At 53.7% G+C, this 41,211-nt stretch carries 28 protein-coding genes (1 of these 28 cut by a window edge); 20 read left to right on the top strand and 8 right to left on the bottom strand.

Going from position 1 to position 41,211, the window contains the following annotated elements:
• Positions 1–141: 141 nt before the first annotated feature.
• Positions 142–1,362, bottom strand: coding sequence for an ATP-binding protein (locus M3090_RS05100; protein ID WP_249054330.1), 1,221 nt, complete (start codon positions 1,360–1,362; stop codon positions 142–144).
• Positions 1,363–1,850: 488 nt separating this feature from the next.
• On the opposite strand from M3090_RS05100, the gene M3090_RS05095 reads away from it, so the two are divergent.
• The 5 genes from M3090_RS05095 to M3090_RS05075 all read left to right on the top strand — a co-directional run bounded on the left by M3090_RS05095 (position 1,851) and on the right by M3090_RS05075 (position 11,070).
• Positions 1,851–4,835 (top strand): SusC/RagA family TonB-linked outer membrane protein, encoded by a 2,985-nt coding sequence (locus M3090_RS05095; protein WP_249054327.1) that lies wholly within the window; start codon positions 1,851–1,853, stop codon positions 4,833–4,835.
• 43 nt (positions 4,836–4,878) lie between these two features.
• On the top strand, positions 4,879–6,540 hold the full coding sequence (locus tag M3090_RS05090) for a RagB/SusD family nutrient uptake outer membrane protein (RefSeq protein WP_249054325.1): 1,662 nt from the start codon (positions 4,879–4,881) through the stop codon (positions 6,538–6,540).
• 28 nt (positions 6,541–6,568) lie between these two features.
• Positions 6,569–7,381 carry a hypothetical protein gene (locus M3090_RS05085; protein WP_249054319.1) on the top strand — a complete coding sequence of 271 codons (813 nt, stop codon included), beginning with the start codon at positions 6,569–6,571 and terminating at the stop codon, positions 7,379–7,381.
• Positions 7,382–7,598: 217 nt separating this feature from the next.
• Positions 7,599–8,852 (top strand): GTPase HflX, encoded by a 1,254-nt coding sequence (gene hflX / locus M3090_RS05080; RefSeq protein WP_249054318.1) that lies wholly within the window; start codon positions 7,599–7,601, stop codon positions 8,850–8,852.
• Between the two features lie 229 nt (positions 8,853–9,081).
• Positions 9,082–11,070 carry a DUF4954 family protein gene (locus M3090_RS05075; RefSeq protein WP_249054315.1) on the top strand — a complete coding sequence of 663 codons (1,989 nt, stop codon included), beginning with the start codon at positions 9,082–9,084 and terminating at the stop codon, positions 11,068–11,070.
• A gap of 314 nt (positions 11,071–11,384) precedes the next feature.
• On the opposite strand, the gene alaS is transcribed toward M3090_RS05075, so the two are convergent.
• Positions 11,385–14,006, bottom strand: coding sequence for an alanine--tRNA ligase (gene alaS, locus M3090_RS05070; protein WP_249054313.1), 2,622 nt, complete (start codon positions 14,004–14,006; stop codon positions 11,385–11,387).
• A gap of 94 nt (positions 14,007–14,100) precedes the next feature.
• Between alaS and M3090_RS05065 the strand changes: the two genes are divergently transcribed.
• Positions 14,101–15,069, top strand: a complete 969-nt coding sequence (locus M3090_RS05065; RefSeq protein ID WP_249054311.1) for a M23 family metallopeptidase — start codon at positions 14,101–14,103, stop codon at positions 15,067–15,069.
• A gap of 136 nt (positions 15,070–15,205) precedes the next feature.
• Positions 15,206–15,616, top strand: coding sequence for a MerR family transcriptional regulator (locus tag M3090_RS05060; protein WP_249054310.1), 411 nt, complete (start codon positions 15,206–15,208; stop codon positions 15,614–15,616).
• 1 nt (position 15,617) lies between these two features.
• Here the strand turns inward: M3090_RS05060 and M3090_RS05055 are convergent, their stop codons facing one another.
• Together M3090_RS05055 and M3090_RS05050 are read right to left on the bottom strand one after the other, a co-directional pair.
• Positions 15,618–17,885, bottom strand: coding sequence for a RelA/SpoT family protein (locus M3090_RS05055; protein WP_249054309.1), 2,268 nt, complete (start codon positions 17,883–17,885; stop codon positions 15,618–15,620).
• Positions 17,886–18,189: 304 nt separating this feature from the next.
• Positions 18,190–19,407 carry a DUF4925 domain-containing protein gene (locus tag M3090_RS05050; protein WP_249054308.1) on the bottom strand — a complete coding sequence of 406 codons (1,218 nt, stop codon included), beginning with the start codon at positions 19,405–19,407 and terminating at the stop codon, positions 18,190–18,192.
• Positions 19,408–20,122: 715 nt separating this feature from the next.
• Between M3090_RS05050 and aroC the strand changes: the two genes are divergently transcribed.
• The 3 genes from aroC (at position 20,123) to M3090_RS05035 (ending at position 23,504) form a co-directional block, all read left to right on the top strand.
• Positions 20,123–21,199 (top strand): chorismate synthase, encoded by a 1,077-nt coding sequence (gene aroC / locus M3090_RS05045; protein WP_249054307.1) that lies wholly within the window; start codon positions 20,123–20,125, stop codon positions 21,197–21,199.
• Between the two features lie 106 nt (positions 21,200–21,305).
• Positions 21,306–22,661 carry a dipeptidase gene (locus M3090_RS05040; protein WP_249054305.1) on the top strand — a complete coding sequence of 452 codons (1,356 nt, stop codon included), beginning with the start codon at positions 21,306–21,308 and terminating at the stop codon, positions 22,659–22,661.
• A gap of 3 nt (positions 22,662–22,664) precedes the next feature.
• Positions 22,665–23,504 (top strand): glycosyltransferase family A protein, encoded by an 840-nt coding sequence (locus M3090_RS05035; protein WP_249054303.1) that lies wholly within the window; start codon positions 22,665–22,667, stop codon positions 23,502–23,504.
• A gap of 16 nt (positions 23,505–23,520) precedes the next feature.
• Here M3090_RS05035 and M3090_RS05030 read toward each other — a convergent pair whose 3' ends face one another.
• From M3090_RS05030 to mutA, 3 genes are all read right to left on the bottom strand, one after another.
• Positions 23,521–25,671, bottom strand: coding sequence for a DNA topoisomerase 3 (locus tag M3090_RS05030; protein WP_249054302.1), 2,151 nt, complete (start codon positions 25,669–25,671; stop codon positions 23,521–23,523).
• Positions 25,672–26,090: 419 nt separating this feature from the next.
• Positions 26,091–28,238, bottom strand: coding sequence for a methylmalonyl-CoA mutase (gene scpA / locus M3090_RS05025; protein WP_249054301.1), 2,148 nt, complete (start codon positions 28,236–28,238; stop codon positions 26,091–26,093).
• A gap of 6 nt (positions 28,239–28,244) precedes the next feature.
• Positions 28,245–30,116 (bottom strand): methylmalonyl-CoA mutase small subunit, encoded by a 1,872-nt coding sequence (gene mutA / locus M3090_RS05020; protein ID WP_249054300.1) that lies wholly within the window; start codon positions 30,114–30,116, stop codon positions 28,245–28,247.
• A 434-nt stretch (positions 30,117–30,550) separates the two neighbouring features.
• Here mutA and M3090_RS05015 point away from each other — a divergent pair, with 434 nt between their 5' ends.
• Positions 30,551–32,215, top strand: a complete 1,665-nt coding sequence (locus M3090_RS05015) for a putative transporter (protein ID WP_249054299.1) — start codon at positions 30,551–30,553, stop codon at positions 32,213–32,215.
• A gap of 103 nt (positions 32,216–32,318) precedes the next feature.
• Here M3090_RS05015 and M3090_RS05010 read toward each other — a convergent pair whose 3' ends face one another.
• Positions 32,319–32,948 (bottom strand): AAA family ATPase, encoded by a 630-nt coding sequence (locus M3090_RS05010; RefSeq protein WP_249054298.1) that lies wholly within the window; start codon positions 32,946–32,948, stop codon positions 32,319–32,321.
• A 424-nt stretch (positions 32,949–33,372) separates the two neighbouring features.
• Between M3090_RS05010 and M3090_RS05005 the strand changes: the two genes are divergently transcribed.
• The 9 genes from M3090_RS05005 to M3090_RS04965 all read left to right on the top strand — a co-directional run.
• A complete protein-coding gene (locus M3090_RS05005; protein WP_249054297.1) occupies positions 33,373–33,966 on the top strand; it encodes a DUF5063 domain-containing protein in 594 nt (197 codons plus the stop codon).
• 11 nt (positions 33,967–33,977) lie between these two features.
• Positions 33,978–34,598, top strand: coding sequence for a 3'-5' exonuclease (locus M3090_RS05000; protein ID WP_249054296.1), 621 nt, complete (start codon positions 33,978–33,980; stop codon positions 34,596–34,598).
• A 10-nt stretch (positions 34,599–34,608) separates the two neighbouring features.
• Entirely contained in the window at positions 34,609–35,793 is a 1,185-nt protein-coding gene (locus M3090_RS04995) for a class I SAM-dependent rRNA methyltransferase (RefSeq protein WP_249054295.1), read from the top strand.
• 352 nt (positions 35,794–36,145) lie between these two features.
• Entirely contained in the window at positions 36,146–37,396 is a 1,251-nt protein-coding gene (locus M3090_RS04990) for a nucleoside permease (protein WP_249054294.1), read from the top strand.
• A gap of 16 nt (positions 37,397–37,412) precedes the next feature.
• The gene (locus M3090_RS04985) at positions 37,413–37,976 is read left to right on the top strand and encodes a bifunctional nuclease family protein (RefSeq protein WP_249054293.1); all 564 of its coding nucleotides are present in this window, start codon (positions 37,413–37,415) and stop codon (positions 37,974–37,976) included.
• 9 nt (positions 37,977–37,985) lie between these two features.
• The gene (locus tag M3090_RS04980) at positions 37,986–38,684 is read left to right on the top strand and encodes a 16S rRNA (uracil(1498)-N(3))-methyltransferase (protein ID WP_249054292.1); all 699 of its coding nucleotides are present in this window, start codon (positions 37,986–37,988) and stop codon (positions 38,682–38,684) included.
• Positions 38,685–39,208: 524 nt separating this feature from the next.
• A complete protein-coding gene (gene miaA / locus M3090_RS04975; RefSeq protein WP_249054291.1) occupies positions 39,209–40,168 on the top strand; it encodes a tRNA (adenosine(37)-N6)-dimethylallyltransferase MiaA in 960 nt (319 codons plus the stop codon).
• Positions 40,165–41,088 carry a diacylglycerol/lipid kinase family protein gene (locus tag M3090_RS04970; RefSeq protein ID WP_249054290.1) on the top strand — a complete coding sequence of 308 codons (924 nt, stop codon included), beginning with the start codon at positions 40,165–40,167 and terminating at the stop codon, positions 41,086–41,088. The genes miaA and M3090_RS04970 overlap by 4 nt, the downstream gene beginning before the upstream one ends.
• 39 nt (positions 41,089–41,127) lie before the next feature.
• Positions 41,128–41,211, top strand: the beginning of a protein-coding gene (locus M3090_RS04965) for a hypothetical protein (RefSeq protein ID WP_249054289.1). It continues 168 nt past the right edge of the window; only the first 84 of its 252 coding nucleotides appear in the window; the start codon lies at positions 41,128–41,130; its stop codon lies off the right edge, out of view.

Here is a 41,211-nt window from a genome sequence, read left to right as displayed (position 1 = left end):
GTGGTGGCTAAGAGCTTGTTTAATTTTTCATCATCGCTGATATCCTGAGCGTTGTTCAGGATGACAGAGCAAAAGGGTACCCGGCATTTCATTTTGAGACAACCTCTTTTTACAGATTGGCGGATATGCTGATGCACGCGGTTATAGCTTTTCTTTGTTTTCTGCCAACAGGAAATCGCGCAAGTGTACTTGCTTGATACCTTGATAATTTCCTCCGGAAGACATTTCGTCCATGGTAACTACATATTTGGGGTAATTATCTGGAATCTCCAACAGGTTACCAAACTCTCGTTGCAGGGTATCTTCGTCTGTCAACAAATAAGTCACCTGTATATAAAGGCGTTGTGTCCCCTTGCGAGCAACAAAGTCAATTTCTTTGTTGGCATTTTTTCCGACGTATACTTGATAGCCTGCCCTAAGCAAATCTATGCAAACAGCATTTTCCATCCACTTGTTAATATCATTTCGGTAATTGAAATGATTCACAGCGTTGCGGATTCCTAAGTCTTCAAAGTAATATTTATCTCCAACTTCGAAAATTTTCATTCCTTGAGTGTCTATTCGCTGGATTTTGTACACAAAAAAGCTGTTACACAAAGCTTTCAAATAGTTCAAGATGGTTTGTACAGGCATATTGACATGCTGTGATTTCAAGTATTTGTAGATATTTTGTGCCGAAAACAAAGCTCCCGTGTTGTCAGCCAAATACGCCACCAAATTTTCCAAAAAAGAAACATTGCGTATGGATTCACGGCTTACGACATCTTTCAGCAAGATTGTAGAATAGATGCTGTTCAGATATTCGAAAATAATATTTTCATCCAATGGCAAATGATATAAATAAGGCATTCCCCCAAAAATGAGAAATTTCTTCAAGCTGTCTTGTGTATCAGGTAAATGGTGGAACGTAAGAAATTCCGCATAACTCAAAGAATGGATGTGGAACTCTATATATCGGCCTGCCAAATGAGTTGCTAATTCTCCGGAAAGCATTTTGGCATTGCTCCCCGTACAATAAATATCACAAGCCTCTTCATTTAGTAAACTGCGCAGTGCCAATTGGAAATTTTCAATTTCTTGTACTTCATCCACAAACAAATAGTTATTCTCTTTCTCTGCTATTTTTTGTTTGACATAATGATAAAGTTCAGTGTCATTTTTCAACCTTGAGAACTCTAATAGTTCTTTATCAATGTAAATGATATTGGCATTGGGGTTCAAACGACGAATAACATCGGTTAGTTGTAATAGGACATAACTTTTCCCAATTCTGCGTTGCCCGGTGATAACTTTAATCAGACTTTTGTCGATAAACGGCTCTATACGCAAGGTGTATAAAGGGCGTGGTATATATTCTTTCATTTCTATTATAATTTATATAAATGCAAATATAGTATTTTTTGTCCATTATAATGGATAAAGATGAAAAAAAAATATTAGGAGCTAAGGAAAAGACAAAACTACATAGATTGGTAAAGTGACTGATTAAGAAAATAGTTTACGGTTTAATTTCTTTTATAGCTTATTGGGCATGGTAGTTTCGTACAATAGAAAAGAGAATCTGAAGAAAAATACTCTGTTCACTTGAAAGCATTTATGTGGCAAAGGTATTCATCCAGTAGCTCCAATATGCACTGTTCTCTTTCACAAGATATTATCTATCAATTCGTTAAATGCCGTTTGCGAGAGAAATTGGGTAGAAATAAATTCATTCCGACATAGGTTAAACGTTTGCAAAGCAGAGATGGATAAATAAAACCAAGTACAAGACGCTTTTTCCATATGCTTAGTTATGAAGCTTTTATAAGACACCGAGTTCGGCGGAGACTCTGGTAGTTTCCTACGTGGGTATGCATCCGCAGGAAGTTGAAATCCAGCCGAATGTGACAGTCCGGATGAAGACCAACGCTGAACTGCTGGACGAGGTGATGGTGGTGGCTTACGGTACGGCCAAGAAGTCGGCGTTCACGGGTTCGGCCAGTGTCGTTTCGTCTGAAGACATCGGGAAAATACAAAGTTCTAACGCTGTCAATGCACTGAGCGGTAAGGTTTCCGGTGTACAATTAAATAATGCGTCAGGCCAACCGGGTGCAACGACACCAACCATCCGTATCCGTGGTATCAGTTCTATCATGGCTGGTAACGACCCGCTGGTCATCTTGGACGGTGTGCCTTACGACGGCGATTTGAACAACATCAGTTCGCAAGACATTGAGTCGATGACCGTGCTGAAAGATGCGGCTTCCAATGCCTTGTATGGTGCACGCGGTGCCAACGGTGTGATTATCATCACTACCAAGAAAGGTACTTCGGGCAAGGCTACCGTAACAGTAGATGCCAAGTGGGGAAGCAACTCGCGTGGTGTACAGGACTACGATGTCATCAAGAACCCGGCACAATATTATGAAATATATTATGGTGCCTTAAAGAGTTATTTCGTAAACTCGATGGGCATGACTGACGCCAATGCACATTACAATGCAGCAGTCCAGATGATTGATCCCAGCTCTTCGAACAGTTATTCATTGGGTTACAACGTATTCAAGGTACCCGACGGACAATTGCTCATCGGAAGCAACGGCAAGCTGAATCCTAACGCCACGCTGGGCAATGTGGTGAACTATAACGGGCAGGATTATCTGCTGACGCCGGACAATTGGATGGACGAAGTGTACAACCATGGTCTGCGACAAGAATATAACGTAAACGTATCGGCTGGTACGGACAAGTCATCGTTCTACGCTTCTGTCAGCTACTTGGACAATGAAGGTATCTCTGTAAACTCAAATTATGAACGTCTGACAGGTCGTTTGAAAGCCGACTACCAAGTGAAAGACTGGTTGAAGGTGGGCGCCAACATGGCCTATACACACTTCAATGCCAACTCGCTGAGTGAAGATGGTTCATCGGTTTCTTCGGGCAACGTATTTGCCATCGCTTCTTACATCGCCCCCATCTATCCGTTCTATGTGCGCGACGGACAGGGCAATGTCATGATTGACAGCAACGGCAACACCATGTATGATTATGGCTCTGGCTATACCGTAGGTGACGAGACTTATCAGGTACGCCCGTATATGACCAACGCTCATGCATACGCTGCCAACAAGATGGATGAGAACAACGCAGAAGGCAATGCCATCAATGCCAGCGGTTTTGCTGAAATCCGTTTCCTGAAAGACTTCAAGTTTACATGGACCAGCAGCGTGAACGTAGACGAAACCCGCCAGACTGGCTTCACCAACCCTTACTACGGACAATATGCCTCGTCCAACGGTATACTTTATAAGTATCATACTCGCAACTTGGCGTACAACCATCAGCAGATTTTGAATTGGAAACGCAGTTTCGGTCAGCACAACATAGATGTGATGCTGGGCCACGAGGCTTACCGGTACAAATACTACTATCTGTATGCCAGCCGCATGAACATGTTCGACCCGACCAACCATGAGTTGAACGGTGCTATCACAGACAATGGCACAGGCTCTTACATCACTGACTACAACACGGAAGGTTACTTCGGCCGTGCACAATATGACTTTAACGAAAAATACTTCCTCTCCGGTTCATACCGCCGCGATGCTTCTTCGCGCTTCCATCCGGACAACCGTTGGGGTAACTTCTGGTCGGCCGGTGCTGCCTGGATTATCTCCAAGGAAGACTTCTTCGATGTAGACTGGGTGAACCTGTTGAAACTGAAGGCTTCTTACGGTTCGCAAGGTAACGATAACATCGGTAACTACCGCTACGTCAACACTTACACCATCGTCAACTCGGGTGGCAATCCTGCCGCCGTGCCCGATGCCATGGGTAACAAAGACATCACTTGGGAGACGAACGGTAACTTCAACGCCGGAGTAGAGTTTGAGTTGTTCGACACACGCCTGAACGGTAGCATCGAGTTCTTCTACCGCAAGACCACCGACATGCTCTTCAGCTTCCCGCTGTCGCCCTCCTTCGGTTACACTTCGTACTATGCCAACGTGGGTGACATGCGCAACCGAGGCGTAGAAATCGAGTTGAACGCCACTCCCATCAAGACCAACGACCTGACATGGGACATCCGCTTGAACCTGACACACTACAAGAACAAAATCACGTACTTGCCCGAAGAGCGCAAGACGATGGAGCTGGACGGTCATGAAGGTTACAGCAGCGGCAACATGTTCTATGGTGAAGGCCTGTCGCTCTATACGTTCCGCTTGCAGAAGTATGCCGGTGTAAACGAAAACGGTGAGTCGATGTGGTATCGCAATGTGACGAATGAAGACGGAACGGTGACGCAGACAACCACTACCAACTATTCGCAGGCTTCGTATTACAACTGCGGCACTTCCCTGCCCGACGCTTACGGCGGTTTTGGCACGAGCGTTACGTACAAAGGTTTCGACGCTTCTATTGACTTCAATTACCAGATTGGCGGCCAGGTGTACGACAGCGACTATGCCAACCTGATGAGTTCGCCTACATCCGGCAGCAAGGGTAGCAACTTCCACGCTGATATCTTGAAATCTTGGACTCCCGAAAACACGGGCAGCAACATCCCGCGCCTGCAATTCGGCGACCAATATACGGCATCGTCCTCCGACCGTTTCCTGACCAGCGCCTCTTACCTGAGCTTGCAGAACGTGACCGTGGGCTATACCCTGCCCGCCAGTTGGAGCCGCCGCGCAGGCATCGACAAGGTACGCATCTACTTTACCGGCGAAAACCTGTGGCTGTGGTCCAAACGCCAGGGACTTGACCCCCGCCAGAGCATCATGGGCGAAGCATCATCTTCTTACTATGCCCCCATGCGCACCCTGTCGGGCGGTATCACGCTGACTTTCTAAACTTCTATACGTATATATATTATATTTGATAAAGAATACAGATATGAACAAGATAATGAAACTTATGGCGGCCGGGTGCCTCTCGTCTACGCTGCTGCTGACCGGCTGCATTGAAGAGACCTTCCCTACCAATGCCGCTACCGAAGACCAAGTGACGTCTTCCAACCAAGCAGCCGCAGCCATGCTGTGGGCCATGCATGCCCAATTGAACACGCCAGCCACAACAGTAGGCACTTACCACTTCGACTTCGGCTACGGCGCAATGATGCACATCCGCGACGTGCTGACCAACGACCTGCCCATACAGTACTCCGGTTACGACCACTTCTGGCCGTGGGAAGAAGCTGTATATCTGGGCAAGGATTATGCTTACGGTCAGATTATCTGGAACTATTACTGGAAGTGTGTGCTGTCGTGTAACAAGCTGCTGGGCGCCTTCGACCTGGAGACAGCCAGCGACCAGGTGAAAGGCTATATTGCCGCCGCCCATGCCTACCGTGCGATGTACTATCTCGACCTGGCCCGCATGTATGAATACCTGCCCACGTATGGAGCCACCGACCCCACGGAAGACGGAGGCAATGACGTGACAGGCTACACCGTGCCCATCGTGACGGAAGAGACAACCGAGGAGCAGTGCTACAACAACCCGCGCGTGCCTCGTGCACAGATGGCCGAGTTCATCCTCTCCGACCTGCAGGCTGCCGAAGAAAACATCGGTTACCTGACCGAATCGTCAGAGTGCATGCCTCACCTCGATGCTATCTACGGACTGTATGCTCGCTACTACATGTGGCTGGGGCAGAACGTGGACGACACGGAGAACCTCGAGGCTTACCGCAACGCCCAAGACTATGCCCGCCGGGCCATCGACGCTGCTTCCGTGCAGCCCATGACGCAGGAAGAGTGCCTCAGCACGTCAAAAGGCTTCAACGACATCAGTTGCTGGATGTGGGGCTCGCAAGTGGTGAAGGAGAATGACTTGGCGCAGACCGGTATCATCAACTGGGTATCGTGGATGTGCCCGGAGACGACCTTCGGCTATGCCGGACAGTCTGGCGGCCCTGTGGCGATGATTGACGCCAACCTGTACAGCCAGGCTGATGACAATGATTTCCGCAAACGCATGTGGAAGGCTCCCAGAGGCGGGGCTTTGGATGGAAAGACAGACTACTTGACTTCATCATACGGGATTTATTTCGGCAACACGCTGCCCAATTATGCCGGCGTCAAGTTCCGCCCGGGCGAAGGCAATCCTGATGACGTGAACCTGGCCACGGCCACGGCTTTCCCGATAATGCGCGTGGAAGAGATGTACTTCATCGAGGCTGAAGCCGCCGCGCACCAAGATCCCGCACAGGGCAAGCAACTGCTGGAATCGTTCATGAACACTTACCGCATTGCCGACGATGTAGATGACTACACGTACACCTGTGCCGCCACAGACAAGGAAGGCGTGGTGGAAGAGATTGTCCTCCAGAAACGCATCGAGCTGTGGGGCGAAGGCCTGACCTTCTTCGACGTGAAGCGCCTGGACATGGGCGTGGACCGCACATATCAAGGCTCGAACTTCTACGACAACACGCAGTTCAACACCAACGGACACCGTCCGGCATGGATGAACTACTGCATCGTGCAGACCGAAGAAAATAGCAACAGCGCCTTGAGAGGCTGGAACAACCCCGACCCGAGCAACCGCTATTAATCAAACTGTAATAAAATACAATAAGCATATGAACAATATCAAATATTACTACATAGCTTTAGCTGCGGTACTGACACTGGGATTCAGCGCATGTACCGACGAAGTGGAATACCAAGGGGCAAGCCCCGTGGCCGAAGACTGCATCCGCGCCAGCTTCACGTCCGACGGAGGCAATTACACCGTAGCTTCCAACATCCAGGCCATAACCGGCATCACCGTCACACGCGAGAATACTACCAACGAAGCAACGGTAGCTCTAAGAGCCCTGCCGCAAAGCGACAGCAATTTCCAGATTCCGGCCAGCGTGACATTTGCCGCCGGTTCGGCCACTGCTACGTTCGACATACCTTTCTCGGGTCTCGAACAGGAAGAACTCTATACTTTCAGCGTGGCGTTGGACAACAGCGCTGTCGACAGCTACTCGGAGTCCGTACTGGCCAGCACCACGGGATACGTATTGCAAGAGGCCACTTGGAACACATCGCTGGGACAGGGTATCTACGCCAGCGGTGCTTTCGGCCAAGCGCCGTGCGAAGTGATGCAAGCAGAGGAAAATGCCAGATGGGTGAAATGTATGACACCTTTTGACTCGGATTATTCTATCGTCATTAAAATCAACGAAGACAACTCCGTACGCATGCGCCAACAAGCACTTGTATGGGCTAACGTAGGATTGGCCGAGCCACAGTTGGTTAATATCAGCATCGACCACAACTATGACGGTCCCTATAACAACTATGACCCGGAAACAGGCATCATCACCATGGCCATGAGTTATACATGTGCCGCAGGTTCATTGGGTATGTTTGTAGACCAGGTTTTAGTCGCTAGCGGCTTATAATCGCTATCACTACGCATAAGGGGGGTGTGCATCACAAAAGTGCACACCCCTTTATTTTTATCCGCCTCAGAACAGATAACCTGTTAGCCTCGCAACAGACGACCTGTTTGCCCCGAAACAGGCAAAGAGAGATTCTTCGCCACGTTCGAGATAGAAATAAAAGAGTTTTTCCGTATATTTGCCGCATCGAATCAAGAAGAAAGGCAACAACATGGCAATGAAAGAATTCGTAATATCCGAAGCCAAGGTAGAGACCGCCGTGCTGGTGGGTCTGGTCACCCAGACGCAAAACGAACGCAAGACAGCGGAATACCTGGACGAACTGGCTTTCCTGGCCGAGACAGCCGGAGCGGAGGTAGTGAAACGCTTCACGCAAAAGCTGGACCAGCCCAATTCAGTGACCTACGTGGGCAAGGGAAAGCTGGACGAGATAAAGGCATACATCGACAGCGAGGAAGAACAGGAACGCGAAGTGGGCATGGTCATCTTCGACGACGAGCTGTCCGCCAAGCAGATACGCAATATCGAAGGTGCACTGAAGGTGAAGATACTGGACCGCACGTCGCTCATCCTCGACATCTTCGCCATGCGGGCACAGACGGCCAACGCCAAGACGCAGGTGGAACTGGCGCAATATAAATATATGTTGCCCCGCCTGCAACGCCTGTGGACGCACCTCGAACGACAGGGAGGCGGCTCGGGCGCCGGCGGTGGGAAAGGCTCGGTGGGTCTGCGCGGACCGGGTGAAACGCAGTTGGAGATGGACCGACGAATCATCCTGAACCGCATGGCCCTGCTGAAACAACGCCTGGCAGAGATAGACAAACAGAAAAGCACCCAACGCAAGAACCGCGGACGGCTGATTCGCGTGGCACTGGTGGGATATACCAACGTGGGCAAATCCACACTGATGAACCTGCTGGCCAAGAGCGAGGTCTTTGCCGAGAACAAGTTGTTCGCCACGCTGGACACGACGGTGCGCAAGGTCATCATCGACAACCTGCCTTTCCTGCTGAGCGACACCGTGGGCTTCATCCGCAAGCTGCCCACCGACCTGGTGGACTCGTTCAAGTCGACGCTGGACGAGGTACGCGAGGCGGACTTGCTCCTACACGTGGTGGACATCAGCCACCCGGACTTTGAGGAACAAATCGAAGTGGTGAACAAGACCCTGGCCGACATTGGCGCGGCGGGCAAACCGATGATGATTGTCTTCAACAAGATAGACGCCTACACCTACATCCAGAAGGCGGAAGACGACCTCACGCCCCGCACCAAGGAAAACTGGACGCTGGAAGAGCTGATGCAGACCTGGATGGCCAAGATGGAGCCGGGTGGCTGCCTCTTCATCTCCGCCAAGCAGCGCACTAATCTGGAAGAGCTGCGCCGCGTGGTCTACGACCGCGTCCGCGAACTGCATGTGCAGAAGTATCCGTACAATGACTTCCTGTACCCTATTCATGAAGAATGAAGAACGAAAAATGAAGAATCTCCCGACTGGATGTCATCTTGAGCGAAGTCGAAGGATCTCACTAAGTCCTTCTTGTCTTGAGATGTTTCGACTGCGCCCTGCTGGCTTCGCTCAACATGACAGAGCAAGAAGAAAGGGCAGGCGGGAAATTCTTCATTCTTAATTCTTAATTCTTAATTCTTCATTTAACAAGATTCTTCATTCATCATTCTTAATTCTTCATTAAACTATGAACTACAGACAACTGACAAACGACGAAATCGCCCGCCTGCAAGCCCAATCTTGCCTGGCCGACGATTGGGAGAGAGTGAGTGTGGCCGAAGGCTTCACCACCGACTATGTGCACCACACGCGCTTCTCGGGCGACGTCCGCCTGGGCGTGTTCGAGGGTGAGTTCACCTTGCCCGGAGGTATCAAGAAACATTCGGCGCTGCGCCACGTGACGCTGCACAACGTGACGGTGGGCAACAACTGCTGCATCGAGAACATACAGAACTATATTGCCAATTATGAAATAGGCGACGACACGTTCATCGAGAACGTGGACCGCATCCTCGTGGAAGGCACATCGACCTTCGGCAACGGCGTGGAGGTGGCCGTGCTGAACGAGACCGGCGGCCGCGAGGTGGCCATCAACGACAAGCTGTCTGCCCACATCGCTTACATCATGGCGCTGTATCGCCACCGCCCGGTGCTGACGGCACGGCTGAAGGAGATTACGGACTTCTATGCCCGCAAGCATGCTTCGGACCGCGGACGGATAGGTGACCACGTGACCATCCTCAACACGGGGAGCATTAAGAACGTGCGCATCGGCGACTGGTGCCGCATCTCGGGTGCGGGACGCTTGTACAACGGCAGCATCAACAGCAACGTTGCGGCCCCGGTGCACATCGGGCAGGGCGTGGTGTGCGAGGATTTCATCATCTCGAGCGGCTCGCACGTGGACGACGGGGCGATGCTGACGCGCTGCTTCGTGGGGCAGGCGTGCAAGCTGGGACATGGGTATTCGGCCTCGGACTCGCTGTTCTTCAGCAACTGCCAGGGCGAGAACGGCGAGGCGTGCGCCATCTTCGCGGGGCCGTTCACGGTGACGCACCACAAGTCGACGCTGCTCATTGCGGGGATGTTCTCGTTCATGAACGCAGGGTCGGGGTCGAACCAGAGCAACCATATGTACAAGCTGGGACCTATCCACCAGGGGACGCTGGAGCGAGGGGCGAAGACTTCGTCGGACTCGTACATCTTGTGGCCGGCACGGGTGGGTGCTTTTTCGCTGGTGATGGGGCGGCATGTGAACCATGCGGACACCTCGAATCTGCCGTTCTCCTACCTCATCGAACAGCAGAACACGACGTATCTGGCGCCGGGCGTGAACTTGCGCAGCGTGGGAACCATCCGCGACGCGCAGAAGTGGCCGAAGCGCGACGGACGTACCGACCCGCACCGGCTGGACTATATCAACTACAACCTCTTGAGCCCGTACACGGTGCAGAAGATGTTCAAGGGCAGGGAGATTTTGCTGGCGCTGCGCCATGCGTCGGGCGAGTTGTCGGACATTTACTCGTACCACAGCGCGAAAATCCGCAATTCGGCCCTGGTGAAAGGCATCGGCTTCTATGAAACGGCCATACACAAGTTCCTGGGCAACTCGGTCATCAAGCGGCTGGAGGGGACGGCCTTCCGCACGGACGAGGAGATTCGGGCACGGTTGCGGCCGGACACGCCGGTGGGCAGCGGCGAGTGGGTGGACATCTCGGGGCTGATTGCGCCGAAGAGTGAGATTGACCGCTTGCTGGACGCCATCGAGCGGGGCGAGGTGAACCGGCTGCAGGACATCAATGCCGAGTTCGAACGGATGCACCTGAATTATTACACCTACGAGTGGACGTGGGCATACGAGCGGCTGGAGGAGTTTTACGGCACGAAACCGGAGGAGATGACGGCCGAGGACATCATCCGCATCGTGGAGAAGTGGAAGGAGGCCGTGGTGGGGCTGGACCGGATGCTGTACGAGGATGCGCGCAAGGAGTTCTCGCTGGCGTCGATGACGGGCTTCGGGGCCGACGGCTCGCGTGCCGAGAAGGAGCTGGACTTCGAGCAGGTGCGCGGCGACTTCGAGAGCAACCCGTTTGTGACGGCTGTGCTGGAGCACATCCGCGTCAAGACGGCTTTGGGTGACGAGCTCATCGGCCGCATGAGGCAGGTAAAGCGCTGACAAGCAAGTGAATGGGCAGGATTTCCGGGGACGCTGGGCGTGCCTTCCGAAAATCCTGCCCATGTTTTGTTCAAACTCTGCCCAGAGTTCGGGTAAACTCTGCATCAGAGTTTGGGTAAACTCTGCACCAGAGTTTTTCAACGCCCGCGCAGAGGGCATAAAAAAGGAGGTGTGCCGCGTAATGAGACATTGGCACGCAGATAACACGGATTAAACAGATTTTCGCAGATTTATAACATATCATCAGTGGTCATCTGTCCTTAATCCGTGTCATCTGTGTGCAATTCCATATTCGGCACACCCCCTCTTTCATTTTACTGCAGCCCGGCCAGCTCCAGCACCTTGTCCACAGCGGCCTTGAGGCCATCGGGGTTCTTGCCGCCTGCCGTAGCAAAGTGCGGTTGCCCGCCGCCGCCGCCCAAGATGAGTCGTGCGGCTTCCTTCACCAGCGCACCGGCCTTCAGTCCGTCGGCCACGAGCTTCTCGCCCAGCATCACCGTCAGCATGGGCTTGCCCTCGAAGACGGTTCCGGCTACGAAGCAGAAGCTGTCGCCCAGCTCGCCCCGCAGTTGGAAGGCGATGTTCTTGGCCATGTCCGGCGCGATGGGCGCGCAGAACGATACGACCTTCACGCCGTGCACCTCCTTCATGCCCTTCAGGAGCCGCTCCTTCAACTGCGCCTCCTTCTCGCGCATGAAGTCCTCGATTTGCTTCTTCAGCCCGGCGTTCTCGTCGATGTAGCGGCGGATGGCGGCAGTCAGGTCGGGGGCGTTGTTGAAGAGCACCTTCAGTCCCTGGATAGTATCCTGTATGCCGTCCATCAGTTCCTCCACCTTCGCACCCGTCAGGGCCTCGATGCGGCGCACGCCGGCGGCCACGGAACTCTCAGAGATAATCTTGACCATGCCGATGCAGCCCGTGGCGGGTACGTGCGTGCCGCCGCAGAACTCGATGGACGAGCCGAACTGAATGACGCGCACGTGGTCACCATATTTCTCGCCGAAGAGGGCGATGGCACCCAGTTCGCGGGCTTCCTCGATGGGGATGTTGCGATGTTCGGTCAGGGGGATGTTGGCACGTATCTTGGCATTAACGCGGTGTTCCACCTCGCGTAGCTGTTCGTCCGTCACCTTCTGGAAGTGCGAGAAGTCGAAGCGGAGCGAGTCGGGCGTCACGAGCGAGCCTTTCTGCTGCACGTGGTCGCCGAGCACCTGACGCAACGCCTCGTCCAGCAGGTGCGTGGCCGAGTGGTTGGCGGCACAGGCGGCGCGCTTCTCCACGTCGACACAGGCCATCATCGGCGCCTCGGGATGCGTGGGCAGCGTCTTGGCCAGGTGGATGGGCAGATTGTTCTCCTTCTTCGTGTCGATGATTTCTATCGTCTCGTATTCGCTGACCAGCACACCGGTGTCGCCCACCTGGCCGCCGCTTTCGGCGTAGAACGGCGTCTTGTCCAGCACAATCTGGTAGAGCGTCTGGTTCTTCTGCTTCACCTGGCGGTAGCGCAAGATGCTGGTCTCATATTCCGTATAGTCATAGCCGACGAACTCCGTGGTGCCTTCCTTCAGCGTAACCCAGTCTCCGGTCTCCACGGCAGCGGCATTGCGGGCACGCTGCTTCTGCTGCTGCATCTCGGCGTTGAACGCTTCAATGTCGGCCGTCATGCCATTCTCGCGCAAGATAAGCTCCGTCAGATCCAACGGGAAGCCGAAGGTGTCGTACAGCGTGAAGGCATCCTTTCCGCTGATTTCCGTCCGTCCGGCAGCCTTCGCTTCGGCCATCGTCTTGTCCAGCAGGCGGATGCCCGTCTCCAATGTGCGCAAGAACGTCTCCTCTTCTTCCTTCATCACCTTGGCGATAAGGTCTTTCTGATCGCCCAACTCGGGATAAGCCGTTCCCATCTCCTGTATCAGCACCGGCAAAAGCTTGTACATGAACGCCCGTTTCTGCCCCAGGAACGTGTAGCCATAGCGCACGGCACGGCGCAAGATGCGGCGGATGACATAGCCCGCCTTGGCATTGCCCGGCAACTGCCCGTCGGTGATAGAGAAAGCAATCGTGCGGATATGATCGGCCACCACGCGCATGGCCACGTCTTTCTGCGCATCCGCCCCATACGGCGTGCCGGCCATCGTGGCAATGGCCTGTATCATGGGTTGGAAGACATCGGTGTCATAGTTGGACGTCTTGCCCTGAAGAGCCATGCAAAGACGCTCGAAGCCCATGCCGGTATCAATGACACGGGCCGGCAAATCCTCCAGGCTGCCGTCGGCCTTGCGGTTGAACTGCATGAACACGAGGTTCCAGATTTCGATGACCTGCGGGTGGTCGTGGTTCACCATGTCCCGTCCGGGCACCTGGGCCTTCTCTTCCTCGCTGCGCAGGTCGATGTGAATCTCCGAACAAGGTCCGCAGGGCCCTGTCTCGCCCATCTCCCAGAAGTTATCGTGCTTGTTGCCGTTGATAATATGGTCTTTGGGGAGGAATTGTTCCCAATAGGCAGCCGCCTCGTCGTCGCGGCCCAGCCCCTCTTCGGGACTTCCCTCGAAGACGGTGGCATAGAGGTTGTCAGGATTCAGTTTCAGCACGTCCACCAGGTATTCCCATGCCCAGGAGATGGCCTCTTTCTTGAAATAATCGCCGAACGACCAGTTACCCAGCATCTCGAACATGGTGTGGTGGTACGTGTCGTGTCCCACTTCTTCCAGGTCATTGTGCTTTCCGCTGACACGCAGGCACTTCTGCGAGTCGGCCACGCGCTTCCATTGCGCCGGATGGTTGCCCAGAATGATGTCTTTGAACTGGTTCATTCCCGCGTTGGTGAACATCAGCGTGGGGTCATCTTTTATCACCATGGGAGCCGAGGGTACGATATGGTGTCCTTTGCTCTCGAAGAAACTCTTGAACGAGTCTCTGATTTCATTTGCAGTCAACATACTCTTATTTAGCGGTTAATATTCTCAAAAAACTGCGCAAAGATAGCTTGTTTTTATTACTTTTGCCGCATTGACAGCGAAATAATTCCCCATCATGCGCAAAGTTTACTACATTTACAACCCACGTACCCAGACCTACGACCGCATCTACCCCACCGTCCGCCAGCGGCTGATGAGCCACCTGCGCCGCCTGTTCATCGGCATGGGACTGGGCGCGGCGTGCTTCATTGCCCCGCTCATCATCTTCGGCTCGCCATCCGAAAAAGAACTGCGCAAGGAGAACAGCCGCCTGTTGTCGCAATACAACGTCTTGTCGCACCGCATGGACGAAGCGATGGGCGTGTTGCAGGACATCCAACAGCGCGATGACAACCTCTACCGCGTCATCTTCCAGGCCGACCCCATCCCCTCGGCCATCCGCCAGGCCGGCTACGGAAGAACCAACCGCTACGAGCATCTGATGAACATGGCCGACGCGGAACTGGTGGTAAGCACAACACAGAAGCTGGACTTGCTGACGAAACAACTGTACATCCAGTCGCGCTCGTTCGACGAAGTGGTGGAGATGTGCCGGCAACACGACGAAATGCTGCGCTGCATCCCCGCCATTCAGCCCGTGTCCAACAAAGACCTGAAGAAAACGGCTTCGGGTTACGGCACACGCATAGACCCCATCTACGGCACGACGCGCTTCCACGCGGGCATGGATTTCTCCGCCAATCCGGGCACAGATGTCTACGCCACGGGAGATGGAACAGTGGTAAAGATGGGCTGGCAGACGGGCTATGGCAACATCATCGTCATCGACCACGGATTCGGTTATGAGACCTGGTACGCACATCTTCAGGAATTCCGCACACGGCTGGGCAAAAAGGTGGTGCGCGGCGAAGTGATAGGCGGCGTGGGCAGCACAGGCAAAAGCACCGGGCCGCATCTGCATTACGAGGTGCACGTGAAAGGTCGCGTGGTGAACCCCGTCAACTACTACTTCATGGACCTGAGCGCCGAGGACTATGACCGCATGATACAACTGGCCGCCAACCACGGCAAGATGATGGACTGACCGGAACGAGCGACTTGCTCGATAGCAAGAGAGCAATCTGCTCGATAGCAAGAGAGCAGTCCGCTCGATAGCAAGAGAGCAGTCCGCTCTACCATAATAATAAAAGAAAGAAGAAGAAAGTCAAACCACAGACGACATGCTGAACAAGAACAAGAACCTGAAGCTATATTACTCCATCAGCGAAGTGGCCCAGATGCTGGGCGTGACCGAATCGCTGCTGCGCTACTGGGAAGACGAGTTTCCGCAACAGCTTAAGCCCAAGCGGGCGGGAAGAGGCGTGCGCCAATACAACACCGAAGACATCGAGGCACTAAAACTGATATACCATCTGGTGAAAGAACGCGGCATGACTCTGCAAGGCGCCCGCCAACGGCTGAAAGACAACCGCGAGACAACCCTCCGCAACTACGAAGCGGTGGAACGGCTGAAATCCATCCGCGAGGAGCTGGTAAGCATGCGCGACGCCTTGAACGCCTTCAGTTACGAGGACATGGATGCGCTGAAAAAGAACATCGAAGAAGACCGGAAGCCGGAAGCCGGTTCGTAAGTTAATCCTCGACGCGGGCCACCTCTTTGATGTGCTGCAACTGCTTCAGGTTATTACAGATGGTCCGCACATCGTCCACGTCGTGTACGTAAAGCTGTATCTTCCCCTCAAAAATGCCATCAATAGCATCGATGTTCAGCTTGCGGATGTTCACGTTGAGTTGGCGCGAGATGACTTGTGTGACTTCATTCAAGACCCCCACTCCGTCAATGCCTCTCACATAGATAGTAACCAGGAACGAAAGGTCTTTGTGCGTGTCCCATTGCGTGGCAATGATGCGGTTGCCATAGCTGCTCTTCAGTTTCACGGCCACGGGGCACTGCCGTTTGTGTATGATAACCCGGTTTTGCTCGTCGATATAGCCTAATACGTCATCGCCGGGAATAGGATGGCAACACTCTGCCATGATGTATTCTTTGGAGATGGCCTCCTCCGTCAGTTTCAGAATCTTCTTGGTATCAATTTTCTCAGGCTTGCCCTCGGCCTTCGGTACCACCTTGCCGTCTTTCCCGTCCTTGACAGTGTCCTTCACGAAAGAGAAAGACAGCAGTTTCTTCCAATTCTTCCCCTGCTTCTCCTTGAAAAGATTACGGTCTACATCGCCCAGCACCACTTTACCACTGCCAATGGCGGCCATCAGTTCGTCGGGAGTATGGAAGTTATGCAGATTCGTCAGGCGGTCAATGGAAGAAGCATCTACCGGCACGCCCTCTTTCTGCAAAAACTCGTTCAAGAGCACTTCACCTTTCTGCTGATTGATTTTCTCCTCTTTGCGCAGAATTTCGGTAATCTTGGCCTTGGCGCGGGCAGTGGTGACGAACCCCACCCATTCGGGCTGTATGCGTTGGGCTTTCGAAGTCAGTATTTCCACCTGGTCGCCACTGTTCAAACGATGGCTCAGAGGAACCAGCTTATGGTTGACCTTCGCGCCGATGCAGTGCGTTCCAATGTCGGTATGAAGAGAGAAAGCAAAGTCCAGCGCGGTAGAATCCTGAGGCATGGTCTTCAAGTCGCCCTTGGGCGTGAAGACGAAAATCTCCGAAGCGAAGAGGTTCAGCTTGATGGTGTCCAGGAAGTCGATGGCATCGGGCTGCGGGTCGTCCAGAATCTCCTTGATGGTATGCAGCCAGCGTTCCAGCTCGCCTTCGTCCTCGCCGCCTCCACCTTCCTTGTATTTCCAATGAGCGGCAAAGCCCTGCTCGGCCACGTCGTCCATGCGTTCGCTGCGTATCTGCACCTCTATCCACTGTCCGTTGTTGGCCATGAGGGTGACGTGCAGGGCCTGGTATCCGTTACTCTTCGGATGGCTTACCCAGTCGCGCAGGCGGTCGGGATGCGGTTTGTATATCTTGGAGATAGCCACGTAGATGTCGAAGCAATCGTTCAGTTCTTCCTCCATGTTGCGCGGTTTGAAGACAATGCGTACGGCCAGGATGTCGTAGATTTCCTCAAAAGGCACATGCTTGGTCTGCATCTTGTTCCAGATGGAGTAGATGGATTTGACACGGGCCAGGATGTGGTACTGCAAGCCCATCTTGTCCAACTGGGCGCGAATGGGAGCGGTAAACTCCTGGAAAACCTTGTCACGCTCGGCTGCCGTGGCGGCCAGCTTCTTCTCTATCTCGGCATATTCTTCGGGGTGTTCGTACTTGAAGCTGAGGTTTTCCAGCTCTGTCTTGATACGGTTCAGCCCCAGTCGGTGAGCCAGGGGAGCGTAGATATAAAGCGTCTCGCCGGCAATCTTGTATTGCTTGTTGGGCAGCATGGACCCCAGCGTGCGCATGTTGTGCAGACGATCGGCTATCTTGATAAGGATGACGCGGATGTCATCGCTCATGGTGAGCAGCAGCTTCTTGAAGTTCTCCGCCTGTGCCGAGGCGCGGTCGCCGAAGATGCCGCCGGAGATTTTGGTCAGCCCGTCCACAATCTGCGCAATTTTGTGGCCGAAGATATTCTCAATGTCCTCTACCGTATAGTCGGTATCCTCCACCACGTCGTGCAGGAGGGCGGCGCAGATGGAGGTAGAGCCGAGTCCTATTTCGTTGCACACGATTTTTGCCACGGCGATGGGGTGCATGATGTAGGGTTCGCCCGAACGTCGTTTGATGCCGCGGTGGGCCTGGTTGGCAAAGTTGAACGCTTTGGTGATGATTTCCACGCGTTTGCGGTGTTTGGTGGCCAGGTAGTCATTCAGCAGTTCCTGGAACGCTTGCTGTATCATGGCTTCTTCGGCCTGCTCTTTTTCTTTCAGACTCAAATGCTCTTCCATAGTTCTTGCTCTTTAAATCGGTGCGCTCTTTCTGCTTGCGGGGAGCGTGTTTGCAAAAATAAGCATTTTTCCATAGCAGGCAAGCGTTTAGGGGAAAATATTATTGCCGAGGGCCAGACTTAGCCTCCGACTTCGCTCCCGACCTCCCGTCCACGGCATGAAAAAGGCACGGGGAAGCCCAAGTGCCTATGTCCAAGATATCTGAACACCGATGCTCGGGATGCCCGATGCAAGAAAGCGAACGACGCCCGGTCTTCAGCAAGAAGGCCGGGCGTCGCTGTTAATCTCTTCGATGGCTATCGAATTATTCGGCAGTCGTCGTTGCAGGGTTGAAGTTCAGACCGAGTTCCATGCCCGTAGTGTCTCCAATTACACCACCCAGCTGAGGAATTATCAGAGCACCGAAAACACCAAATATTCCATCTGACGGCATCATCGCAAGAAGTTTCTCCTGCATCTCCGGATCGTTCAGCAGTTCGGTAGCTATATTAATTAAGACATCACCCAAACCTTCTTTCTCAATATACACGCTCAATACTCCCGTTGAAGGATCTATACGATAGCCCAAAGGAATTCCTTCAGTTAAAAGCGGAGCGATTTCGTTCATATGCCCCAACAACATGGGCAACAGACTTGATAATAAATCATCGCTTCCGGCATCAGCCTGCGAAGAAGTACCCATTACAGCAGCCATAATAACATCAATATCCAGATAAGCATAAAGTTTTCCATTCTTTACGCAATATTGAACCATACCAGCCGGAGAGTCCTGCCAAGTAGGAGATGAAATGTTGGCAGCATCAGAATAAGAAGCTATGATGTTACCATCAACACCAAATGTTATACTCTGCAAAACAGCAGCCAACATTTGGTCTACCGACTGTGGGTTATCTGTCGATCCAAATACAGGCAAATGAAGAGCGAGAGCCAGCAACTCAGTCATACTCCATTGAGTGTTTTCATCCATTACAATTTTGGTATTACTTTCCCAATTAGCAAAAATAGGAAAGGTCGAAGCCGATAAATCACTCGCAGGATAGAGATTCCATGTTCCCGTCAGTTCATTGCTGGCAAACGTCACATCCACATCCAGCGTCAGCTTGCCGGCCTCTACCGAACCCGTATAAGCAACCGTGCGGTCGTTGGACTGGTCTGTGCCGGAGAACGTGTAGCCCGTTTCGCCTTGCGGTACCAGGGTAACGTTCAGCGTCGTAGAAGCTTCACCGGGGATGACGCCGGGATTGTTGACCGTCTGTCCCGTCAGTCCGCTCAGCAATGTGTTCGCAGCACCCGTCAGGGTGATGGTGGCACTTTGCCCGTCCGCCGAGTTGAAAGTGACGCTCTTGCCCGTCATGACAGCGTCGCCATAAGTCAGTGCCAGTTGCTTTTCAGTGTCGGTCGAAGTGTACGTACCGTTCACCGTGTCCACAGACGCTCCGGCCGGTTCATCGTCGTCGCTACAAGCCGTAAATAAGGCTACCGAGCAGGCCAATGCAAATAATGTAAGCCAATTCTTTTTCATACTTTCTAAAAAAATTTGTTTAGTGAATAAAATGACTCGTCACCGAGTCAGTTAAATTTCCCTTTTTTAAAATCGGGTGCAAAATAAGGCAAAATATGGCAACCTGGCAAGCTTTTTTCTATAAATAGATGTTCTATTTTTAAGATTTCTGCCCTCAAAGCGTCCTATGGGAAGAAGGCACGGGGAGGTTTGCCAAGCACAGATGACATTTTGACACTTTGCACAGGCTGCAAGTCAAGAACAGTCTATTTGTAAGCCAGAGAAAGAAGAAAAGTCTCTCTTGAAAGAAAAACACCCCATCCGATTACACATCATCCGGGCAACAGCATCCCGATATGGGCAGAAACAGGCCGGACGGAAGATGGCCGTTTTTTCAGACCGGGGAAAACGGGCTACGGACAAGAGGGCAGGAAGCGCCGGGACAGAAGCACGGCCACATAGCACAAGAAGCACGCCCGGACTTCGGAAGAAGCAGACGCACGGCGGAGGGGAGGCGGAACACCCGGACAGCAGAACTTTTTGCCGGAAAAACGAGGCGCCCCCAAACACTCCATCCCAAGCGCCGACAAGGCAAAATAAAAAAAACAGAAAAAAAAAGCGCAGCCGAAACAACGCTTTTTCAGAAATATTTATTATCTTTACGAGGAGCAAACGACGCTTTCGGCGAAAAAGCCACTGCATCAGCCTGATTATAAACCTTTAAAGCATTTGAAGTATGTTCAATTCATTTGGAAACATCCTCCGCCTTACCACTTTCGGGGAATCGCACGGCAAGGCCATCGGAGGCGTAATAGACGGATTTCCCTCGGGCGTAACCATCGACATGGACTTCGTACAGGCCGAACTGAACCGCCGTCGGCCGGGTCAGTCGCGCATCACCACTTCGCGCTCGGAAGACGACAAGGTAGAATTTCTGTCGGGCATCTTCAACGGCAAATCAACCGGCAGCCCCATCGGTTTCCTGGTATGGAACAAAAACCAGCACAGCAGCGATTACAGCGAAATGCAAAGCGTCTACCGCCCCTCGCACGCCGACTACACGTACAAGCTGAAATACGGCATCCGCGACTACCGAGGCGGCGGACGCTCGTCGGCCCGCGAGACCATCTCGCGCGTCGTGGGGGGAGCCTTGGCCAAGATTGCCCTCAGGCAACTGGGCGTCAGCATCAAGGCATACACCTCGCAAGTGGGCCCCATCCGCCTGGAAGACGACTACACGGCCTACGACCTCGACCTGATAGAAAACAACCCCGTGCGCTGCCCGGACCCGGACAAGGCGAAAGAGATGGAAGAATACATCTACCAGGTGAAGGAAGAAGGGGACACGATAGGCGGCGTAGTGACGTGCGTCATCCAAGGCTGCCCCATCGGACTGGGACAACCCGTCTTCGGCAAGCTGCAATCGGCCCTGGCCTCGGGCATGCTCAGCATCAACGCAGCCAAAGCCTTCGAGTACGGCGACGGCTTCAAGGGCCTCAAGATGAAAGGCTCTGAACAGAACGACGTGTTCTACAACAACGCCGGACGCATCGAAACACGCACCAACCACTCCGGAGGCATACAGGGAGGCATCAGCAACGGACAAGACATCTACTTCCGCGTGGCCTTCAAACCCGTGGCCACCGTGCTGATGGAGCAACACACCGTCAACATAGACGGGCAAGACACCACCCTCAAAGCACGCGGCCGGCACGACCCCTGCGTCCTGCCCCGCGCCGTACCCATCGTAGAGGCCATGGCCGCCATGACCCTGCTGGACTTCTACCTGATAGACCGTACCACACAATTGTAACACGAATGAGGAATGAAGAACATCCGCTTCGCGGAGAAATGAAGAATGTTCCCCCGGAAAGCTGTGCAAAATTCTTCATTCTTCATTCTCAATTCTTCATTTAACCATGATTAAAGACTACATCCAATCCAACGAACCGCGGATGCTGGACGAATTGTTCAGCCTCATCCGAATCCCCAGCATCAGCGCCCAACCCGAACACCGCGACGACATGCTGGCCTGCGCCCAACGCTGGAGCCAGTTGCTGCTGCAAGCCGGAGCCGACGAAGCACACGTCATGCCATCGGCCGGCAACCCCATCGTCTTCGCCCAAAAGACCGTGAACCCGGAGGCACGGACCGTGCTGGTCTATGCCCACTACGACGTCATGCCCGCCGAACCCCTGGAGCTGTGGAAAAGCGCCCCCTTCGAACCCGAAGTGCGCGACGGACACATCTGGGCACGCGGCGCAGACGACGACAAGGGACAGTCATTCATACAAGTCAAAGCCTTCGAATACCTGGTGAAAAACAAAGAACTGAAAGTAAACGTCAAGTTCATCTTCGAGGGAGAAGAAGAAATAGGCTCACCCAGCCTGGAGAGCTTCTGCCAAGAACACCGCGAACTGTTAAAGGCAGACATCATCCTTGTGTCAGACACCAGCATGCTCGGCGCAGACCTGCCTTCGCTGACCACCGGCCTGCGCGGACTGGCTTACTGGGAAATCGAGGTGACCGGCCCCAACCGTGACTTGCACTCCGGACACTTCGGCGGCGCCGTGGCCAACCCCATCAACGTGCTCTGCAAACTGATTGCCCGGCTGACGGACGAAAACGGGCGTATCACCGTGCCCGGCTTCTACGACGACGTCGAAGACGTGCCACAAGAAGAACGCGACATGATAGCCAGCATCCCCTTTGACGAAGAGAAGTACAAGCGGGCTATCGGCGTAAAAGCCCTGGACGGAGAAAAAGGATACAGCACACTGGAGCGGAACAGTTGCCGCCCGTCGTTCGACGTATGCGGCATCTGGGGCGGATACACGGGCGAAGGCTCGAAAACCGTATTGCCCTCGAAAGCCTACGCCAAAGTGTCGTGCCGCCTCGTCCCGCACCAAGACCACGAAAAGATTTCGCACCTGCTGGCCGACTACATACAGGCCATTGCACCCGACACGGTAACCGTGAAGGTCACGCCCATGCACGGCGGACAAGGCTACGTCTGCCCCATCAGCCTGCCAGCCTACAAGGCCGCCGCACACGGGTTCGAGAAAGCGTTCGGACGGAAACCGCTGGCCGTGCGCCGCGGCGGAAGCATCCCCATCATCGCCACCTTCGAGCAGGTGCTGGGCATCAAGACAATACTGATGGGCTTCGGGCTGGAAAGCAACGCTATCCACTCGCCCAACGAGAATCTCCCACTGGACATCTTGCGGAAAGGCATCGAAGCCGTCGTCGAGTTCTACCGCTACTATCAAGAATAGCTTATGGACGAAGTAAAAGTCTCTGTCATTATACCATGCTACAAACAGGCGGATTTCCTGCCTGACGCTTTAGAGTCTTTGTTGAAACAAACCTACCGGAACTGGGAAGCCATTGTTGTGAACGACGGCTCGCCAGACAATACCGAAGAAGTAGTACGGCAGTACATGCAGCAAGACAACCGCATCAGCTACTTGCCACAGCAGAACCAAGGCGTGTCTGCCGCGCGCAACAACGGGATAAAGCAAGCAAAGGGAGAGTTCATCCTGCCGCTCGACGCTGACGACTGGATTAAACCGACATACATAGAAAAGGCTGTAAGAGTGTTCTCGGAACACCCGGAAACCACCTTGGTCTACTGCCTGCAATGCAGCAACAACGAAGAGGAATGTCCGTCGCCCAGGTATGCAGGCTATAAAAGCCTGCTGGTTTACAACACCATCTTCAGCTCGGCCGTGTACAGGAAAAGCGATTGCCTGGCCATCGGAGGGTATGACACGGGAATGGTGTGGGGGCTCGAGGACTGGGAGTTCTACATCCGCCTGCTGGACGAACAGAGCGTGGTGGTCCAGTTAGAAGAACCTTTGTTCTTTTACCGGATAAAGGAAAACTCACGCAACACGACAGCCACCCTGCACCTGCATGAACTGCATCAAATCATTTACAGCAAGCACATGGACATCTACGGGAAACTGTACGACGACCCGATTGCCTTGCTGCGCTGGCTGCAACAGGACGAGGAAACCATCCATCAGATGAAGGCGGAGCTTGAACATTATCAGAGGAGACGCAAGAACAAGTGGTACCGCCGCTTGGGACGCCTTCTCCGCTCTTTCTTCAGATAACACAGGGCGCGGCAGGTCACCCGCCAAACGGTTTACGGAACTGGCACCCCTCTTTCCAGCGGGAGCATCCGTAGGCCGTTTTTCCTTTGATAAGGGTGCCTTTGCCACAGAGGGGACAGGGCTGGCCGACCAAGGAGTCATCTGCCGGGACGGATGTGGCGGCTGCTTTCTTGGGCGAACGTTTCTTCGGCGTCCGCTTGGGCTTGTCTTTGGTGGCGTCCTTGGCTGGCGACGCTTGCGCGGTTTTGGGCGGCGGGGCTGTCTGTGCGGTGATACGCCGGTTGCTGGTATCGGCCAGGACGTTTGCCACAATCTCGCGGACCATCTGCTTCAGCTCTTCCAGAAAGCGGGCAGCATCGTAGGTACGCTTTTCTATCTCGCGCAACTTTTTCTCCCAGATGCCGGTCAGCTCGGCAGATTTCAGCAATTCTTCGTGGATGGTCTGAATCAGTTCCACGCCCGTAGGAGTGGCAATCAGGTTCTTGCGTTCCTTCCGTATGTAACTGCGCTTGAAAAGCGTCTCAATAATGGCGGCGCGGGTGGAGGGGCGGCCGATGCCGTTTTCCTTCAGCGCGTCGCGCAGCTCGTCGTTATCCACCAGCTTGCCGGCCGTCTCCATCGCCCGCAGCAAGGTGGCTTCGGTATAAGGTTTGGGCGGCTGCGTCCACTTCTCCGACAACTCGGGGAAATGGGGTCCCGACTCGCCCCGCACGAAAGCGGGCAGCACGCGGTCGGCCTCGCCTTCGCGCTCTTCTTTGTCCTCGGCAGAAGAAGCTTGGGCGGCCGGAGTGGCGAAGACCACCCGCCAACCGGGCTCGAGTATCTGCCGGCCCGTGGTCTTGAATTCGATGCCGTCTGCTTCGCCCATGACCGTGGTGGTGGAGAACTTGCAGTCGGGATAGAACACGGCTATGAAACGCCGGGCAATCAGGTCGAACACGCGGCGCTCCATGTCTGTCAGGTTCACGGGAGGCTGTCCCGTAGGAATAATGGCGTGGTGGTCTGTCACCTTGGAGTTGTCGAAGACCTTCTTCGACTTGGGAAGCGGCTTGCCCGCCAAAGGCGCCGTCAGCGGCTCGTAGCCGCGCAGACCGTTCAGGATGCCGGGACACTTCGGATAGATGTCATCGCTCAGGAAAGTGGTGTCGACACGGGGATAGGTCGCCACTTTCTTCTCGTAGAGAGACTGGATGAGCTTCAGCGTGTCGTCGGCCGAATAAGCGAACTTCTTGTTACACTCCACCTGGAGAGAGGTCAGGTCGAACAGGCGCGGGGGTGCTTCGCGTCCTTCTTTCTTTGTCACGCCTGTCACCGTAAAAGGCACGTCTTTGATTCGGGCCAACAAGGCTTCTCCCCGCGCCCGGTCGGTGATGGGCTCGATGCCCCGGTTTTCTTCTGTTTTTCCGGACTTTTTGGCCGCCGGATTGTCTTTCTGTTTTTCCGCCTCCAGCACCAGCTCTTCCTCGCTCTTCTTGACCAGTGCCGAAAAGGTCGTGTCGCGGTACACCGTGTTCAGCACCCAATATTGCTTGGGGACGAAACGCTGTATCTCCAACTGCCGGTTCACAATCAGCGCCAACGTCGGCGTCTGCACACGCCCGATGGAAAGCACCTGGCGGTTTTGCCCGTATTTCATGGTGTAGAGGCGCGTGGCGTTCATCCCCAACAGCCAGTCGCCGATGGCACGGCTCAGACCGGCTTCGTACAAGGGTTGGAAATCGGCCGCATCGCGCAGCTTGGCAAAGCCCTCGCGGATGGCTTCTTCCGTCAGCGACGAAATCCACAGGCGTTTCACCGGACAACGTGCCCCGGCCTTCTGCATCACCCACCGCTGGATAAGCTCCCCCTCCTGCCCGGCATCGCCGCAGTTGATAATCAGGTCTGCCGCTTGCATCAGGCGTTCGATGACGTGAAACTGCCGCTCGTACGTGGCGTTCTCTATCAGCTTGATGCCAAAACGCGGAGGAATCATCGGCAGGTAGTCCAAACGCCAGGACTTCCAGTCGGGCGTATACTCGTGCGGCTCTTTCAGCGTGCACAAATGCCCGAAGGTCCACGTCACCTGGTAGCCGTTTCCTTCTATATATCCGTCTTTCTTTTCTCTTGCGCCCAACACATCGGCGATGTCGCGGGCCACAGAGGGTTTCTCGGCAATGCAAACTATCATGCTCTATTTTTTAGTAATCGGAGGGCAAAGGTACGAAAAAGTTTTCTTCGGCGCACCACGTATTCCGCTCTTCCGCACAGCGGCACACGCTCTTCCGCACACGAAGGACGGCTTTCACGCACAGCAGGCACGCACCCGACGCATACGGGCATAAAAAAAGGGCTCCGCTGAGCCCAACCTTTGTTAACCTTAAAATCTAATACTATGAAAAACACGTTGCAAAGATACGGACTTTTTCGGAACCTGCAAATAATCGGCGCCTCAAAACATGTTTTATAACATTCTTTAAGCTGCCCTTGCAAATAATCCGCCCGACAAAAGGATTCTTAACAAACTCAGGTAAAGCGAAAACACCAGAAAAGGGGAGCCCCGCTGCCGGGACTCCCCTTCCATCATCTCCAGATTCTGAACGCTGGAACTTATTCTTCGTCCATCAAAATATCCAATATCTGGCAAGCCGCCTTCGCAACCGGAGTGCCGGGGCCAAAGATAGCAGCCACGCCGGCTTTGTAGAGGAAGTCATAGTCCTGCGGAGGGATAACACCGCCGGCAAACACCACGATGTCTTCACGGCCCAACTTCTTCAACTCGTCCATGAGTTGCGGAATCAACGTCTTATGACCTGCCGCCAATGACGATACACCCACGGCATGAACGTCGTTCTCCACAGCCTCACGCGCAGCCTCGGCCGGCGTCTGGAACAACGGCCCCATGTCTACGTCGAAACCGCAGTCGGCATAACCCGTTGCCACCACCTTTGCACCACGGTCGTGCCCGTCCTGACCCATCTTGGCTATCATGATGCGCGGCTGACGACCTTCCTTCTTCGCAAACTTCTCGCACAATTCACAAGCCTTGGCGAAGTCTGAATCATTCTTACTTTCTGATGAATACACGCCTGAAATAGTTCTAATGATTGCTTTGTAACGTCCTACTACTTTCTCACACGCATAAGAGATTTCTCCCAAAGTGGCACGCACACGGGCAGCCTCGACGGCCAATTCCAGCAAATTGCCCTTACCCGTACGCACACATTCCGTAATGGCATCCAAGGCTTTGTCCACCTCGGCCTGGTCACGGTTAGCTTTCAGCTTCTTCAGGTTCTCCACCTGCTCCTGGCGCACAGCCGTATTGTCAATCTCCAGGATATCAATAGGAGCTTCCTTGTCCAAACGGTACTTGTTCACACCGACAATGGTCTGTGCACCGCTGTCGATACGAGCCTGGGTACGGGCTGCCGCCTCCTCGATGCGCATCTTGGGAATACCCGTCTCGATAGCCTTGGCCATGCCGCCCAGCTTTTCAATCTCCTGGATATGCTCCCACGCCTTGTGGGCAATCTCGTTGGTCAGCGACTCCACATAATAAGAACCGGCCCAGGGGTCTACGTTCTTACAAATGTAAGTCTCCTCCTGAATATATATCTGCGTGTTACGGGCGATGCGGGCCGAAAAATCCGTCGGCAAGGCAATAGCCTCATCCAAAGCATTGGTATGCAACGACTGGGTATGACCCAAAGCTGCCGCCATAGCCTCGATACACGTACGTCCCACGTTGTTGAACGGGTCTTGCTCCGTCAGCGACCAGCCGGAAGTCTGCGAGTGCGTGCGCAAAGCCAGCGACTTGGGATTCTTCGGGTTGAACTGCTTCACTATTTTCGCCCACAACATACGGGCGGCACGCATCTTGGCAATCTCCATGAAATGGTTCGTACCGATGGCCCAGAAGAAAGAAAGACGCGGCGCGAAGGCATCGATGTCCAATCCGGCGTTGACACCGGCACGCAGATATTCCAAACCGTCGGCCAACGTGTACGCCAATTCAATGTCTGCCGTAGCACCGGCCTCCTGCATGTGGTAACCGGAGATAGAGATGGAGTTGAACTTCGGCATCTTCTGAGACGTATACTCGAAAATGTCGGAAATAATCTTCATGGAGAATGCAGGCGGATAAATGTACGTGTTACGTACCATGAACTCTTTCAGGATATCGTTCTGGATGGTTCCTGCCATCTCTTCCAACTTGGCACCTTGCTCCAGGCCGGCATTGATATAAAACGCCATGACGGGCAGCACGGCCCCGTTCATCGTCATGGAGACAGACATCTTGTTCAAAGGAATACCCTCGAAAAGGACCTTCATATTCTCCAGCGAACAAATGGACACGCCAGCCTTGCCCACATCGCCCACCACACGCTCATTATCCGGGTCATAACCACGGTGCGTAGGCAAATCGAAAGCCACGGAAAGACCTTTTTGGCCGCTGGCCAGATTACGGCGATAAAAAGCATTGGACTCTTCGGCTGTAGAAAATCCGGCATACTGACGAATGGTCCAAGGACGGAAGGTGTACATCATGGAGTACGGACCACGCAGATAAGGAGGAATCCCAGCCGCATAATCCAGATGCTCCATCCCCTCAAGGTCTTCCTTGGTATAAACAGGCTTCACTTCGATGTGTTCCGGCGTCTTCCAATCAGCCTGGATGCCGTTAGCCTTCTGCCACTCAGCTCCGTTAGCGGGCTTGAAGTCGGCATATATATCTATGTTTCTGAAATCTTTTCTCATAGCTTATTATTTCAATAGTTTAGCGTTGTATTCCTTTAAAGTCTCCAGCACATTGACACGCACGTGGATGAAATTCTCGATACCGGCAGTCTTGAGTTCGTCCATACAAGCAGGAGCACCCGCCACAATGAACATGGCACGGCCCGCCAAGGCTTGATAAGCAGGAATGGCATACTCAGCATATTCGTCATCACTGGAACAGAGCACAACTATGTCGGCCTTAGCAGCAAGAGCAGCATCAATGCCTTCTTCTACCGTAGCAAAGCCGAGGTTGTCAATCACCTCATAGCCCGCACAAGCCAGGAAGTTGCAAGAGAACTGCGCACGAGCCTGACGCATGGCCAGATTGCCGATAGTGAGCATGAATGCACGTGGGCGCTTACCGCTTTGTTCTGTTTGCAAACGAAGAGCCTCAAACTCACTGGCAGCCCGAGAAAAATCAAGTGAAGCGCAATCTTTCTCGCAAGCATGTTCGTGACCTCCTCCACAGCAACAAGCAGCTTCCAACGGATGTTTGTCACCCGCCAACTCCGTAAAATTCGGATATTGGTTGGTTCCCAATAAAATTTCCTTCCGACGAGCCACAGCCTCGTGGCGAGCACGGTTGCTGGCGTTAACGGTATCCTGCACCTTTCCGGCTTTGACCAATGCATAGAAGCCGCCTTCTTCTTCCACAGCCAGGAAAAGCTTCCAAGCTTGTGCTGCAATAGACGCCGTCAAATTCTCAATATAATAAGAACCGCCGGCCGGGTCAATCACTTTGTCAAAGTGTGACTCTTCGCGAAGCAAAAGCTGCTGATTGCGAGCCAAGCGTTCGGAAAACTCTGTAGGAGTTTCGTAAGCAGAGTCAAAAGGCAATACCGTCATTGATTCTACACCAGCCAACGCTGCACTCATGGCTTCTGTCTGGGTGCGGAGCAGGTTGACATAAGAATCGAAAAGGGTTAGATTGAATTTAGATGTTTCGGCATGTATATGCATTTTGGCGGCACACTTACAGTCACTTTCCGCAAGATATTGTCCCACGATATCAGCCCACAACATACGGGCAGCACGGAACTTTGCTATCTCCATAAAGTAATTGGAGGAGATGCCGAAATTGAACTTGATTTTCTTTGCTACCAAAGCAGCCGGCACTCCGGCTTCGGTCAAGACATTCAAGTACTCGTTACCCCATGCCAAAGCATAACCCAGTTCCTGATAGATATAAGCACCGGCATTGCAAAGCAAAGAAGCGTCTACTCCGAGAACATGATAGCCAGGAAGATCTGCCGTAGCCGCTATAAGAGCCTTACCAGTCTCGGCTATTGCCGTGCGTTCTTTTCCTTTGGCGAGCATCTTGCCCAGAGGGTCGTAAGCGATTGAGCCTTTGAGTTTCGAGAGGTCATATCCGTGCTTCTTGAAATAAGCGAGCAACAGATTGGCCAACTCTACGACATGCCCTTGGCAAGTAGAGAAATTCAGTTCTACACATTCAGCGCAGATGTCTTTCAAGAGAACTTCCAGGTAGGCTTCGCTCAACTGTTTGGCCTTGATGCTGAAACCTAATGAATCTACGCCACGGTTCAAGATGTCAAGTGCTTTGGCATTGGCTTCCGCCGGATCTTCTACACGGATGTCTTGCCGAATGAGCCAGGAATTGTCTTTTTTCTTATTACCACGCAAATAAGGATATTCGCCGGGCAAAGCGTCGGTCGTTTTCAGCCCGTCCAAGTCTTCACGGCGGTAGAAAGGTTTCACATTGAATCCTTCGTTTGTTCGCCAAACGAGTTTCTTCTCGAAGTCGGCACCTTTAAGATCTGCCGTGACTTTCTCCATCCACGCTTCCGTGCTGACTGACGGAAAGTCAGAGAAGAGCTTTTCTTTGTTTTCTGCCATAGTTTATCTTTTTATTATAATGTAGGTTGAAAAAAGTGCGATTTCACTTTGTCCTGCAAATATAAGAAATAAGTCGATTGAGGGGGCACCTGTTGCTTAAATTTTTCGAATCCGTGTGCAAAAAGGGGCGTGTACTGTGCAAAAGCTACGGACACGCCCCGCTTCACCATTATAAACGAAGCATCAACGTGGAGAGCAGCTTATGGCGGTACAGTCCACGTCTTTTTATACTAAGTATCTTCAGCTATGGCCTGTTGTTCATCTGCAAATATAGCAAAATATTTGAATTATACAATACGAAGAGGAGTATATTTTTCTCTTTTCGAACAAAAAGTCTTTTTTCTTTATGAAAAGCTTGCCTTCTTCGGACGTTATGTGTACTTTTGCAGGCGTTAATCCGCGATTTAGAATCTATTAACATTACTTATAGGACTATGGATTGGTTAAACAGTTTATTATGGGACCCTTCCTCCGTCGCCCACATCGTATTTCTATACTCCTTCGTGATAGCGGCCGGGGTTTTGCTGGGCAAAATTAAAGTGGCGGGAATCTCGCTGGGGGTGACGTTCGTCCTCTTCATGGGTATCCTGATGGGGCATTTCGGTTTTACGGTATCTACGCCTATTCTGCACTTCCTGCGCGAGTTTGGCTTGACACTGTTTGTGTTCTGCATCGGCCTGCAGGTAGGTCCGTCTTTCTTTTCATCTTTCAAAAAGGGAGGCATGACGCTGAACCTATTGGCAGTGATGATTATTGTGCTCAACATCGCAGTGGCTCTGACCATTTACTTCATTGCCAACGGACGTGTGGAATTGCCTATGATTGTAGGTATTTTGTACGGGGCCGTGACCAATACGCCCGGTTTGGGTGCTGCACAAGAGGCTCTTAACCAGTTGCAATACACCGGCGACCCCATTGCGTTAGGTTATGCCTGCGCTTACCCCTTGGGTGTGTTGGGCATCATAGGTTCCATCATCGCTATCCGCTACATCTTCCGTATAGACTTCCATAAGGAAGAAGAGGCTTTGCGCCACACGGAGGAAGATGAGAAACAAAAGCCACACCTGATGACGCTGGAAGTGCGCAACGAATCGATTGACGGCAAGCGTCTCATTCAGGTCAAGGAGTTTTTGGGACGTCCCTTCGTCTGCACACGTCTCCGTCATGAGGGGCACGTGTCCATCCCCGACCAAGATACCCGTTTCCACATCGGCGACCAGCTTTACATGGTATGTTCTGAAGAAGATGCCGAGGCTATAATAGCTTTCATAGGACGACAAGTAGAGGTGGATTGGGAACATCAGGACATGCCGATGGTGTCGAGACGTATCTTGGTGACCAAGTCTGAAATCAATGGCAAGAAGCTGGGTGACATGCACTTCCGCAGCACTTACGGTGTCACCGTCACCCGCGTCAACCGTTCGGGCATGGACCTTTTCGCTGCTCCCAACCTGACACTCCAGGTAGGCGACCGCGTCATGGTGGTAGGCCAGCAGGATGCTGTCAATGGCGTAGCACTCGTGCTGGGCAATCAACTCAAACGCCTTGACACACCGAACATCGTCACCATCTTTGTCGGCTTGTTCCTGGGCATACTGGTGGGCAGCCTGCCTATCTCTTTCCCGGGCATGCCTACGCCTGTCAAGCTGGGCCTGGCCGGCGGTCCGCTGGTGGTGGCCATCCTTATCGGCCGTTTCGGTTACAAGTTAAAGCTGGTTACGTACACCACGATGAGTGCCAACCTGATGCTGCGCGAGATAGGTCTCGTGCTCTTCCTGGCCAGCGTAGGCATTGATGCGGGCGGCCAGTTCGTGCAGACGGTGCTGCAAGGAGACGGATTGTTGTACGTGCTGTGGGGCTTTTTGATTACGGTCATCCCGCTGCTTGTGGTCGGCATCTTTGCCCGCGGATTCTTCAAGGTGAACTACTTCATCCTGATGGGTCTTATCGGCGGTGCCACGACCGACCCTCCTGCACTGGCCTACTCGAACCAAGTGGCCGGCAATACGGCTCCTTCGGTGGGTTATTCAACCGTTTACCCTCTCACCATGTTCCTGCGCATCCTGGCGGGGCAGATGATATTGCTGACGATGATGTAAGAAAGCGAATATCTTTCTAAACATAGCTAAACAGTAGAGCGGCTGCGTGGCAAGGATTTGCCGACACAGCCGCTCTAAGTTTTTTGTTTTCTTCCGGCATGAATCAGAGCGAGAGTTTCTTCCGCACAAATTCCTCCACGAAATCGACGGTGCCGTCTATGCCCAACACGGAGGAATCGATGCACAGGTGGTAGGATGCCGCAGCGCCCCAAGTCTTATAGCTGTAATAGTTGTAGTATTCCGAACGTTTCTTGTCGGCCTTTACCATCATGGCCTCGGCTTCCTGCTCGCCGAAGCCATGAATACGGCACAGGCGGGCGATGCGGTCTTCGCGGGTGGAGGAGATGAAGATGTTGGCACAACGCGGATGCTCGCGCAAGATATAGTCGGCACAACGCCCGACGAACAGGCATGATTTCTTTTCGGCCAGGCGGCGAATCACGTCGCTCTGCACCTTGAACAAGGAATCGTTGCTCAGGCAATTGCTGGCCGGCATGGCCCCGTCGGTGATGAAAGGGAAGCGCATCCCGAACCAGCCGCCCACGAAGCCCTGCGAGGGACGTTCGTCGGCCCGTTCGAAGAACTCGCTGCACAGGCCGCTTTCTTCCGACGCCAGCGTGATGAGCTCTTTGTCGTAAAAAGAGATGCCCAACCGTATGGCCAGCTTCTCACCTATCTCACGACCGCCACTGCCCAACTGGCGGCCAATGTTCACTACGAATTTATCTTCCATATCCATTCTCTAAATTTAAATGAAACACACGATTTGTCAAGGGCAAATATAATTAATCTTGAGAAATAAAACCAGCTTGTCGGCATTTTTTGTCGCCGCAAGCCCCAAATCGGCCCCCTTTCTACGAAAAAGGGCGCCACGCCACCGTCCGGACGAGCCTCCGCCCGTGTACGCACGAAGCACGGCTCTTGCGCACACGAAGCACGGGCCGGCAGGACGCAGCTCTTCCACCCCATCTACGGCCCCCAAAGAACGCTTGCAAGAAAAAAAACGATTTCTGCCCCCGACGCCTCCACAAGCACACGCAGCGGGGGAAAAGCCCAAGCAGACAGCACCTTTGCCCACGGGAAAAGAAAACTTTGTCAAAACGAAATTTGCGACTCCCCTCAAATTACATTACCTTTGCAAGACAATAGAACAGAAAATGGAAAAAGAAAGCCAAACGATATTCGACCGCAACGTCATAGAGTTCGTCACCGTGGCCGCCGAATTCTGCAAATACGTGGAACAGGCCGAAGGCACGCGACGCGCCACTTTTGTCGACACGATGCTGAAGATACTGCCCCTGCTGTATCTGAAGGCCACGTTGCTGCCCCCTTGCGAACCGATGGGCGACGAAGAACCCGAACACTACGTGACGGAAGAAACCTACGAGGTCTTGCGCCTGACACTGGCCTCCATCCTGGCCGAACGCGACGACTACCTGGACGTATTCGTCGAAGACATGAAGTACAGCGACCAGCCCATCACCCGCTACATCTCCGAAGACCTGGCCGACATCTACCAAGACGTCAAAGACTTCATCTTCGTCTTCAGCCTGGGGCTGAACCAGACGATGCACGACGCCCTGGCCATCTGCCAAGAAAACTTCCGCCTCTACTGGGGGCAGAAACTGGTCAACACCCTGCGCGCCCTGCACGAGACAAGGTACACCCAAAGCGAAGACGAAAACGACGAAGACGGCACAGAAGCAGACACCGACTTCTATGACGAGCCCGACAGGGAACCACTCCATTAATCCACCCGACGATGATTATAAAAAGAACTATTGACAAAGAAGCATTGAAAGACCTGCCCAAAGCCTCTTTCCCGGGAAAGATTCACGTGGTGCAGACCCCGCAGGAGGCAGAACGGGCGGTCACCTTCCTGCGGCAATGCTCGATGGTGGGCATCGACAGCGAAACACGCCCCTCCTTCTCCAAAGGCAAACCACACAAAGTGGCCCTGCTGCAAGTATCGTCCGAAGACCACTGCTTCCTGTTCCGCCTCAACCTGACGGGCCTCACCCTGCCCATCATCAACCTGCTCGAAAGCCCCAACATCACCAAGATAGGACTCTCGCTGAAAGACGACCTCATGATGCTGCACAAGCGTGCCCCTTTCGAAGCACACGCCTGCATCGAGCTGCAAGAATACGTCCGCACCTTCGGCATCGAAGACAAAAGCCTGCAAAAAATATACGGCATCCTGTTTGGAGAGAAAATCTCCAAGGCACAACGCCTCACCAACTGGGAAGCAGACACCCTGACCGAACCCCAGAAACTCTATGCCGCCACCGATGCCTGGGCCTGCCTCAACATCTACAACCGCCTGCAAGAACTGAAACGTACAGGCGACTTCGAAATTGCAGACAAAGATAACCCTAACTGACTCCATCAATATGTATAAAGTCTACCTGAAACCCGGCAAGGAAGAATCACTCAAACGCTTCCACCCATGGATATTCTCCGGTGCCATCGCCCACATAGACGGCAAGCCCGAAGAAGGCGAAGTAGTCGAAGTCTATACCGCCGCCCGGCAGTTCATAGCCAAAGGCCATTTCCAAATAGGCAGCATCGCCGTGCGTGTGCTCTCCTTCCGCCAGGAAGAAGAGATAAACACCGACTTCTGGCGGCGCAAACTCCAGACCGCCAAAGAAATGCGCCGCAGCATCGGACTCATCGGACGGACAGACAACAACACCTACCGCTTGGTGCACGGCGAAGGCGACAACCTGCCCGGACTGGTGATAGACATCTACGCCCGCACCGCCGTGATGCAGGCACACTCAGCCGGCATGCACCTCGACCGCATGGCCATTGCCGAAGCCCTGGCCGACGTGATGCAGGAAGAAGTGGACAACATCTACTACAAGTCAGAAACCACCCTGCCCTACAAAGCCGACCTCTTCCCCGAAAACGGATTCCTGCGCGGAGGAAGCACCGACAACATCGCCACGGAATACGGCCTGAAGTTCCACATAGACTGGCTGAAAGGACAAAAGACAGGATTCTTCGTGGACCAACGCGAAAACCGCGCCCTGCTGGAACGCTATGCCCGGGGACGACGGGTGCTGAACATGTTCTGCTACACCGGCGGATTCTCCGTCTACGCCATGCGCGGCAACGCCCTGTCCGTACACTCGGTAGACAGTTCGGCCAAGGCCATCGACCTGACCAACAAAAACATCGGGCTGAACTTCCCCGGCGACGAGCGCCATACGGCTTTCGCCGAAGACGCCTTCAAGTTTCTCGACCGCATGGATGCCCAGACCTACGACCTCATCGTGCTGGACCCTCCCGCCTTTGCCAAACACCGCGACGCCCTGCACAACGCCCTGCAAGGATACCGCAAGCTCAACGCCCGCGCTTTCGAGAAAATCCGACCGGGAGGCATACTCTTTACCTTCTCCTGCTCGCAGGCCGTCAGCAAAGAGCAATTCCGCACGGCAGTCTTCACGGCAGCCGCCCTGTCGGGACGCAGCGTGCGCATCCTGCACCAGTTGACCCAACCCGCCGACCATCCGGTCAATATCTACCACCCGGAGGGCGAGTACCTGAAAGGACTGGTGCTTTATGTGGAATAATGGGCCTCAAACACGGCAGATTTTGCAAAGAAGTGTATAAAAGCGGTCCACCTTCTTAATAAGAGTTAAATAAAAGCAGATTTTTGCTCATTTATTATGCTGCATAACATAAAACGCTTACCTTTGCACTGTGTTTTTCATGGTATTAGATTTAAGGTTAACAAAGATTGGGTGTCTGGGATAGATACCCTTCTTTTTTTTATGCCCTCCGCTTCCGCCTCCGGCGCTCTTCGCTTCTTCTCCCGCCCTCCATCTTTTTCCCCCGCCCGGACTTGTTTTTTTTGTATCAACATCGTACATTTGCAATGAATAGCAAGAACGTAGAAACAACAACCGTCAAAAACATACACCTATGAACATAAAGATAAGACTAACCGCCATGCAATTCCTGCAATTCTTCGTATGGGGTGCATGGCTTATCTCGTTAGGCAGCTACATGAACAACACACTGCACTTCGAAGGCGGAGAAATCGGTAAAATTTTCGCGACAATGGGCATAGCCGCCCTGTTCATGCCAGGCCTCACCGGCATCATAGCCGACAAATGGATGAACGCCGAAAAGCTGTACGGATTGCTCCACCTGATAGGCGCAGGTGCTTTGTTCTACGCCTCGACAGCCAGCACTTACGAACAGATGTACGTGGCCATGCTGTTCAACCTGCTGGCCTACATGCCGACACTCTCGCTGGCCAACACCGTTTCATACAACGCTCTGGAGAAATACAAGCTCGACTTGGTGAAAGACTTCCCCCCCATACGCGTATGGGGCACGGTGGGATTTATTTGTGCCATGTGGCTGGTAGACTTGACAGGCTTCAAATACAGCGCTGCCCAGTTGTATGTGGCGGCTATCTCGGCCGCCGTCTTAGGCTTATACTCATTCACCCTGCCCCCATGCCCGCCCGAACGTAACGAGAAGAAGACATGGCTCTCTGCCTTCGGATTGGACGCGCTGGTGCTGTTCAAGCAAAAGAAGATGGCCATCTTCTTCCTCTTCTCCATGCTCTTGGGGGCTGCCCTTCAGATTACGAACACATACGGCGACACGTTCCTCAGCTCGTTCGCTTCCATCCCCGAATATGCCGATTCGTTTGGCGTCAAGCACTCCGTCATACTGCTCTCCATCTCGCAGATGAGCGAAACGCTGTTCATCCTGGCCATACCGTTCTTCTTGCGTCATTTCGGCATCAAGCGCGTCATGCTCATCAGCATGTTTGCCTGGGTATTCCGCTTCGGACTTTTCGGACTGGGCAACCCGGGCGACGGGCTATGGATGCTCATCCTCTCGATGATTGTCTACGGCATGGCTTTTGATTTCTTCAACGTGTCCGGCTCGCTGTTCACCGAAATGGAGGCACACTCCGGCATCCGTGCCAGTGCACAAGGCCTGTTTTTCATGATGACCAACGGCATCGGCGCTTTCGTGGGCGGGTATGCCAGCGGAGCCGTGGTAGACATGTTTTCCGTCTATGCCGAAGGCGGAGGGGTCATCAGCCGCGAGTGGACACCCATCTGGATGATTTTTGCCGCCTACGCACTGGTGCTCGCTCTGGTATTTACCGTAGTGTTCCGCTATAAGCACACTCCGGAGAAGACCTTATAAGAAAGGAAGGAAACGCATGGACAGAAAGAAAATAGAACTGCAAGTATACAGCCTCAGCGCCAGCCATGAACAAAACGGAGCCTACAATCTGTTGTTTACCGAGGTAGGCGGCAGACGCCAGTTACCCGTCATCATAGGCGCATCGGAAGCACAAGCCATCGCGCTCGAACTGCGCGGCATCCATCCTTCACGCCCGCTGACACATGCCTTGTTCGCATCGGTGCTGGACGCGCTGGGAGTCCGCTTGTTGCGTGTGCTTATCTACAAAGCCGAGAAAGGCATATTCTATACTTATATATACCTGCGTTCGGGTGAAATACTCTTGCGCATAGACTCGCGCACCAGCGATGCCGTGGCTTTGGCCTTGCACATGGGGGCTCCTGTCCTGATATACGACGACCTTTTGCAAAGAGAATGTATCCCGCCTATGGATGAAGAGCCTGCGGAACTGAGCGAAGAAGAACTGCTGAAGCAGAACGAGGAAGCGCTGAAGGCCGCTCTGCAAAAAGCCATCGACGAAGAAAACTACGAGCAGGCCGCCGTCTTGCGCGACCGTCTCAGACAATTACACATCCCATAACGTTACGCCATGCACATTTTTTACACTCCTGACATCCAGTCCGTCCATGAGCTGCCGGAAGAAGAAGCCGCCCATGCGTTGCGCGTGCTACGCCTGCAAGCCGGCGACGAAATCATGCTGACCGACGGCGTCGGCCATTTCTACCACGCACGCATCAGCCTGGCGGCCCACAAGCGCTGCCTGGTAGACATTCTGGAGGTTGAACCGCAAGCCCCTTTGTGGAGCGGGCATCTGCACATCGCCATGGCGCCCACCAAAAACATGGACCGTACCGAATGGTTTGCCGAGAAAGCCACCGAGATAGGGCTGGATGAGCTGACGTTCCTGAATTGCCGTTTTTCCGAGCGCAAGGTCATCAAGACCGAACGCATTGCCAAGATTCTGGTGTCGGCCATCAAGCAATCGCTCAAGGCACGTCTACCCCGGCTGAACGAGATGACGGACTTTAAGACCTTCATCGCACAGCCTTTCGAGGGACAAAAGTTCATTGCCCATTGCTACAAAGGTGAAAAGCCGTCGCTGAAAGACGTGGTGCGCAAGGGGGAAAATGCCTTGGTGCTGATAGGGCCGGAGGGCGACTTCAGCGAAGAGGAAGTCCGCCTGGCCACAGAAGCGGGGTTCACGCCCATCAGCCTGGGTCCCTCGCGATTGCGGACAGAGACGGCGGCATTGGTGGCCTGCCACATCCTGAACTTGAAAAACCAGTGACCCGCACCGGGGCGACGTCCCGCGTGCCAGCCCGCTGACATGGCTGCCGGCAGAGGGCATCCAGTAATCCCGCGATGCTGCCGGTGGCCATCTTCCACGGCCAGCTCATCGACCTGAGTGCACCGTTCTTCGTATCGTTGTTCTGCAAGTTCTGAAGGGAATAGGAAGCGTACGGGCATAAAAAAAGGGCTCCGCTGAGCCCAACCTTTGTTAACCTTAAATCTAATACCATGAAAAACACGTTGCAAAGGTACGGACTTTTGCGATACCTGCAAATTATTCCCGCAAAAAGTATGTTTTACAACATATTTTAATAAAAGCACGGCTCCCGTTCACGTCCTTTTTCATTTCAGCGGAACAAACACTTCGTTCTTCCGCACACGCAGCACGCTCCTGACGCACACGAGCCATGCCCCTTGCACACGACAGGCAAACGGCTTTTTTTAGACAGAAGTTTTGCACATTCTATCCGATTTTGCGTTATCTTTGCTGGCGTAACCAAAAACAACCACACTACGAACTCTATGCCTGCCCCAGATTTAATCGCCATATTAGGCCCCACCGCATCAGGAAAGACCACGCTGGCAGCCGCCCTGGCAGCCGAACTCGACACGGAAATCATCAGCGCCGACTCGCGCCAGGTGTACCGCCGCATGGACCTGGGGACGGGCAAAGACCTGGATGACTATGTGGTGGACGGACGACGGATGCCCTACCATCTTATCGACATCGCCGAGCCGGGCACCAAGTACAACCTCTTCGAGTATCAGCGCGACTTCCGGCAGGCTTACGACGACATCAGGGCGCGCGGCCGCCTGCCCATCGTGTGCGGCGGCACGGGACTGTATCTGGAAGCCGTGCTGCGGGGCTACCGCCTGTTGCCCGTCCCGGAGAACCCGGCCCTGCGGGCAGCCCTGGCTGGCAAGACGCTGGACGAGCTGACCGAACTGCTGAAGACCTACAAGACGTTGCACAATACGACGGACGTGGACACGCCCAAACGGGCCATCCGGGCCATCGAGATAGAAGAATATTACCGCCAGGCACCTGTCGAAGAACGCCCCTTCCCGCAGTTGCACAGCCTTATCGTGGGCATCAGCATCGGGCGGGACGAACGCCGCAGCCGCATCAGCCAGCGCTTGCGCCAACGCTTGGACGAAGGCATGGTGAACGAAGTGCGCCGCCTGCTGGACGAAGGCATCGCGCCGGAAGACCTGACGTACTACGGGCTGGAGTACAAGTTCCTCACCCTCTACGCCACCGGCCGGCTGGCCTACGACGAAATGGTGCGGGGGCTGGAGACAGCCATCCACCAGTTTGCCAAACGGCAGATGACCTGGTTCCGCGGCATGGAACGGCGCGGCTTTACCATACACTGGATAGACGCCACACTGCCCACGGCGGAGAAAGTCGCCATCGTCAGGCAACTGCTGGCAGAAGAAGAAACATCGTCTTACTCAACCAAACCTACGGAGGGAACATGAACACAGAACCCGAAAGATGGGGCATCATCTACAACCCCAAAGCCGGCACCCGCAAGGTGCAAAAGCGCTGGAAAGAGATAAAAGACTACATGGACAGCCGGGGCGTGGCCTACGACTACGTACAGTCCGAGGGCTTCGGCGCCGTGGAGAGGCTGGCCGGCGTGCTGGCCAACAACGGCTACCGCACCATCGTCATCGTGGGAGGAGACGGGGCGCTGAACGACGCCATCAACGGCATCATGCGCTCCAACGTCCTGCGGAAAGAAGACATTGCCCTGGGCATCATCCCCAACGGCATCGGCAACGACTTTGCCGACTACTGGGAGATGAGCGACGACTACCGCGAGGCGGTGGACTGCCTCATCCGCGGACGACGACGCAAGATTGACGTGGGCACGTGCCAGTATTACGACGGACAGAAACACGTGACGCGCTACTTCCTGAACGCCATCAACATCGGGCTGGGAGCCCGGATTGTGAAGACAACCGACCAATGCAAGCGGTTCTGGGGCGTGAAATACCTGTCGTACTTCATGGCCTTCCTGTCGCTCATCTTCGAACGCAAGCTGTACCGCATGCACCTGAAGATTAACGGCGAGCACGTGCGCGGACGCATCATGACGGTGTGCATCGGCAGCGCCACGGGCTACGGGCAGGTGCCCAGCGCCGTGCCCTACAACGGCTGGCTGGACGTATCGGTCATCTACCGCCCGGAGCTGCGCCAACTGTGGGGCGGGCTGTGGATGCTCATCCAGGGGCGTATTTTGAACCACCGGCTGGTGAAGCCCTTCCGCACCCGCGAGGTGAAGGTGCTGCGGGCTCGCAACGCCGTGGTCGACCTGGACGGACGCATCCTGGACAGGCATTTCCCGCTGAACATAGGCATCCTGCACGAAGCCATCACACTGATTATCCCATAAAGAACCGAGATATGTAACCCACAAGAAAGAACTATCATTATGACAACCATTGAACTTACCCGCTATAAAATGGAATTGCTCCGCGACATCATCAACAACTTCAATACGGAGAAAGCGCTCAGC

The sequence above is a fragment of the Bacteroides sp. ET71 genome (assembly GCF_023336905.1).
GTDB lineage: Bacteria > Bacteroidota > Bacteroidia > Bacteroidales > Bacteroidaceae > Bacteroides.
Note: the sequence above shows the minus strand (reverse complement) of the source record. Positions and strands in the feature narration are given on the sequence as shown.

Excerpts from the sequence above, each read along its gene's own strand:
- M3090_RS05100 (WP_249054330.1), bottom strand. The coding sequence starts at position 1,362 with ATGAAAGAATATATACCACGCCCTTTATACACCTTGCGTATAGAGCCG.
- M3090_RS05040 (WP_249054305.1), top strand. The coding sequence starts at position 21,306 with ATGATTAAAGACTACATCCAATCCAACGAACCGCGGATGCTGGACGAA.
- M3090_RS05000 (WP_249054296.1), top strand. The coding sequence starts at position 33,978 with ATGATTATAAAAAGAACTATTGACAAAGAAGCATTGAAAGACCTGCCC.
- M3090_RS05010 (WP_249054298.1), bottom strand. The coding sequence starts at position 32,948 with ATGGAAGATAAATTCGTAGTGAACATTGGCCGCCAGTTGGGCAGTGGC.
- M3090_RS05075 (WP_249054315.1), top strand. The coding sequence starts at position 9,082 with ATGAACTACAGACAACTGACAAACGACGAAATCGCCCGCCTGCAAGCC.
- M3090_RS05090 (WP_249054325.1), top strand. The coding sequence starts at position 4,879 with ATGAACAAGATAATGAAACTTATGGCGGCCGGGTGCCTCTCGTCTACG.
- M3090_RS04985 (WP_249054293.1), top strand. The coding sequence starts at position 37,413 with ATGGACAGAAAGAAAATAGAACTGCAAGTATACAGCCTCAGCGCCAGC.
- M3090_RS05050 (WP_249054308.1), bottom strand. The coding sequence starts at position 19,407 with ATGAAAAAGAATTGGCTTACATTATTTGCATTGGCCTGCTCGGTAGCC.
- M3090_RS05005 (WP_249054297.1), top strand. The coding sequence starts at position 33,373 with ATGGAAAAAGAAAGCCAAACGATATTCGACCGCAACGTCATAGAGTTC.
- M3090_RS05065 (WP_249054311.1), top strand. The coding sequence starts at position 14,101 with ATGCGCAAAGTTTACTACATTTACAACCCACGTACCCAGACCTACGAC.
- alaS (WP_249054313.1), bottom strand. The coding sequence starts at position 14,006 with ATGTTGACTGCAAATGAAATCAGAGACTCGTTCAAGAGTTTCTTCGAG.
- M3090_RS05060 (WP_249054310.1), top strand. The coding sequence starts at position 15,206 with ATGCTGAACAAGAACAAGAACCTGAAGCTATATTACTCCATCAGCGAA.
- M3090_RS05030 (WP_249054302.1), bottom strand. The coding sequence starts at position 25,671 with ATGATAGTTTGCATTGCCGAGAAACCCTCTGTGGCCCGCGACATCGCC.
- M3090_RS04970 (WP_249054290.1), top strand. The coding sequence starts at position 40,165 with ATGAACACAGAACCCGAAAGATGGGGCATCATCTACAACCCCAAAGCC.
- hflX (WP_249054318.1), top strand. The coding sequence starts at position 7,599 with ATGAAAGAATTCGTAATATCCGAAGCCAAGGTAGAGACCGCCGTGCTG.
- M3090_RS05085 (WP_249054319.1), top strand. The coding sequence starts at position 6,569 with ATGAACAATATCAAATATTACTACATAGCTTTAGCTGCGGTACTGACA.
- miaA (WP_249054291.1), top strand. The coding sequence starts at position 39,209 with ATGCCTGCCCCAGATTTAATCGCCATATTAGGCCCCACCGCATCAGGA.
- M3090_RS05035 (WP_249054303.1), top strand. The coding sequence starts at position 22,665 with ATGGACGAAGTAAAAGTCTCTGTCATTATACCATGCTACAAACAGGCG.
- scpA (WP_249054301.1), bottom strand. The coding sequence starts at position 28,238 with ATGAGAAAAGATTTCAGAAACATAGATATATATGCCGACTTCAAGCCC.
- M3090_RS05055 (WP_249054309.1), bottom strand. The coding sequence starts at position 17,885 with ATGGAAGAGCATTTGAGTCTGAAAGAAAAAGAGCAGGCCGAAGAAGCC.
- M3090_RS04995 (WP_249054295.1), top strand. The coding sequence starts at position 34,609 with ATGTATAAAGTCTACCTGAAACCCGGCAAGGAAGAATCACTCAAACGC.
- M3090_RS05095 (WP_249054327.1), top strand. The coding sequence starts at position 1,851 with ATGCATCCGCAGGAAGTTGAAATCCAGCCGAATGTGACAGTCCGGATG.
- M3090_RS04990 (WP_249054294.1), top strand. The coding sequence starts at position 36,146 with ATGAACATAAAGATAAGACTAACCGCCATGCAATTCCTGCAATTCTTC.
- M3090_RS05015 (WP_249054299.1), top strand. The coding sequence starts at position 30,551 with ATGGATTGGTTAAACAGTTTATTATGGGACCCTTCCTCCGTCGCCCAC.
- M3090_RS04980 (WP_249054292.1), top strand. The coding sequence starts at position 37,986 with ATGCACATTTTTTACACTCCTGACATCCAGTCCGTCCATGAGCTGCCG.
- mutA (WP_249054300.1), bottom strand. The coding sequence starts at position 30,116 with ATGGCAGAAAACAAAGAAAAGCTCTTCTCTGACTTTCCGTCAGTCAGC.
- aroC (WP_249054307.1), top strand. The coding sequence starts at position 20,123 with ATGTTCAATTCATTTGGAAACATCCTCCGCCTTACCACTTTCGGGGAA.